Raw genomic sequence first — 57,671 nt, 5'->3', positions numbered from 1 at the left:
TTATTATTTCAATTTTATCGAGAACAGTGATGTCAAGGTTTTTTGAAATTACTTTGTAGTTACTATCTGCAAGGTCATCCCCTTCAATTAATATCTTTTGAATGGGTTTGCCTAAGGCTCGTATATTCCCATCATCGTCAACTTCAATTCCGGGAAGTTTTTTTAGCATATCTTCAACGGTACGTTCGCTAGCATCCTTAAAAGCTGAAATACGGTAACTAATGGTATCGCGGTTTATCTTTATTTTTTCATCTGCTTTTAAAACTACTGTGGTGAGTGTTTCAGTTTTTTCGTTTAGTTGGAAATCGCTAACATAATTTACCTGAGATTCAACAAAACGTATTCTTAAATTTTCTGAAACAAATCCTAAGCTCGAGGCTGTAAGTGTAATTTCTGCAAAATTATTTATCTTTAAATTATAATGCCCATTGACATCCGTATAGGTATAGCTAACCACCTTATCACCATTTTTAGCAATGACCAAAGCATCTTCTATGGGTTCTGATGAAGTTCCATTAATTATCGTGCCCGTAACCGTTTGAGCCCCAACCAGTGAAAAGCAAAAGCAGAATAAAAATAAGAGGTATGTTTTTAAAGTTTCATTATTTATTTTATTTATCCTCAACATCAAAAACTTCAATATAAGAATTTTTCATAGTATCGTTGGAATAGGTTTCTATATTCATCTTTTCAGCCACCATTTTTCCCGCTATTTGTGCATTTTTGAAGTTTTTGATTTGTATTTCCTTAAAAGTTTCTATACTTATCCAATCTTTCCCTTTTGGTGGAGTAACTGGCTTGAAAGATGGTAACATTGTAGTAACCGGATATTCAAACGATTTAAAATACCAAAATATCTCTTTGTTGGTATCATAGGCTTCTAATATTACTCCTGGTAAACCTTGTAGTTTCCATGGCCCATAGGGTAGTGGTATCTCTGGAGCGAACCAGGCTGTATAATCACGACCTCTAAAGGTGGCAGTAGCTTTTTGACAAGTAAGTTGTCCTATGGTTTTAGTTTCCTTTTCAATCTTCCAGCTAATTTTAGGTGTTTTTTCTTTTACATAGTTAAAACCAAGATCACGGGAATAGAAACTGTCTTTTTTAATTAAATTGTTATACTGAAATCCTTTTTCGTTGGTTACTGCTGTAAAAATACTACCTCCTTGTGCAGTAATAACCGATTTTTGACCATCAATTTTAGTCTTTTCCAAAGAATCTTTCCGTGTGATGTATAATGATGAATTATTATCAAACATTAATATTGCATTGTAATCTACACCTATGGGTGCACCCAAACTTAAACTTTGTATTTCGCCATAGCGAATCAAACCCCGTTCTGTTTGTGATATACAAATGGTAAAGTTTAAAATAGTTAAAAATAATAGTAAGGCTTTTAAAGGCATATTTATAATTTTGAAAAATTCTTTAAAAAAAACGAATTAATTAAACAGGAAGCAGGATGCTATAAATTGTTCAATACCTGCATCTGCATGTTCACAATCAACAATAGCCATATACTCATATACCCCATCTCCATCACAATCAACTCCAATAAGAGCTGTGCAAATAATCGTAGAAGCTAGTTCGGTAATAGCATTTTTTTCAGAGGCTTCTATCTATATTGATGAATAATTATTTTCGGCATAAACACCAAATGAAAATAATAGCCTAATTGCTAGTGTCATAAATTTTTTTCATAATATAAAATTAAAGGATAGAAAAGTATCAGGTTTTTCCAATCGTCAAAAAAGTAAGTTACTAAATAAATTTTAAAAGTTGATATTTCTATATTATAACCTTCTTGCAGTATAGTTAGGAATTTAGTCGTGTGTTGTATAAATAACAATAAGAAAGACAAGGGTATTCGTCAAGATGAAATGGCTTACCGCTGTAATTTTTGATAAGAGCAGTATTAGCAATATAGAGACGATGACAAGAAATATCACGATATTATCCTTATATAAAATTGTTTAAAGTGTTGACGAGTCTATTAGGGAGTTTTTTACTGATTTATGACAGTTGAATAACTTCACAATTAGGTAACTTTTAATGTGAGAGCTTCTTTTAATATTTAAAACTTCTTTTTCATTTTAAATAAGATTATGCTACTCTTTTTTCAAAAAAAAATTGATAATACTTTCCTTCTTCCTTATTGCACCATTTTCATAAAGTTTATATATTACCGAGATAATTATAAATAACTCAACCAATGAATGAATGGTTTGCAGCTTTTGAACCTTTTGAAAAGGTTTACTGGTCCATTGCACTAATTGCATCTGGTATTTTTATAGTCCTAATGATTCTAACCTTTGTTGGTGGTGAATTTGACGATACTAGCGATGTGGATGGAGATATAGATGGCGATACAGGTATTGAATTTCAGTTTCTTTCATTTAAAAATTTAGTTGGTTTCTTCACTATCTTTGGATGGTCAGGTATAGCTTGTCTTAATGAAGGCTTGTCTAAACCCATAACAATTGTAATTTCTATTATTTGTGGTTTGTTAATGATGACCATAATGGCTTCAATTTTTTATTACTTAGGGAAACTGAATAGTAGCGGCACATTAAAGCTTAAAAACGCACGCAACCAAATAGGGGAAGTTTACCTAACCATTGGTGCCAATCGTTCAAGAATTGGTAAAGTTCACATCAATATTCAAGGCGGCATGCGCGAACTAGAAGCACTTACCGACGACACAACAAACCTTCATCAAGGGGATATCATAACCGTAACCGAAATAACTGGCACGGGAATATTAATAGTAACCAAACACACCGCCTAATCATGACATTTTTTTCACTTCAAGTAGAGTCTTTTGCGCCATTATTGGCTATTGGATTCGCAATTTTATTTGTTTTTATAATACTCATTACCTTTATAAGAAGGTATAAACGCTGTCCATCAGACCGCATTTTAGTTGTTTATGGAAAAGTAGGTTCTGGAAATTCTGCTCGATGTGTTCACGGTGGTGCAGCTTTTATTTGGCCTGTAATTCAAGATTACGAATATTTGGATTTAACGCCAATGTCTATTGAAGTAAATCTGGTAAATGCATTAAGTAAACAGAATATCCGTGTAAACGTGCCTTCACGTTTTACTATTGGTATTTCTACAGAACCAGCTGTTATGCAAAATGCTGCTGAGCGTTTGTTAGGCTTAGGTTTGGAGCAAATTCAAGAACTTGCAAAAGAGATTATTTTCGGGCAATTGCGTTTGGTTGTGGCTTCGATGGATATTGAAGAAATAAACAACGACAGAGATAAGTTTTTAACCAATATTTCAAACAGTGTTGAATCTGAATTAAAGAAAGTAGGTTTAAAACTTATAAACGTAAACATAACCGATATTGTTGATGAGTCTGGTTATATTGAAGCTTTAGGAAAAGAGGCCGCTGCTCATGCAATAAATGCTGCACGTAAGTCTGTAGCCGAAAAAAATAGAGATGGTTCAATTGGTGAAGCAAACGCAGTACAAAACCAACGTACGCAGGTTGCAGCTGCAAATGCGCAAGCTGTAGAGGGAGAAAATATAGCAAAGATTAATGTAGCAAATTCAGATTCGTTACGTCGCCAGCGTGAAGCCGAAGCTGAGAGAGTTGCAATAGCTTCAGAAAAAGTACAATCTGCTAAAGCACTTGAAGAATCGTACATAGCAGAAAAAGAAGCCGAAATTACCCGTGCCGAAAGAGAACGAAGCACCCAACTTGCAGATATTATTGTACCTGCAGAAATAGATAAAAGAAAAGTAGAAATAGATGCCGAAGCCGAAGCCGAAAAAATAAGACGTCAGGCAAAAGGTGAAGCAGATGCAATATTATTTAAAGCACAAGCCGAAGCAAAAGGTATTTTTGAAATACTAACCAAACAAGCCGAAGGTTTTGACAGAATTGTAAAAGCAGCTGGCAACAACTCTAAGGATGCTGTGCTACTTTTAATAGCCGATAAGCTTCCAGAACTAGTTAAACTACAGTCTGAAGCCATTAAAAACATTAAGATAGACAAAGTTACCGTTTGGGAAAACGGATCGTCTAAAGATGGTAAAACGGCAACATCAAACTTTATTTCAGGAATGTATGGCTCCGTGCCGCCACTTCAGGAAATGTTTAATATGGCAGGTATGGAATTGCCAGAGTATTTAAAAGGGAAGAAGATTGAGGATAATGCGGAAGCTAATGAAGATGGGTTGAAGGAGTGATAGTAAGGCTCTAATTTATTAAATACAAAAGTTTGGGTGGCAATGTTTTATTATACTTATTTTTAGTAATAATTCTTTTTATCTTCGGATTATGCTTAGTCAAAATTTGTATTGAGAAGTATAAATTAAAGTCTTTTTATGACATAAAAGGATTGGGAGTTGGTATTCTTTCTATAATTGTTGGATTATATATTTTAATAAATTCATTAAAGGATTTATAGCACTATTGGCGCGAATTTACAACTCGTGCATACAAATAACTTTAAAGAAAAATTTGACATACGCCATAAAATGGAACAAATAAAAATACTTTTCTTCGTATTAGGTTCTTTCTTCGGGATTGAAGACGGACGAATTGCTGCCGAAAAAACCACGGTTACCGTTTATCCAGAAAGTCAGGAAATAGAAATTATACAAGAAAATTTATTTACAATTATTCAATCAGAAAAAGATTCAACCATTGTAGTAGAACAATGGAAAGCAATAATCAATTCAAAAGAGGAAAATAGCTCTTGGGCAAAAGATCTTGATAATTTTACGGTCAAAAAGCTTACTTTTTCAACTTCAAACAAAACTATTCACCCACATGTAATGCTTCACTATTCAACTGAAAAAGATTTGCGTGCAATAGGTATTTGGTATGATGCAGCAAAAAATCAGTTTTCTATCAACCATAATCCAAGAGATAATATTAAAACTAAAGGCGGGAAATTGGAAGGGAACTATTGGGTTTTTAATGGAGATACTTCTTTCGGCTTTACGATAGAACCATTTATAGAAATGCCTGAAAATTTTCAAAAAATTAAAAAACCGATTTCTGAAATTATAAGTGGAGAACAATAAGATTAGCTATTTATATATTATTTTAACTCCCTAATTTTTTCATAAACCAACTCACTTTCCCACCCGCGATAAAAAAGATAATCCGCCAACTTTTTTCGTTTTTTTTGAAGATTTTTTTCCGAACTTAATTGTTGCATGCGCTTTTCGGCTAAGGCTTCAAAAGTTTTATAATATTCAGAATCTGGAATTTCTTTTAGGGCTATTTTTATATTGAATTTTGAAATTTGCCGCATTTTCAATTCATTCACTATTCTATTTCGCCCCCATTTTTTCGTTCTAAATTTTCCACGGGCAAAGGCTTGAGCGAACCTTGTTTCATTTAAAAAATTGTGACGTAATAAGTGGTCTATAATTTGATCTATCGCTAAGGGTATCATACGCATCTCGTAAAGCTTTTGCTGCACTTCCTTATGGCAACGCTCTTGGTAGGCGCAATAGCGTTCTAATCGCCTTTTAGCTTCATCTACGGTGTATGTTTTATTTTCATTCATAACATGAAAGCTAGTGACTTTAAATCCTACTATGACTTAAGATCAGTTAGATTTCCTTAGCATCTTTACGATAGTTATTCTGCTAATATTGCATTGCAAAGTTCGCAAAGATATCTTACATAGGTCGATTATAACATTAGAAACTTAAAGACACAAAAAAACCCCTTTCGAAGAATTTCTTCAAAAAGGGTTTAAAATTATTTTATCAGTTTTCCATCTTTATCGTGGAAATGATATTCGAGATATGTATATGCATCTCGAGGTTGAATTTTCACCCATTTTTTATGTTCCAGAAACCATTTGGTTCGGACGCTTGGGAAACCTTTGGTTAAAAAGGCTGCTATAAAAGGATGTGTATTAAGTGTTATCTTTTTATAGTCTTTTTTGAAAAGGCGTTTTACCTCTTCGTTAATTCTGTTTATAACGATTATAGGTGCTTCAATCTCGCCATCGCCTCCATTGCTAGGATCTTCTTCGCGAGTTTTGATATTCATCTCTGGCCTAACTCGTTGACGGGTTATTTGAATTAACCCAAATTTACTCGGTGGGAGTATTTTGTGCTTTGCTCTATCGTCCTTCATTTCATCACGAAGGTGGTTGTAGAGCTGTTTGCGGTGTGCGGCACTTGCCAGATCGATAAAATCTACCACAATTATTCCTCCCATATCGCGTAGCCTAAGTTGTCTTGCCACCTCGGTAGCAGCAATTAAATTCACTTCTAGCGCTGTGTCTTCCTGTGTTTTTTGCTTGTTACTTCGGTTACCGCTATTCACGTCTATTACGTGCATAGCTTCTGTATGTTCTATTACCAAATAAGCTCCTTTACTACCTGTAACAGATTTTCCGAAAGAAGTTTTTATTTGTCGTTCTATTCCAAATTTTTCAAATATTGGAACATTAGAATCATAATGCTTTACGATATTGTCTTTGTTTGGTGCAATCTCTTGCACATAATCTTTTATTTGCAAGTATAGAGTTTCATCATCGATATGTATTGCTGAGAATGAATCGTTAAACATATCGCGGATTAGAGAAGCTCCTCTATTTAGCTCGCTTAGCACTTTTGAAGGGTGGTGCGCCCCTTGTAGCTTCTTACACATCGCTATCCAGCGTTCCATAAGATTCTGTAAATCTTTGTCCAGTTCTGCTACTTTTTTGCCCTCGGCTACGGTACGTATTATAACGCCAAATCCTTTTGGTTTAATGCTTTTAATCAAGCGTTTTAACCTGTCTTTTTCTTCGTTACTTTCTATTTTTTGAGAAACAGAAACACGATCAGAAAAAGGAACCAATACAATATATCTTCCGGCTATAGATAGCTCAGAGCTTATACGGGGTCCTTTGGTAGATATGGGTTCTTTTACTATTTGAACCAAAATAGATTGATTGTTTTTCAAGGCATTATTAATATTGCCATGCTTGTCAATCTCTTTTTCGAATGGGAAGTCTTTTAGAGTATAATCTTTTAGTTTTCCTGTACTTACACCTTTAACAAATTTTAAAAGTGAAGATACTTTAGGGCCGAGATCGTGATAGTGTAAAAAACCATCTTTTTCGTACCCCACATTTACAAAGGCGGCGTTTAAGCCTGGGACTGTTTTACGTATTTTGGCAAGAAAGATGTCGCCAACCGTAAAATTATTATCCTCGTCCTCTTTGTGAAGCTCTATAAGTTTTCCATCCTTTAATAGGGCAAAATCAACTTCTTGTGAACCGGACCTAATAAATAATTCGTAGTTCACGTTACATTAATTTTGTTGTCCCGATGTATAATCGGAACGTATTAAACAATATTTTTTTACAGGTTTTTAAATAAAACCCGGCGAAACCGCATCAAAACCAAAAGAAAGTTGTTGCAATCTCATTTTCAAAGAACGATATTTCGTTTGTTTTATTTGGCAACCACACCTAAATGCAGTTGCCAAATTACTTTTAAAACAGAAAAAGTAGTTTAGAACTACTTTTTCTTCTTATGACGGTTAGCGCGACGACGCTTTTTACGTTTGTGAGTCGCTACCTTATGTCTTTTTCTCTTTTTACCACTTGGCATACTAAAGTCTTTTTTATGTTCCATCCCTTCCTCGAAATTCATCGAGTCGGAACCAAACTGGTTATTACTATTTTATTTCCACATTCGTTTTTACACCTTCAACAAATACTTTTGCAGGTTTAAAAGCCGGGATATTGTGAGCAGGGATTTTTATTGTTGTGTTTTTTGAAATATTTCTTCCAGTTTTTTCGGCTCTAGTTTTAATAATAAAACTACCGAAACCTCTTAAATAAACGTTGTCACCACCTTCAAGAGAATTCTTCACTTCTTCCATAAAGGTCTCAACAGTAGCTTGAACTTCATTCTTTTCCATTCCTAATCTTTCTGAAATCTTAGCTACGATATCTGCTTTCGTCATTATATGTGTATTTTAATTAATTATTCTTTTACTAGAGTTTTTTTGGGTCTGCAAATATACATATTTTAAAATCAATAAATCAAAGCATAATCCTTTAAAATTTAATGGAATATAGATTATTTTTACCCAATGTCAATTTTAAACCCTCACTTTTCCAAAAGGTTAATTTCGTGGTATTTAGATAATAAGCGAGATCTCATATGGCGAAAAACAGTAAGTCCATATCATATTTGGCTGTCAGAAATTATGTTGCAACAAACGCGAGTTGCGCAAGGATTACCCTATTATTTAAAGTTTATAAACGCCTATCCTACGGTTCAAGATTTAGCAAATTCACCTGAGGATGAAGTTTTAAAACTATGGCAAGGATTAGGATATTATTCTCGAGCACGAAACCTCCATGCTACTGCGAAAAGGGTAACCGAAGAAATGAATGGAGTTTTTCCTGATAACTATAAGGACTTATTAAAATTAAAGGGAGTAGGGGAATACACCGCAAGTGCTATTGCAAGTATATGTTTTAATGAACCGCAAGCGGTAGTAGATGGCAATGTTTATAGAGTGCTGTCCCGTGTTTTTGGAGTATCTACACCTATTAATAAAGGAAATGGACCAAAGGAATTCAAAAATCTAGCCCAACAATTAATAGATAAGGAGCAACCTGGTACTTTTAATCAAGCTATTATGGAATTTGGAGCGAGACATTGTGTGCCTAAGAATCCAAATTGCAATAGTTGTATTTTTAATGATGTTTGTGTTGCATTCAAGAAGAATGAAGTAGAAGGATTACCTGTAAAAATTAAAGCTAAACCTGTAAAGAAAAGATATTTTAATTATCTAGTTGTTCTATCAGATAATGAAAACACTATCCTTAAACAACGAATAGGGAAGGGAATTTGGCATAAACTATATGAGTTTCCCTTGATTGAAACTTTAGAGGAAGTCGACATCGAGACCTTAAAAAATCTCCCACAGTTTCAAGATTTTTCAGAAAACTTAGATTTTAGAAGTATATCGCTTTTCAATGAAGAGGCAGTAGTTCATAAACTTTCGCACCAACATTTATACACCCGTTTTTGGATACTCGAAACAGCTAAGAATAACCAAGCCGAAATTCCTATTTCAGAAATAAATAAATATGCTGTTCCGGTTTTAATAGAAAATTTTGTTTCAGAATTTTTTGAAAACTACTAAATCTATTTTAGGTTTATAGTTTTCATTTAAATCATTCTATATTAAAACTTAAAAAAACCGTATATTTAAAACACAAGATTTACCTTTGTATAAATTATAAATTAAAGAAAATATGAGTGGAACATTGAACAAAGTTATGTTGATTGGACATACGGGTGATGATGTAAAGATGCATTACTTTGAGGGCGGAAATAGTATTGGTCGATTTCCTCTTGCTACAAATGAAACTTATGTAAACAAAACTACAAACGAACGTGTTACAAATACTGAGTGGCACAATATTATAGTTCGAAATAAAGCTGCTGAAATTTGTGAGAAGTATTTAAAAAAGGGCGACATGGTTTATATTGAAGGTCGTTTAAAAACTCGCAAATGGCAAGATGATAAAGGAATGGATAGATACAGCACAGAGGTGCATTGTACCGACTTTACGTTCTTGACACCTAAAGGAAGCGGAAATGAAACCCCGCAAAATAATCCAGGACAAAATGTTCAAAAACCACAGGCTACTCAATCATCTCAGGCTGCAAAGTCTATTACTGAAGAAGAAGACGATCTTCCTTTTTAATGTTTAACTAAATTCATCAAATTGGATACAGAACCCCCAGGTTTACTATTATTAATTAATACTTTGGACTTTACTCATATAACAAGTATTGTTTTGCTTGTTGTTTTATTAGGCTGCTCTGCGCTCATTTCGGGTGCCGAAGTGGCTTTTTTCTCTTTGTCGTCTTCAGATTTTGAGACGAATAATGAGAAGGCAATTGCTAAAAAACTTGCTATAGTAGAAAAATTACTGTCGAAACCGAAGAAGCTTTTGGCAACGATTCTTGTAGCTAATAACTTCATTAACATTGCTATAGTGCTGCTTTTCGATTCGATGAGCGATCTTTTATTCTCTAATATTCTAACGAATTACTACGGTGTAGATATTCGTTTTATTATAGAAGTTGGAGTGGTGACTTTTTTAATCTTGCTTTTTGGTGAGATTCTGCCTAAAATTTATGCAAATAGAAATGGGATCTCCTTTGCTGCTTTTATGGCACAACCTCTAAATGTTTTGGATAGTTTGCTGTCTCCAATTAGTTCACCTATGCGATCGGTAACATTGTTTTTGCATGATCGTTATGGTAAGCAAAAATCAAATATTAGTGTAGATCACCTTTCACAGGCGCTAGAACTTTCCAACCAAGATACCACTTTTGAAGAACAAAAAATTCTACAGGGAATTGTTACTTTCGGAAATACAGATACCAAGCAGGTGATGAAAAACCGAATGGATATTTTTGCAATTAGTGAAGATCAATCTTTTAAAGAGATTCTTCCTGATATTATTCAACACGGCTATTCGCGCATTCCAGTTTATAAGGATAGCATGGATAATATTACTGGTGTATTATATGTAAAAGATTTAATTCCATACACAGATAGAAAAATTCTGGATTGGAAGACTTTAAAACGCGAAGCGTATTTTGTACCTGAAAACAAAAAACTAGACGATTTGCTGAATGAGTTTAAGGAAATGAAAATGCACCTTGCAATTGTGGTGGATGAATATGGAGGAACTAGCGGACTAATTTCTTTAGAAGATATTATTGAAGAAATTGTAGGGGAAATTAGCGACGAGTTTGATGATGAAGATCTTATTTTCTCTAAGCTCGACGACAATACATTTATTTTTGAAGGGAAAACACCTCTAAAAGATTTTTACAAGGTTATAAAACTAGAAGACCCAGAAGAATTTGAAGATAATAAAGGAGAAGCAGAAACGTTAGCTGGTTTCCTACTTGAAGTGTCAAAGGGATTTCCTAAGAAAAACGAAAAAATATTATTTCACGGTTATGCGTTTGTAATTGAAGCTTTTGAAGGCAAACGTATAAAACAAATAAAAGTTACAATTGAAAATTTATAAGCGTATATTCTCCTCAATAATTCTACTTTTCATATGTGTTTCATGTGAAGATGAAGTTACAGTGAAACCCGCTGCCCAGCTGAGGTTAGATTACCCTATTCCTGAGTACAAAAAGGTAGATCCCAATTGTGCTTTTTCTTTTGAAATGAATGAGAATGCAGTTATAGAAAAGAAAGATAATTGTGCTCTAAACATTCAATACCCTAAAATGAAGGCCACAATCTATATGACCTACCAGCAGGTAAGAGTTAACAATCTAGATTCATTGCTACAGGATGCCCAACGTCTAGCTTACGATCATACCATTAAGGCAAATAGTATACCTGCGTACCCTTTTGTAAACCCCGATTCTAAAGTGTACGGAATGTTTTATATGATAAATGGAAATGCGGCAACCCAAGCAGAATTTTATGTAACCGATAGTATTCGTCACTTTGTAAATGGTGCTGTGTACTTTAAAGCAAAACCAAATTACGACTCTGTTTATCCTGCAGCAGAATATCTACGTGAAGATATTAGAAGGATTATGGAAACGATTGTTTGGGAATAAATAGTAAATCTATTCAATTAAAAAACCGCATTAGAATTAAATCTAATGCGGTTTTTTAATAAAACTGAATTTCGTTTAATTATTCGAAATCCGAATCAACTACACCTTCGTTAATTGAAACTTTACTTACTTTAAAAGTCAGCTCTTGAGGTCCTGCAGACTGCTTGATTGTGAAAGGAAATTTAATTCCATTTACTTCAGTGTAATCGTCGTACACAATTGTAGTTGAAATTTTTTGTCCATTCATTTCTTGAGTTGATACCTCTTTAACTTTCAATCCACTTTCTTTATCGTAAAAAGCTTCTTGACCTTCTTCTAAAACAATAACGTAAGCACCTTCTTCAACGCGGTCTAATTTTGCATCTTTAGCAGAAAGTTCAGCAAAAGGAACAGCTTGTTTTTTAGCAGCTTGGTTTTGCTTGTCTGTATAATCCATTTTTTGTCCTTGTCCAGACATATAGCCTTTTTCTCCATCGAAAATAACTTTTTGGAGTGGAGCACCACCCATAGAAACTATCAATGAAGATTGATTTTTAGTGGTATTCTTGATTTCAAGACCTAACTGCATACCTTGCATTTCTGCTCCAGCTTCCATTTTCACCGTCTTAACATCTTCTAAAGCTTTGCGCCCTCCAATTGCATCGATGTATTTGTTTATTACCGATTCAGCAGTTACACCAGATTCCACAGGCATATTGTAGTTTGGCTCTGTAGTCGGGTTTCCTTCTTTATCAAAATAGTACACAGGAATTTGTCTTCCTTCGTGGTTTTTTAGATTTTTAAGTCCTTCTAATACTTCCGAACCTTTACCTACTACTACAATACGAAGATTACCTGGCTTGTAATATTTTTTTGCTACACGCTGAACATCTTCTGCTGTAACAGCATTTATCTTTTTAAGATATCCAGAGTAAAAGTCTTTTGGAAGGTTTTGAGTGTAAACTTCTAGCGCAAGGTTTGCGATAGTGGACGGGCGTTCAAGTGCCAAAACAAAATCACCTACATACTTGGCTTTAGCGTTGGCTAATTGTTGAGCTGTTACTTTATTGTCGCGAATAAAACGAATTTCCTTTAAAGTTTCTACAACTGCACTATCAGTAACCTCGTTACGTACACTGGTAGTAGCTACAAAACGAGTAATATTTTTATCTGCTCCTGTACTTGAACGCGCTCCATAAGTCCATCCATTGGCTTCACGAAGATTCATGTTTAATAAACTGTTGAAACCGCCTCCTAATATTCTATTTGCAATAAGAACTGCTGGGTAGTCGGGGTCGTTCATCTTAAGAGTAACTAAATTTTGTACAGCAATTTCACTCTGCACAGCATTTGGCATATCGATAAAGTTAACTTGTGTAAACTGAACATCTTTAGGTGTGCTATATACTACAGAAGGCACTGGGTTTTGTTTCCAATCGCTAAGGTGCTCACGAACTAAAGCTTCTACTTGGTTTTGCTTAACGTCTCCTACAACTGCTAAATAAGCATTTTTAGGATTAAAGTAGTTTTCATAAAACTCTTTTACGTCGTTTAAGGTTAATTTTTCAACTTTTTCAATGGTTGTAAATTCTCCTTTTGGGTGATCTTTCCCATAAATTAATGCTGAACGTAAGTTAGATGCAACTGCTGAAACACTTTTTTCTTGGCTTTTTAAACCGTCGATCATTTTGTTCTTTTCCTTTTGGAATTCCTCTTCAGTGAATAATGGGTTTTTGATACCATCCGACATAAGCTCCATAATTCTTGGGAAATATTCAGAAAGTGAACTCGCGTAAGCGCTCTCAGATCCAAATGAAATATTAGCGCCTAAATAATCTACTTCTTCGTTGAAATCGTCTTTAGAAATGTTTGTTGTACCATTACCCAACATTGCAGAAACTAGGGCTTCAACTCCCGCTTTCTTTCCAGATGCATGTAATGGGTTGTCAATTACTAGTTGTACACGTACTGCAGGAAGCGTGTGGTCTTCCACTACAAGTACTTTTAAACCATTATTTAGATTAAAGGTGCCAGGTTGCGTTACGTTTATTGTAGGAGCAGGGCCTGGTTTTGGTTGTTTGCTGCGGTCTATCTGCGCAACTGCTAGCGTAGATATTAAAATACTTGCTATTAATAGGTATATATGTTTTTTCATCTTAAAATAATTCTAAGTTTTTTATTGTTCTGATTTTGGCAAATACTCTAAATATAAGCTCTGGTTTTTGTTTAGGTATTTTCTAGCTGCTTCGCGAATATCCTCACGAGTAATGTTTTTGTAGATGTCCAATTCTTTATTAATAAGATTGGTCTCTCCATAAAAAGTGTAATAATTTGCAAGTGAGTTTGCAATACCAGCAACAGTAGCATTAGCCGTTACAAATCTGTTTTTGTAAATGTTCTGAAGTTTTTCAAACTCGCGTTCAGAAATAAGTTCATTCTGTAATCTAACAATCTCTTCTGTTATTTCAGCGTCTAAAGTTTCTAGAGGTGTGTTGTTAAGTGGAATTGCTAAGGTAATATACGTACCGTAATCCTCTTGACTAAAATTAATAGCTGCAACTTCAAGAGCCAATTTCTTTTCGTCAACTAGTTTTTTGTAAAGACGAGAACTTTTCCCATCGCTTAAAATAGTTGAAACCATATCCAAGATATACGCATCACGTTCTTTCATAGAAGGAGTTCTGTATGCTTGAATAATCATTGGAAGCTGAATATTAGGATCGTAAAATTTAGCTTTAATTTGTTCGGTAATTGGATCTTCCTTGATATTTGGTTGAACTACTTCCGCACCTCTTGGGATAGGACCGAAGTAATCTTTAATCATTTTCTTAATTTTAGGCTTGTCAATATCACCAGCAACAACTAGAACAGCGTTATTAGGAACGTAGAATTTCTTGTTAAAAGCTTGAAACTCCTCAAGGGTTGCAGCATCCAAATCTTCCATCTCACCAATTGTAGTCCAACGATAAGGGTGTTTTTTAAACATGTTTTCCTTAACGGCTTTAAGGATGTTACCGTAAGGTTGATTATCTACTCTTAGACGCTTTTCTTCTTTTACAACTTCGTTTTGTGTATCTACACCAATTTGGTTGATAATTGGGTGAAGCATACGCTCACTTTCCATCCAAAGTCCAGTCTCAACACTATTTGAAGGAAAAATTTCATAGTAATATGTTCGATCGTCTGTAGTGTTTGCATTGTTGCTTCCACCATTAGATGTTACAATTTCGAACCACTTTCCACGACCAATATTTTCGGTCCCTTCAAATAATAAGTGTTCAAAAAAGTGAGCGAACCCTGAACGTCCAGGAGTTTCGTTTTTTGCACCCACGTGGTACATCACAGAAGTTACTGCAACGGGAGCAGTATTGTCTTCGTATAAAATAACATGAAGACCGTTATCCAATTTGTATTCTTCAAATTCAACTTGTTGGGCCTTAGCGCCAACTAGAAACATTAAGGCGAACAAGACGGTTAGAAATGTTTTTTTCATCGTTTTAAATTAAAGTTTAAATATTCGAAAGTTTGACTTACAAAGTTAATTAATTTTAAGAGCTTTTGGGTTTAATTTTATTTTAAGCTCAGTCGCTAATTTGACGTAATTTTAAGCAGAATGTTACTGTACTATAGATTAAAAATTAAAATTTCAACTAATCTTAGGTAGTTTAATTTATGAATATTGAATTTAAGTATTTAATTTTTAAAAAGTTATGTTGATGATTTGAATTTTGTAAAACAAAATTTCGTAACTTTTAGGTTTAAATCCAATCACTATGTTTAAAGTATATTCACGTTACGGTCTTGGAATTGCAGCAGTACTAATTGCATACTTTTTAATTTTAAAACTTATTGGGTTACACCAATACCCTGTATTGAGCTCAGTAAATGGGTTAATTTTCGGTTTTGGAATTTACATGGCATTAAAAAATTACTCTTCCTCGGAAACAAGTTTCAAATATGAAAAAGGATTTGAAGTGGGTTTGTTTTCGGGAGGTATTGCATCGGTGTTATTTTCAATTTTTATGGCCATATATATGTATCAAATTGATACGGAGTTCTCAAAAGCAATTATGAATAAATGGGATCTTGAATACGATTTAGGAACCCTTATGCTTGTTTTGTCTATTTTAATTATGGGATTTGCAACAACTATAGTTTTAACCCTTTCCTTTATGCAGCTTCTTAAAACATCATGGAATACTCAAGACGGTAATAGAAACGTTATGAAATAAACAGTTGATTATTAGTGTTTTAATTGGGTTTTTAAATAAAGTTTTTAGTGTTGTGATGATTGCAAACCTGTAAATTCACTTCTTCTCATTGAATTCAATTGTCAATCAGTGTATTAAGCTTGAAAGATTAAATATAAAACGCTTTGTCAATTCCTTTTTTAAAATTATATTTGCAGCCCCCTACGCAGAATTTTGTTTTGCTTCGGTGGCTAAAGCTTCCGCAAACGATAGGGAAAACTAAGTTTAACTAATTTATAAACGATTCGCTATGTACGCAATTGTAGAGATAGCAGGGCAGCAAGTAAAAGTTGCGAAAGACCAAAAGGTTTTTGTTAATCGTTTACCAGTAGAAGAAGGGAAATCAGTGTCTTTTGACAATGTACTTCTTATTGGTGACGGCGACAATATTACCATAGGCGCCCCGGCTATAAACGGCGCTCAAATAGGAGCAAAAGTCGTAAAGCACCTTAAAGGTGACAAAGTTATAGTTTTCAAAAAGAAACGCCGTAAAGGTTACCGTGTTAAAAACGGACACCGTCAGGCACTTTCTGAAATTGTAATTGAAAGCATTGTAGCTTCAGGAGCTACACCTGCTAAAAAGGAAGAAGCTAAGAAAGCTGCTCCTAAATCAGAAACTAAAGCACCTGCTAAAAAAGCTGCTCCTAAAAAAGCCGCTAAAGCAGACGATCTTAAAAAGATTGAGGGTGTTGGACCAAAAGCTGCAGAGGCTATGGTTGCTGCTGGATTGGATACTTTTGCTAAAGTTGCAAAAGTAAAACCAGAGGCTATCGCAACTATTCTTTCTGAAGCAAGTTCAAATTTAGCACATTTAGTTACAGACACTTGGCCAAAACAAGCTAAATTAGCTGCTGATGGTAAGTGGGATGAGCTAAAAGAATTGCAAGACAGATTAGATGGTGGGGTTGAAAAATAACCTTACTGATGTATAATATTTAAAACCGAAACAAAATGGCTCACAAAAAAGGAGTTGGTAGTTCTAAAAACGGTAGAGAATCAGAATCGAAACGTTTAGGCGTTAAGATTTTTGGAGGACAGGCTGCTGTTGCTGGAAATATCATTGTAAGACAAAGAGGTAATACGCATCACCCAGGTGAAAACGTATACGGTGGTAAAGACCATACGCTTCACGCAAAAGTGGATGGTATTGTTAAATTTACCAAGAAGAAAGATAACAAGAGCTACGTTTCAATCGTTCCAAGCGCTGAGGCATAGTTATAAATCTTGTTTAAGATTAAAAAACCTTCACTGAATAGTGAAGGTTTTTTTATTAATGAGAATTTTTATTTTTAAATTCTGAAAAGGATATTGGTTCATTTAATAATGTAAACTTAGGATCTTCAGGATAATGAGAGTATATAAAATCTTCAGGTCTGGTTAAGTACCAAAAGTTATCTGGAAACCCGTCATTACCATGACTTACCGCCCACGTTAAATCAATTAAATGCCATTTACCATTTAATTTTACTACATTCCAAGTGTGATGAGGAGTTTTGGTTTGTTTAAAGCGGCCAGTGTAATCCTTGGTGAATCCATGAACTTCCTTAGCCTCTATGCCAAGGTCTAAGCACAAAAATTTGAATAGCAGTGCAAACCCACCGCACAATGCCATTTTACGCTCTAAAACATTTTTAACAACGTTTTCTTCTGAAGTATATATTCTGTTCTGAAGACTCTTACTTCGCATTAATTCATTGTCATACGAAATGTTTTTTGTAATCCAATTATAAATTTCTAATACCTTTTCGGAATCTGATGTGGTAATATTTGTAATAGAATATGCTAAATGCTTTGTTGAAAATTTAGATTTTTTTTTATTTGAAGTAGTTTTTACTTCTTTTTTCCAAACACGAGGCCCAATTTGGCTAAAAGTAGTTTGGCTGCAAATAATAAAGAAAATTAGTAAATAATATATTTTAATCATAAAGAGTGTCGTTCTTATGCTTTAAAAACGAATATAAGTGTAAATTATTTAAAATGAATATGTTAAATAATTTTAGCTTATTCCTGTAGATTTTAGGCACAAAAAAACCTCTGCATTTATTGCAGAGGTTTTACTTATATAAGGCGTAATTAATTTTATCCTTTTAAGCTTGCGCTTAGATATTCGCGGTTCATTCTTGCAATATTTTCTAATGAAATACCTTTTGGACATTCAATTTCACAAGCACCTGTATTTGTACAATTACCAAACCCTTCTTTATCCATTTGAGCAACCATGTTTAGTACACGCTCAGTTGCTTCAACTTTTCCTTGAGGGAGCAATGCAAACTGGCTTACTTTAGCTGAAGTGAATAACATTGCACTAGCGTTTTTACATGCTGCAACACATGCACCACAACCAATACAAGTTGCCGCATTGAAAGAGTCGTCTGCATCCTGCTTATTTACAGGAATAGCGTTAGCATCGATAGTATTACCTGAAGTGTTTACAGAAACGTAACCACCTGCTTGCTGAATTCTTTCAAAAGAAGTTCTATCTACAACCAAATCCTTAATTACAGGAAATGCCTTAGCGCGGAATGGTTCGATAACAATAGTATCACCATCATTAAACATACGCATGTGCAACTGGCAAGTTGTAACCAATCTATCTGGTCCGTGAGGTTCTCCGTTAATTTGTAACGAACAAGCACCGCAAATTCCTTCACGACAGTCGTGATCGAAAACTACAGGCTCTTCACCTTTATTAATTAACTCTTCATTTAGAACGTCGAGCATCTCTAAGAAAGACATGTCACCTTCTATTCCGTCAATAGGATATGTTTTTAATTCTCCTTTTGCTTTGCTATTTTTCTGTCTCCAGATTTTTAAAGTAAGTTTCATAGTCTATTTGTATGATCTCGATTTAACTTCAATATTTTCGTACTTCAATTCTTCTTTGTGAAGTACTTCTGTTGCTGGATCTCCAGTGTATTCCCAAGCGGCAACGTACATAAAGTTTTCGTCGTCACGTAGTGCCTCTCCTTCCTCAGTTTGATATTCTTCACGGAAGTGTCCTCCACAAGATTCATTTCTGTGTAAAGCGTCTTTCGCAAACAACTCTCCTAATTCAAGGAAATCTGCAACACGCATCGCTTTTTCAAGCTCTGCATTCATTTCATTCAATTCTCCAGGAACTTTCACTTCTTTCCAGAATTCTTCACGTAAAGCTCTAATTTCAGTCATTGCAGACGCTAAATCTTTAGCATTACGGGCCATTCCACATTTGTTCCACATAATGTGTCCAAGTTTCTTGTGGTAATAATCTACAGAGTGAGATCCTTTATTGTTTATCAGCTTTTCTAATTGCTCGCGAACCTTGTTTTCAGCTTCTTCGAATTCTTTAGAATCTGTTGGAATTGCTCCAGTTTTAATATCTTTAGATAGATAATCCCCAATTGTATAAGGCAGTACGAAATATCCGTCTGCTAATCCTTGCATTAATGCCGATGCACCTAAGCGGTTTGCACCGTGATCACTAAAATTAGCTTCTCCAGTTACGTAGCAACCAGGAATTGTAGACTGTAGGTTGTAATCTACCCAAATTCCACCCATTGTATAGTGTACTGCTGGGTAAATCATCATTGGGCTGTCGTATGGGTTTTCATCAACGATTTTCTCATACATTTGGAAAAGGTTTCCGTATTTGTTCTCGATAACCTCTTTCCCAAGTTTTGTAATTTCTTCTTTAGATGGATTGTGGTTTCCGTGCATTGCTGCTTGCTCTTTTCCGTAACGTTCAATAGCACTAGCAAAGTCTAGGAACACAGCTTGACCTGTTTTATTTACCCCAAATCCAGCGTCGCATCGTTCTTTAGCTGCTCTAGAAGCTACGTCACGAGGTACTAAGTTACCAAAAGAAGGGTATCTTCTCTCTAAATAGTAATCACGTTCGTCTTCCGAAAGATCTTTAGCTTTTTTCTTTCCTTCACGGATAGCGATAGCGTCTTCTTTTTTCTTAGGAACCCAAATTCTACCATCGTTTCTTAATGATTCAGACATCAAAGTAAGTTTACTTTGGTGATCTCCAGAAACAGGAATACATGTAGGGTGAATTTGAGTATAGCAAGGGTTTGCAAAGTAAGCACCTCTTTTATGAATTTTCCAAGCTGCTGTGGCGTTACTTCCCATTGCGTTTGTCGATAAGAAGAATGCGTTTCCGTATCCACCTGATGCGATTACTACTGCGTGAGCTGAATGTCTTTCAATTTCTCCAGTAATTAAATCGCGAGCGATGATACCTCTTGCTTTTCCGTCTACGATAACTAAATCTAGCATTTCGTGACGGTTGTAAGGAGTAATTTTTCCTCTATTTATTTGGCGATTCATTGCTGAATATGCACCGAGTAATAATTGTTGCCCTGTTTGACCCTTAGCGTAAAAGGTACGTGAAACTAAAACCCCTCCGAAAGAACGGTTGTCTAACATTCCTCCGTATTCACGAGCAAAAGGCACACCTTGTGCTACACATTGGTCGATGATGTTTGCTGATACTTCAGCAAGGCGATAAACGTTTGCTTCACGAGAGCGGTAATCGCCACCTTTTACAGTATCGTAAAATAAACGGTAGTTAGAGTCACCATCACCTTGATAGTTTTTTGCTGCGTTAATACCTCCTTGTGCTGCAATAGAGTGTGCACGTCTAGGAGAGTCTTGGTAGCAAAATGTTTTTACGTTATAGCCTAATTCGGCAAGAGTTGCTGCGGCACTACCACCAGCAAGACCTGTACCAACTACAATTACATCTATATTACGTTTGTTGGCAGGGTTAACGAGATTTACGTCGTTTTTATGTTTTGTCCACTTATCTGCTAAGGGTCCTTTTGGGATTTTTGAATCTAATATTGACATAGCGTTTAATTTCGTGGTGATTATTGGTTAAGGTGTAAATAAATCGCAATGAAAATAAATCCTAAAGGGATAAATATTGCGTAAAACTGCGTGAAACCTCGTAAGGCTTTAGAGTACTTGTTATTCCAACCCATACTTTGGAAAGACGAAGAAAATCCATGCCAAAGGTGAAGTGCTAACAATACAAATGAAAGACAGTATAATCCTGTGCGAACAGGGCTTTCAAATTTTTGCAGCAGCTCGGTATAATAACGAGTTTCATCTACTGGGTGGCTTTCAACATACTTGTGTACTATTTCTGGAAACCAGAAATCGTAGAAGTGAAGACCTAAAAACGCTAAGATTACCGCACCGCTAATAATCATATTTCGTGAAGCCCAAGAAGAGTTTCTGTTTCCTTTATAAGATTTGTAGCTTATTTGTCTTGCACTGCGGTTTCTAATTTCAAGGATAATACCCATTACAAAATGGAAAATAACTCCAATAATTAAAATAGGTTGTGCGATAAACTGAACTACAAAATTATGCCCCATAAAATGAGACAAGCTGTTAAAGGTTTCAGGGTCTAAGACCGATGTAAAATTAATAATAAAGTGTTGCGCCAAAAAAATGACGAGGAATAAGCCCGAAAGAGCCATCGCTACTTTTCGTGCAATTGAAGAGGTTAGTATTGCCATTATTGTTTAATTTCTAGAATAGTGCCACAAAAATACACTTCAAACTGCATGTTGCCAAACATTCTTCGTTGTTTGAAACCTATTTAGAATTGGTTTAAATATCTATTTGTTATTTAATGCCGAAAGTTTGATTATTTAATTCAAAGGAAAACATCTAATAATGCTATTGTTATATTATTTTTTGTAGAATTAAGCAACAGTTTTGTCTTTCGTGATTTTATCTACTACTAGCGAAATAGCACCATCACCAGTAACATTGCAAGCAGTTCCAAAACTATCCATTGCGATATATAAAGCTATCATTAAACCAAGCATTTCTTCATTAAACCCTAGCATAGATTGTAAAATACCTACTGCTGCCATAATTGCACCACCTGGAACACCAGGTGCTGCAATCATTGCGATTCCTAATACAAATATAAATCCAGCAAAAAGCGTAAGGCTAAAAGGTATTCCTTGTAAAATCATTAATGCCATAGCACAAGCAGTAATTTTCATAATGCTACCAGATAAATGTATGGTAGCACATAGCGGTATTACAAAGCCTGCAATTTTTTCAGATACTCCATTTTTTTGTGTTTGTTTTAATGTTACAGGAATAGTTGCTGCAGAAGATTGTGTGCCTAATGCTGTGAAATATGCCGGCATCATAGTAGCTAATAATTTAATTGGATTCTTTTTAATAAGTACCCCAGCGATAGTGTATTGAAGCAATAATAATAGAATGTGTAAGGCGAAAATCACTCCTATTATGCTTATGAAAACCGAAAGAATTGAAAACACTTTTCCATTAAAAGACATGCTAACAAATATTCCTAAGATAAATAGCGGAAGTAACGGCACAATTACATTTGCAATCAATTGCATTATAATTTTCTGAAAATCTTTAACCACAAACTTTAAACTAGATTTCTCTTGAAACGATAATCCCAAACCAACGACAAAGGCCAAAACTAAAGCCGACATTACATCTAATATAGGAGGAATGGTAATGCTAAAGTACGGGGTTAGTTCTTTGCCAGAATCTACAATTTGACCTGCATCATTAACGTGTGATTCTAACAAAAAAGGAAAAATACTAGAGGCAGAAAAATACGTCATAAACCCAGAAAACAAGGTGGAACCGTAGGCAATTAAAGCAGTAATTAACAATAACTTTCCTGCGCCTCTTCCTAAGTCGGAAATGGCTGGCATTATTAGTCCCATAATAATGAGCGGAATAGAAAAACTTAAAAACTGTCCGAAAAAGGCATTGAAAGTGGTGAAAATTCGGTTTACAGATTCAGGTAGGATTTGTCCGAATACTATACCTAATACTATGGCTATAAAAACTTTAAATAGTAAGTTTGTGTAGATGTGCTTCATTAGTAAATGCTGTTTAATTGCTTTTCTGATTCTATACAGATAAAAAGAAAGGTGTAAATATACAGCCATTGCAAGGATTGCTTATGCTATTACATATATTATGTATTTTATTAGTTGCATGAATTTTTAAAGAATTAAATAAATAATTATGAGTAGAGGTTTTGTAAAAGAAGATGATCAAGAAGAGATCCCTATTGTGCCACCTAGAGCAGATTTACCTGAGGGCGTAACAAATTATGTTACTCAAATTGGCATGGATGAACTTTTAAAAGAAAAGCAATCGTTAATTGATGAAAAGGAAAATCTTAAAGTTACAACCGAAAGTGACAGGCGAATTGCTGTGAATCATATAAATGCCAAACTTCAACTTCTACAAAATAGAATAAATACTGCAAAAATTATAGATATCGATCAGCAACCGAAGGATGAAGTGAGATTTGGTGCACGGTTAACCTTAAAAATTGGCAATAACCCAAAGCTGCAGCATTACCAAATAGTTGGAGTGGATGAAGCGAATATTGCCAAAGGTAAAATTTCATTTATTTCCCCGCTTGCAAAAGTGCTTATAAGTAAGAAAGTCGGCGAAAAAGCAGCTTTAAAAATAGGGAAAGAAGAGCGTGTTTTTGAGATTGTAGATATTGCCTAAATGGGCTAAGATTAGTATAGTTTTAACCTAACTTCTTAAGTAATTAAGCTTATAATATTTAATTTTGGCATTCAACACAAATTACTTTTTGCTTTGCAATTACACTTATATTACACCGGCTTATTTAACTAAGGTTAAAGCTTTTTAAATTGGTGTTATAAAATTCTAAGCGATTATCATAAAATATAAACTCAATGAAATACGATCAAATTCCAAGTGAACTCTTTGTAAAAAACCGTAAAAATTTTATGGCTCAAATGAAGCCGAATAGCATAGCGGTTTTTAACAGTAACGATACATATCCTATTAGTGCAGATAGTACAATGCCATTTCAACAGGCGCGTGATTTATTTTATCTATCCGGTGCAGATCAAGAAGAGACAATATTAGTACTTTTTCCAGATGCTCCCTATGTGGAACATCGAGAAATGCTTTTTGTTCGTGAAACAAATGAACATATAGCTGTTTGGGAAGGTGAAAAGTTAACCAAAGAAAAAGCATACGAAGTTTCAGGAATTAAATCGGTTCACTGGTTAAAAGACTTCGATAAAATCTTTTTTGAAGTGATGACTCAAGCAGAGCGAATTTATTTCAACACCAATGAACACTACAGACAAAGTGTTGAAACTGAAACTCGTGAAGATAGATTTATAAAAGCTACAAAAGCTAAATTTCCTGCACATAGTTGGGAACGTAGCAACCCTATTTTACAGAGCCTGCGTTCAGTTAAAGATCAAATAGAATTAGATATACTACAGAAGGCTTGTGATATCACAGAAAAAGGATTTAGAAGAGTTCTTAATTTTGTAAAACCAGGTGTTTGGGAATATGAAATTGAAGCAGAATATATGCATGAATTCTTAAGAAATCGTTCTCGTGGTTTCGCTTACACGCCTATTATTGCAAGTGGAAACAATGCAAATGTTCTTCACTATATCGAAAATAATCAGCAATGTAAAGCTGGAGATTTGATACTGATGGACGTTGGTGCCGAATACGCTAATTATTCTAGCGATATGAGTCGTACTATTCCTGTAAGCGGAAGGTTTACAAATCGACAACGTGAAGTGTACGATGCAGTAAATCGAGTTAAGGATAATGCAACAAAAATGTTGGTGCCTGGAAATTATTGGAAGGAGTATCACAAAGAAGTAGGGGAGTTAATGACTAAAGAACTTCTTGACTTAAAACTTCTAGATAAGGCTGATGTTAAAAACCAAGATCCAAATTGGCCTGCGTATAAAAAATACTTTATGCACGGTACAAGTCACCACATTGGTTTAGACACACACGATTACGGTGTGCTTTGGGAAAAAATGACAGAAAACATGGTGTTTACTGTAGAACCAGGAATTTATATTCCAGAAGAAGGCTTCGGAATCAGACTGGAAGACGATGTGGTTATTCAAAAATCAGGAGAACCTTTTAACTTAATGCGTAATATCCCAATTGAAGCGGAAGAGATTGAGGATATAATGAATACGTAGAACAAAGAATTAGGATTTTTAGACCTCAAGACCTGACAGGTTTGAGAAACCTGTCAGGTTTTTTTGCATATGGTGTCTTGTGTTTTTTTTAATTTTTTATCTTTGGGTGTATGGATTTACCATTGATAATTATTGGTGTATTTCTTGTTATACTCGGGATAGTGATAAAACATTTCAAGCTTTACTTTCTTATCGCTGGATATAATACTATGACCAAGGCAGAAAAGGAAGAAGTTAATATCGAAAAAGTAGCTTCATTGTTAAGATTTGCCTTCGGAGTTATAGGCTTGGCCTTTATTACCTTAGGGATGGTGGTTTCTAAATTAGAAAATCCAGAATTAGCAAACTATGTCTTTTTTACTGTGATAATTGGAACCGTTGTCTTCTTCATAGTTAAATCTAATTCTTCGGCATATAAAAAATAAAAATTATTATAGGACCTTTAAAGTATTCCTCTTTTTTAGCGGGCTCTTTGTAGGTCTGTTTTCACTATATGATTTTAAAATATAACAACACAGAAATACATTACAACACCTTCGGAAGTGGTCCTGCAATTGTTCTATTGCACGGGTTTCTGGAGAGTTCAACAATGTGGAAAGATCTTGTTCCACAATTGTCTAAACAATTCACTATAATAACACTAGATTTTCCTGGTCACGGGAAAAGTGAAGTTGTTTCAGACATCCATTCTATGGAGTTAATGGCTGAAGTAGTAGATGAAATTCTCAAAACTTTAAAAATAACTTCAGCGACATTCATCGGTCATTCTATGGGAGGATATGTCGCATTAGCCTATGTGGAAAAATTTCATTCAAAAGTTGAAAAATTAGTACTTTTAAATTCATCGCCTGCTCCAGATTCCGAAGAAAGAAAAATTAACCGAAATCGTGCTTTAAAAGTAATTGAGAAAAATGCTTATGCCTTTATAAGTATGGCAATAAGCAATTTATTTTCGGAAACTACACGCGATAAAATTGCTTCAGATATAGCAGAATTGAAAATGGAAGCACAATCATTTCCGCTTGCCGGAATAAAAGCTGCAATAAAAGGTATGCGCGACCGTAACGACCGAAGCGATGTGTTGAAAAATTTCAGCAAAGAAAAGTTTATGATTCTTTCAAAAGAAGATTCGTTGCTACCTGTCGATGAAAATGTAGCTTTAGCCAAAAGTTGTGATACTCTATCCATCATAATTGAAGGCGGCCATATGAGTACTGTTGAAAACTTAGATGAGGTTTTAGATGCTTTAAAAAATATATTGAATGTTTGATTCCATTATTCCGAATCCTTTATTGGGTTCCAACCACGTGCAATTAGCGGTATTTTAGTTCCAGCTCGGCTTATAAGATGAGTGCCTTCATTTTCATGAGTCATATGTCCTATTACCGTAAGGTGAGGATTAGCTTTAATTTTAGGGTAATCCTCGGTGCTAATTGTAAAAAGCAATTCGTAATCTTCGCCACCACTTAAAGCTATGGTAGTGCTATCTAGGTTGAATTCTTCACAAGTTGTAATTACTTGAGGGTCTAATGGGATTTTATCTTCAAATAAATTACACCCTACTTTTGAATGTTTACAAATGTGGATTATTTCTGATGATAAACCATCGCTAATGTCAATCATAGCAGTTGGTTTCACACCTAATTCATTTAATAGATTAGGAATATCTTTTCTAGCTTCAGGCTTTAATTGGCGTTCCACCAAATATGTATAAGGTTCTAGGTCTGGTTGACTATTTGGGTTTACTTTGAAAACTTCTTTCTCGCGTTCCAAAACTTGTAATCCTAGATAAGCAGCACCTAAATCACCCGTAACAACAAGTAGATCGTTTTCTTTGGCTCCACTTCTATAAACAGTTTCTCCCTTTTTTACAGTACCTAAGGCTGTAACGCTAATTAATAAACCTGTTGTTGAAGAAGTAGTGTCGCCACCCACAACGTCTACATTGTATATTTTAGCAGCAGCAGTAATCCCTGCATAAAGTTCTTCTAGTGCTTCAACAGGAAATCGATTTGAAACTGCAATGCTAACTGTAATTTGGGTAGGCTCTGCATTCATTGCGTACACGTCGGATAGGTTAACAATTACCGACTTATATCCTAAATGTTTTAAGGGAACATAACTTAAATCGAAATGAACACCTTCTAAAAGTAAATCTGTAGTAATAACTATTTCGTTTTTAGAATTACAAGCAATCACAGCGGCATCATCGCCAATTCCTTTTACAGTCGATTTTTGTTTTATTTTGAAGTTTTTTGTTAGATGATCTATAAGACCAAATTCGCCTAAACTGGCAATACTTGTGGTGGAATTATCTTTATTCTCAAACATTCTTCTAAGTTTATTACAGATTTTGGCAAAAGTACGCTTTTCCTATACATTATCGAAAAATGCAAGTAATAATCACGCTTATTACACTATAGGCTGAGGCTATAATGTAATAGTTTTAAATTCCCACTTCGCTATGGTTAAAAGTTCTAATTGATGTATATTTGCGTCTAATTTAGAATTATTCTATATATGATTAAGGTAAGTGAAAATGCAAAAAACAAAATTGCACAGTTAATGGCCGAGGACGGCTTTGATATTGCGAAAGATTTTGTGCGCGTTGGAGTAAAAAGTGGCGGATGCTCCGGACTTAGCTATGAGTTGAAATTTGATCATAATCTAGGTGAAAACGATAAACTTTTTGAAGAAGCTGATGTTAAAATTGCAGTGGATAAAAAAAGTTTTTTATACCTAGTAGGAACCACGCTCGAATATAGTGGTGGGCTTAATGGAAAAGGTTTTGTTTTCCAAAATCCAAATGCGAATCGCACTTGTGGATGTGGAGAATCTTTTTCGTTATAAATAAGTTGTAGTTTACTTATGAAAAAGTAAATTAAATACATATGAATTTAAGTAAGTTCTTTTTTCTGTATAGAAATTAGAACTACAAATTTTGAATTAATAAAAATGAAATACACCGAAGACGATTTAAAGAAAGAATTAGAAACCAAGGAATATGAATATGGATTCTATACGGATATAGAATCTGACACATTTCCTGTTGGATTAAATGAAGATGTAGTACGCGCAATTTCTAAAAAGAAAGAGGAGCCAGAATGGATGACAGAATGGCGTTTAGAATCATTTCGTTATTGGTTGAAGATGGTAGAGCCAGAATGGGCAAATGTACACTATGAAAAACCTGACTTTCAGGCAATTTCTTATTACTCTGCACCAAACAGCAAACCCAAATATAATAGTCTTGATGAGGTAGATCCGGAATTGTTAGACACTTTTAAACGATTGGGTATTTCATTAGACGAGCAAAAGAAACTTGCCGGAGTTGCAGTAGATATTGTAATGGATTCTGTTTCTGTGGCAACCACTTTTAAAAAGACATTAGCCGAAAAAGGAATTATTTTCTGTTCTATTTCTGAGGCGATTAAAAATCACCCTGAATTAGTAAAGAAATACATAGGTACCGTAGTGCCACAGAGAGACAACTTTTACGCGGCTTTAAACAGTGCAGTATTTAGTGATGGTTCTTTCTGTTATATTCCAAAAGGAGTACGTTGCCCAATGGAACTTTCTACTTACTTTAGAATTAATCAAGCAGGTACAGGGCAGTTTGAAAGAACCCTTGTAATTGCAGATGAAGACAGTTATGTAAGTTACCTTGAAGGCTGTACAGCACCAAGTCGTGATGAAAATCAATTACACGCTGCAGTAGTAGAGTTAATTGCATTAGATGGAGCTGAAATAAAGTATTCTACAGTACAAAACTGGTACCCAGGAGATAAAGATGGAAAAGGAGGAGTTTATAACTTTGTAACTAAAAGAGGTATTTGTGAAAAGAATGCGAAAATTTCTTGGACACAAGTTGAAACTGGTAGTGCTGTTACTTGGAAGTATCCAAGCTGTATTCTAAAAGGAGATAATTCAATTGGAGAATTCTATTCTATTGCTGTTACAAATGATTATCAGCAAGCAGATACAGGAACCAAAATGATTCATATTGGTAAAAACACTAAAAGTACGATTATCTCTAAGGGTATTTCGGCTGGTCGATCTCAAAACAGTTATCGAGGATTGGTGAAAATTCAACCAAATGCAGATAATGCGCGTAACTTCTCTCAGTGTGACTCATTATTAATGGGGAATAGCTGTGGGGCTCATACCTTCCCGTATATTGAATCTAAAAACAAATCGGCTCAAATAGAGCACGAGGCCACGACAAGTAAAATTGGTGAAGACCAAATTTTCTATTGTAATCAACGTGGAATTGACACTGAAAAAGCAATTGCTTTAATCGTAAATGGTTTTGGAAAAGAGGTTCTAAACAAGTTGCCTATGGAGTTTGCAGTTGAAGCGCAAAAACTCTTAGAGATTAGTTTAGAAGGATCTGTAGGATAAACATTAGAAGTTTAAAATATGAAAAAATACTTATTGATATTAACGCTTTCGTTAGTGTTTTATTCTTGTAAAAATTCTGAAGGAGACAAAACTTCTGACGAGCTAACAACTCAAAACGAAGAGACCCTTCCAACGTTTCAAGGGGATTTTATTAACACCGATGGAGCCTTAGTTTTAATGGGATCGAATTTTATTTATGGTGTTAAGCGCAATGAAGTTTCAGATGAATTATCAAAAAGAGTTTCGGCAGTTAAAACAAACGATTTTGATATGGTAGGGGTTATTGTTAAAGGAGTAGTTTCCGAAAATACCGATACCGATACCAATTGGGAAGAAATAATAACAATAAAAGAAATTGTGAAGGTGAATGATTCCCCTTCAGCAGTAGATATTAAATTACAAGAATCAGCAAAGACAAATTGATATGCTAAAAATTAAAGATTTATACGCCGGATTAGAAGGTAAAGATATACTTAAGGGTATTAACTTAGAGGTAAAGGCAGGCGAAGTTCACGCGATTATGGGGCCAAATGGTTCAGGTAAAAGTACTTTGGCGTCTGTAGTTGCAGGAAAAGAAGAGTTTGAAGTAACTAAAGGAGAGATTGTTTATGAAAATGAAGATATTTCCGAGTTAGATCCAGAGGAAAGAGCGCATAAAGGTATCTTTCTTTCTTTTCAATATCCAATAGAAATTCCAGGAGTTTCAGTAACGAACTTTATTAAAACGGCTATCAACGAAACGCGTAAAGCAAAGAAGATGGATGATATGCCTGCTTCTGAAATGCTTAAAATGATTAAAGAAAAAGCCGCCATGCTAGAGATTGATAGAAAATTCCTATCTAGATCTTTAAATGAAGGTTTTTCTGGAGGTGAGAAAAAGCGTAACGAAATTTTTCAAATGGCAATGCTTGAGCCAAAACTTGCAATCTTAGATGAAACAGATTCAGGATTGGATATTGACGCTCTTAAAGTAGTAGCTAATGGGGTTAACAAGCTTAGGAGTGAAGATAATGCAATAGTTGTTATTACTCACTATCAGCGTTTATTAGACCATATAGTGCCAGATTATGTGCACGTGTTAATGAATGGAAGAATTGTAAAATCTGGAACTAAAGAGCTAGCTTATGAGCTTGAAGAAAGAGGATACGATTGGATTAAGGAAGAATTAGTTTAACAATTCAAGAATCAAAATTCAAGGTTCAAGATTAACTTGAATGCTGAATACCGGATTCTGAATTCTGAATTGAAAGAAATGAGTTTTAAAGACAAATTATTATCATCATATATTGCTCTCGAAGATCACTTGGAGTTTGATTCGCCATTACACGATGTGCGAAACAATGCCATAAAAATTTTTGAAGAGAAAGGGTTTCCAACAAAAAAGGATGAGGAGTGGAAGTATACTTCGCTAAATTCTTTATTGAAAACGGACTATAGTGTCTATTCAAACAAAGAACGCAATGTTGAACTTCAAGATGTGCGCAAGTATTTCCTTAATGAAATAGATACCTATAAACTTGTTTTCATAGATGGGGTATATAGTTCATTCCTTTCGGAAACTACACACGACACCTTAGACGTATGTTTAATGTCCGCTGCTCTCAACAAGAAAAAATACAAACCTGTTATTGAAGCTTACTTCAATAAAGCTGCGAAAAGTGATAGTTTAACTGCACTTAATACAGCGTTTACTAAAGAAGGCGCATATATTCATATTCCTGCGCATAAAGAAGTAGAAAAGCCAATTGAGATTCTTAATTTCTCAACGGGTAACGAAGCGGCAATGTTTCTTCAACCAAGAAATTTAATTGTTGTAGGTGAAAATGCTCACGTACAGATTATAGAGCGTCATCAAAGTCTTTCTACTAATAAAGTTCTTACAAATTCAGTAACTGAAATTTTTGCTGAAAAACGAGCTTACGTAGATTATTATAAAATTCAAAATGATGTTGAATCAGCATCGCTAATTGACAATACATATATTTCACAACAACGTGATACGGTTTGTCGTGTTCATACTTTTTCATTTGGTGGGAAATTAGTTCGCAATAATTTAAACTACTTCCAAAATGGAGAGAATTGTGATTCTACATTAAAAGGAATAACCATCCTTAAAGAAAAACAACACGTAGATCACAATACATTAGTTCATCATATTTCGCCTAATTGTGAAAGTCACCAAGATTACAAAGGACTATTTGCTGATTCATCTGTAGGTGTATTTAATGGGAAGATTATCGTTGAAAAAGATGCTCAAAAGATTGATGCATACCAGCAAAATGACAATATTTTAATTGATGATAATGCTACGATTAACGCTAAGCCTCAATTAGAGATTTTCGCAGATGATGTAAAGTGTTCTCACGGATGTACTATTGGTCAGTTTGATGAAGAGGCCTTATTTTACTTGCGCAGCCGCGGAATTGGACAGAAAGAAGCACGTGGATTAATGATGTATGCTTTCGCAAACACTGTTTTGGAAAGTGTAAAAATTCCAGAATTGAAAGTGCGAATCAACAAGCTTATTGCCAATAAGATTGGCGTAAATTTAGGCTTTGAACTTTAAGAAGTAGGGTTCGTAAACTAACAAAGATTCAAGAATAAATTAAAAGAATATAAATGTCCTTCGATATCCATAATATACGTAAAGATTTCCCCATTCTTTCTCGAAAAGTTAATGGGTATCCATTAGTGTATTTGGACAATGCCGCTACGTCGCAAAAACCACAACAGGTGATTGATGCTATTGTAGATTATTACAGTAACTATAATGCAAATATTCATCGAGGTGTGCACTCGCTTTCACAAGAAGCAACTGATGCCTATGAGGCAGCTCGACATAAAATTCAGAATCACTTTAATGCTAAAACAGCTTGTGAAATCATTTTTACTGCAGGAACAACTCAAGGAATTAACTTAGTTGCAAATGGCTTTGCATCGTTGTTGAATAAGGGCGACGAAATAATTGTTTCGGCTTTAGAACATCACAGTAATATTGTTCCTTGGCAAATGCTATGTGAAAAAACAGGCGCTGTTCTGCGAGTAATTCCAATGAATGAAGAAGGAACATTGCTTATGGATGAATACTATAATTTGCTTTCAGATAAAACAAAACTTGTTTTTGTAAATCATATTTCAAACGCATTGGGAACAATTAACCCAATAGAAGAGATTATTGAGAAAGCACATAGTGTAGGAGCTGCTGTTTTGATTGACGGTGCTCAGTCTTGCTCGCATATAAAGCCAAATCTTCAAGAATTAAATGTAGATTTCTATGTTACCTCTGCTCACAAAATGTGCGGCCCAACAGGGGTAGGAATCTTGTATATGAAAGAAGAGTGGGGAAACAAGCTTCCTCCATATCAAGGTGGTGGTGAAATGATAGCTGAAGTATCATTCGAAAAAACCACCTATGCCGGACTTCCGCATAAATTTGAAGCTGGTACCCCGAATATTTGTGGAGGTATAGCATTTGGTGTAGCAATAGATTACCTTAATGCAATTGGTTTTGATGCAATAGAAGCTCATGAAAATGAACTTTTAACATATGCGACCAATAAACTCCTAGAAATCGAGGGCTTAAGAATTTATGGTACAGGACAAAAAACCTCTGTAATTTCTTTTAATATTGAAGATTTGCATCCGTATGATATAGGTACTATTGTGGACAAACTAGGTATAGCAGTAAGAACAGGGCATCACTGTGCTCAACCCATTATGGAGTTTTATAAAATCCCTGGAACTGTTCGAGCTTCCTTTGCGTTTTATAACACTCTAGAAGAAGTTGATGCATTAGTGGAAGCTGTTAAGAAAGCAAAAATGATGCTTTCATAAATGCCTTATAAAAAGTTAATGTACAATTCTAGTAAATTTTGAGTTTGTAACTTTATGAAAGTTTAAACCAATTAAAACAACTATACTATGAAATCACTTGCTACATTATCAATATTGATTTTCGCACTAATTTTTACAAGTTGCGACGAGACTAAAAAAGTTATAGATGTTGCTGGAAACGTTCAGTTAACAGGAAACTATACTGTTTCAGCTATTAACGGAGAAAAACCTACTGTTAAAGAAGTTCCTTCATTTTCTATGTCAGCACTAGATAATACTTTTAGAGGTGCTACTGGCTGTAACTCGGTGTTTGGGTCCTACAATCTAGACTTATATGCAATTAGTTTTAAAGACCTAGCAGTAAGTGAAAGAGAATGTGCTGGCAAAGATATCATGAAGGTTGAACGTGACTTTTTAGACGCATTAAATAAAACGGGATCCTATTCCTTACAAGACGGGGTGCTAACCTTTTATTCAAAAACTGATAGAAGTGTAGTACTTTCAGCAAAAAAAGAAATAAGAAATCAAGAATAAATATGACAATTGAAGCAATACAAGAAGAGTTGATAGATGAGTTCTCAATGTTTGACGACTGGATGCAGCGCTATGAGTATATGATAGATTTAGGGAAATCTCTTCCACTTATTGATGAAAAATTAAAAACAGACGACAAGCTCATTAAGGGTTGCCAAAGTAAAGTGTGGTTAAACTCTGAAATGAAAAACGACAAAATAATTTTCACTGCCGATAGTGACGCTATTATTACAAAAGGGATAATTGCAGTATTAGTTCGCGTGTTTTCAAACCAAGAGCCCCAAGCAATTCTTGATGCAGATACTGATTTTATAGACGAAATTGGATTGAAAGAACACCTTTCTCCAACTCGTGCTAATGGATTAGTATCAATGATTAAACAAATGAAAATGTATGCATTAGCATACCAAACACAAGCAAATAGTTAAACAAATGGAAGAAAAAATTGATATGGCTGAACTCGGCGAAAAAGTAATCGCTGTTATTAAAACCATTTATGACCCAGAGATTCCGGTTGATATATATGAATTAGGACTTATTTACGACGTTTTTATCAATGAAGATTACGAAGTAAAAATATTGATGACCCTAACAACTCCTAATTGTCCGGTAGCAGAAAGCCTACCAATGGAAGTAGAAGATAAAGTTAAGTCGTTAAAATACGTTAAAGATGCTGAGGTTGAGATGACTTTCGACCCACCTTGGAGTCAAGAGCTTATGAGTGAAGAGGCTAAGTTAGAACTCGGAATGCTTTAATAGAAAAGTTTTATAATTCATTTTAATTACTTTCTCTGTGGAAGAAATTGTAAATCGCGTAGCGAATAGTAAGCTTATGGTCTTTGATCTTGAGGAATTTTATCCACAAGGTGAAAGACTTGTTTTTGATATTTCCATTTGGCTTACAGAAGGCATTGTACTTCGTGAAAAAGAATTTAGAAAGAAGGCCAACGAGCACGATTGGAGTCAGTATCAAAATAAATATGTAGCCCTTTATTGTAGTACAGATGCTATTATTCCAGGATGGGCGTACTTATTAATTTCTCTTCATTTAGCGCCTTTTGCAAAAAATGTTTCCGTAGGAAGTTTAGAGGAGTTAGAAAGTGTTCTATTCACCGAAATTCTTAAGGATTTAGACGTTTCTGAATATAAAGACAAACCTGTAATTATAAAAGGATGTGTAAGTAAACCAATACCTCCAAATGCCTATGTGCAAGTAGCTCAAAAGCTTCAGCCTGTAGCTAAGAGTATTATGTATGGCGAAGCCTGTTCTTCGGTCCCGCTATTTAAGAAAAAATAATTCTGTTAACAAATAATTAGCAGATTCTTAATTTAATCGCTCTTTTTTGTTAATTTGTTACACAATATGTAATTGACTAATTATTTTTGTCTTAAATAAAAAATTTAAGATTCATGAAAAAAATTTTACTACTTGCAGCAGTTTTATGTGCGCCCCTTGCACTAGTTGCTCAAAATGTAACCAAAGAGGATACTATCCCAAATGGCTGGTCAAGATCAGGAAACATTTCTTTATTGTTTAACCAAGCTGCCTTCAACCACGAGTGGACTGGTGGGGGAACTTCAAATATTGCAGGAAATCTTGGGTTAAATTACGATTTCAACTATAAGCACGATAAGCTTAGCTGGAACAACCGTATTATTGCAGAATACGGTATGACTAAAAACAAGGACGACAAGTATGCGCGTAAAACTAATGATCGTCTTGAGTTAAACTCAATCTTAGGTAGACAAGTAAAAGAAAGTAACTGGTATTATTCATTCTTCTTAAACTTTAAAACTCAATTTGGTTCTGGTTATGAGTATAATACCGACCTAAACCCGGGTGATGAAGGATACCGTACTGAAGTTTCTAAATTTATGTCTCCAGGTTACTTACAATTTGGTCCTGGTATTATGTGGAAAAAGAACAATAATCTGTATGTAAATATAGCGCCTGCAACTGCACGGTTAATTTTTGTAAATAAAGATTTTACAAATGTTGGGAACAACCCAATAGCTATCGCAGCATTTAATGAAAACCCATATTTTGGGGTTGAAGCTAACGAAACAACCCGTTTTGAATTTGGCGCTTCAGTTTCTGCTTATGCAAAACTTGATTTGATGGAAAACGTGTCTATGGAAAACTTATTGGCTCTTTACTCAAACTACTTAGAAGATCCACAAAATGTTGACGTTGATTATACTATGAATTTATTGTTTAAAGTAAATGAATATATATCAGCTAACGCTACTTTCCAGGCTATTTATGATGATAACGCCGCTCAAGGATTCCAAATTCGTGAAGCAATTGGAGTAGGAGTTACTTACGGATTCTAAATAAAAATTTATCTATAAGTCCTTTGCAAGAAAGGCCTTAAATTAAAAAGACCTGTCAGAAAAATTTAATTTCTGACAGGTCTTTTTTTATTCCTACTCCTCTGTATATTCGTCGTATAGGAAAGTGTTGTAAGGAAAACGAGTGGTGTGAATTTCTCTTACCTTGTCGTATACCAACTTTCGGAATTCATCAAAGTTTTCTTTGTTTAATGCTGAAATAAAAATGGCATCTCCATTGAGTTTTGCCATCCAAGTATGTCTCCATTCTTCCAAAGTATAATGTGCTTTGGTTTTTTCGGTAATTAAATCGTCTTCTTCAATTTCTTCTGGCTCGTATGCATCGATTTTATTAAAAACCATAATAGTGGGCTTATCGGCGCTGCCAATTTCCTCTAGAATTTTTTCAACAGAATCAATATGGTGCTCAAAAGATGGGTGACTAATATCTACAACATGCAGCAATAAATCAGCCTCCCGCACTTCGTCCAAGGTGCTTTTAAAAGACTCTACTAGTTGTGTAGGTAACTTTCTAATAAAACCAACAGTATCGGTTAAAAGAAATGGCAGGTTGCCTATTACAACCTTTCTTACTGTTGTATCCAGGGTTGCAAAGAGTTTGTTTTCTGCAAAAACATCACTTTTACTAATTACGTTCATCAAGGTGGATTTCCCTACGTTCGTATACCCAACCAAAGCTACACGCACTAGTGAACCTCGATTTCCGCGTTGCACTTCCATCTGGCGATCTATTTTTTTTAATTTGTCTTTAAGTAAAGATATTCGATCTCGAACTATACGTCTATCCGTTTCTATTTCTGTTTCTCCAGGACCACGCATTCCAATTCCCCCACGTTGACGTTCCAAGTGAGTCCACATCCCTGCTAATCGAGGTAAAAGATATTCGTATTGTGCAAGTTCTACTTGTGTGCGTGCATAGCTAGTTTGCGCTCTTTGCGCGAAAATATCAAGAATAAGGTTGGTTCTGTCTATAATTTTACACTGAAGTATTTTTTCAATGTTTTTTTGCTGGGCTGGGGTGAGTTCGTCATCAAAAATAGCTACGCCAACTTCATTTTCAATTACGAAGTTCTTAACTTCATCTAGCTTTCCGGTACCTATAAATGTTTTTGGGTTAGGAACGTCCATTTTTTGAGTAAAGCGCTTTAAAACTTCACCACCTGCCGTATAAGCCAAAAATTGTAACTCGTCTAAATATTCTTCAGACTTTACTTCGTCTTGAAATTTAGTTATTAATCCTATTAATATTGTTTTCTCGTATGAGATATCAGTTTGTTCAATCATATTATTCTAATAGATGCTGTAATTTGTTGCTGTATATTATAACAAATGTACAAAACACTTGGCAAGAGATTTTTATACTTTAGATGCAATTAACACAAACCATTCATATTTTCAGTAATATTTTACAAAATAGACAATTAATTATTGATTATTAGATATGTAACGATAAAACAGTAATTGGCATAATTATTAATTAATTTATATTGAATGAGTGAAAGATTATAAATAAACTAACATATCTCTTTAATAATCAATGAATTTTGTTAATTGGATTTAAGAATATAACTCTTTTTTAACAAGAACATAAACTCTTAATTTTGTATATTTCCCAACTGAAAAATTAAGTAAAATCAAATTATTAATTAATCATCACCAACACTAAATTTTATGGAGATAAAATTACCTAACAGTTTTTGGGATTGTCAACACTATTTTAAAGTCAATCTTAAAACTATCGTACCTATAGTATCTTTCTTTTTATTGATGCTATCATCTACATCAGTTTTTGCCCAAGGGGGAGGAACTTGTGCCGATATTCAGCCTTTTTGTGCAGGAAATGACGCACTTATCTTTGCAAATTGTAATGACCAAGATCCTAACTGTAATGCTACGGCAGAAGCAGGGCCAGATTACGGATGTTTGTTTTCACAACCTTACCCAGCGTGGTTTTATTTACAAATTGACCAGCCTGGAAACTTAGATTTTGAAATTGTTCAAAATACTGCATTTAATTCAAATGGAGATCCTATTGGACAGGGATTAGATGTGGATTTTATTGCTTGGGGACCTTTCCAGCCAGGAGATGATCTTTGTGATTATACTCAGCTACAATCTTTCAATGAAGTTGCTTGTAGTTATTCGGCCCAGCCAATTGAAAACTTTACCATTCCAAATGCACAAACTGGAGAAATTTACGTATTAGTAATTACTAATTTCAATCGTAGTCCAGGTTACATTAAATTAGGCCAAATAGGAGGAGACGGAAGTACAAATTGCGATATCGTTTTTGATTGTTCAGTTACAATTAATGAAGGAGATCAAAATTTATGCGGTGAAGACGAAGTTCTTTTAACCACTACAATTTCTGGTCCAGTAGAAACTTATGAGTGGTATTTAAATGATGTTTTAATCGTAGGTGAAACTTCAAGTGAATACCTTGCAACTGAATCAGGTGAATACAAGGTAATTGCAAATGGAACTGAATGTAACTCTCCTGTTGAAGATATCGTAAATGTATCCTTCGGTCCTATAGTTACAGCTGAAACAATTGATATAATTGCATGTGACGATTCATCCAATGATGGTTTTGAAGCCTTTGATCTTGATGGAAATTCTTCAAGAGTTCTAGGGAACCAGGACCCTGATGAGTTTACGGTAACGTATTACCTTACTCAAGCTAATGCTGACGCCGGAGAAGCACCTTTAACATCGCCTTATACGAACGTCACTAACCCTCAAACTATATATGCTAGAGTTGAGAGTAATGTTTCAACGGTATGTTATGCAACTTCTGAAGTGGAACTTAAGGTTGAAGAAACTGTTGAAATAACTACAGATTTACCATCTTCAGTAGACATATGTGATGTTGAAGAGTTTCCAGTATTTGACGCCACTCCTACTAATACAGACATCGATCTTTCGTTAGTTACTTATGAATGGGTTGATCAAGACAATAATGTTCTTTCTACAGAGGCTATTTTTTCACCTTCAGCAGCTGGGACTTATACGGTAAATATTGGTTACCCTTGTGGCGATACATCTTTTACAATTGAAATGATGGTACTTGCGTCTCCAACTGTAGATTTAGGTGCAGATTTCCAAATTTGTGCGAACCAAACAACAATTCTTACAGCAAACACTGATGTGGAAGGTGTAACTTACCAGTGGTATTTAAACTCAACGCTTCTTGAAGGAGAAACTAATAATACTCTTGAAGTTGTAATTGAACAAGGAACAATGGGTACTCAAACATATACTGTATTAGTTTCTAACGACCAGTGTACTGCAGAAGACTCTGTTGATTTAACCTTATATCCAATTACAAATTGTATTATTTCCGAAGGAATTTCGCCAAATGGAGATGGATATAACGACATCCTTGATTTGAATTTCTTAAATGATAGAACTGGAATTAGAAAGATTCAAATTTTTAACAGATTTGGTACTTTAGTTTATGAGCAAGATAATTATACAAATCAATGGGAAGGTCAGACTACCGATGGAGATGAACTTCCAACTGGAACATACTTCTATGTAATTGACCTTGCTGGAAATGACGCTGTTTATGGAGAACAAGCTACAGGCTGGATTTATCTAAACAAAAAAGCGAACTAAAATTCTACTAAATACTTTTTAACTACCAAATAGATAAAAATGAAAAAACATATATATATCTTAACAGTACTTATGACGGTATTGCTGTTGCAAGAATCACAAGCACAGCAAGATCCTCAATATACGCAGTACATGTACAATATGAACGTGGTTAACCCCGCATATGCAGGTTCTAAAGAAAGCTTATCGCTTACGGCCTTGTATAGAAATCAATGGCATGGATTAGAAGGGAACCCAGTTTCTTTTACATTTTCTGGACATAGTCCAATTGCAAGAAATATTGGATTAGGGCTTTCCGCAATTAGAGATGAAATTGGACCCGTAAAAGAAACCAATGTTTACGCAGACATTTCTTATACGCTACATTTAGGAAATACATTAAATTTAGCACTTGGTCTTAAGGCTGGTGGAACTTTTCACGATGTAGGTCTTTCAAGTTTAGAACTACAGCACCCAGACGATCCAATGTTTTCGGAAAATATAAATAATACTTATCCTAATTTTGGTGCAGGAGCATTCTTATATGGAGAAAATTTTTATGTTGGTCTTTCAGTACCTAACTTAATGAAATCTGTTCATTTAGATGAAAATGGAATCAAATACGGATCTGAAACAAATCACTTTTTTGCAACAGCAGGTTATGTATTCCAAGTTTCAGAAGCTTTCAAACTTAAGCCTTCTGTAATGGTGAAGTCTGCATTTGATGCTCCTATTTCATGGGATGCCAACCTGAACTTTTTGTTCTTCGACATGATTGAAATTGGTGGGTCTTACAGAGTAGATGATTCTTTTAGTGCATTATTTGGAGTAAATATCACGCCTGATCTTCGCTTTGGATATGCATACGATCACGTAACTTCTGATCTAAAAATTGTAGGACCAGCTTCTCACGAGCTTATACTATCATTCGATCTTAATTTAAAACCGAAAGTTTTACGTTCACCTAGATTCTTCTAATAACTAACTAATTTCATTTAATATGAAAAATATATATATAATATTTTTATTAATGGCTGTAAGTACCTCGACGCTTACTGCCCAGAATTTTAAAACCAAGACAGCCGACGATTTTTACGAAAGGCTACAGTATAACGACGCCATAGATGAGTATAACCGACTTGTAAAAAGAGGTGATGAAAGCACTTACGTATTAGAGCGTTTAGCAAATAGTTATTACAATATTAATGACACTAAGAATGCTGAATTGTTCTACAAAAGAGTTGTCAAAAGACTTGATGCAGATCCAGAGTCTGTATATAATTATGCTCAAGTTCTTAAGGCCAATGGAAAGTTTTCAGAATACAATAAATATATGAAGGAATATGCAAAGCTGAGACCTCAAGATTCTCGTGCAATTGCCTTTATGCAAAACCCAAATTACCTTCCTCGTATTGCAGATGAAAAAAACCAAAAGTTTGAAGCTATAAATTTGGAAGAGATAAATACAAGATATTCAGAATTTGGTGGGACCGTTGTGGATAATGAACTTTATTTTTCATCGAGTAGAAATATACTTCGCAAGAATTATGATTTAAATGATGAACCATTCTTAGATTTATATAAAGCAACTATTGATAATGATGTTGTAAAAAATGCGAAACTTTTAAACGATGAAATAAATACTAGATTTCACGAAAGTTCTGTAGCCATTACTCCTGATGGTACACGTATGTATTTTGATAGAAATGATTATTTCAATGGGAAATACAAAAAAAGTGAACAAGGGATTAATGAATTAAACATCTTTTACGCTGAAAAAGTAAATGGCGAATGGGGGAATATTCAGTCTGCGCCATTTAATAGTAAAGAATTTTCTTCTAGTCATCCAGCAATTAGTCCTGATGGTAAAACGCTATATTTCTCAAGCGACCGACCAGGTGGAATGGGGAATGCTGATTTGTATAAAGTAGCTATCAATGAAGATGGAACTTTTGGTGAACCTGAAAACTTAGGTGAAGGTATTAATACTGAAGGTAGAGAGGTTTTCCCTTTCGTGGATGCGAATGGTACTCTATATTTTTCAAGTGATGCTCATTTAGGTATTGGAGGATTAGATGTGTTTTCTGCTCCAGCTAAAGGAAATGGTTTTGGAGAAGTTAAAAATTTAGGCTTAGGTATTAACAGTAGTAGCGATGATTTTGCTTTTTCTTTTAACCCTGAAACTGAAGAAGGATTTGTGTCTTCCAACCGTGCAGGAGGAAAAGGAAGCGACGATATCTATAAAATTAAGAAAATTGAATCTTGCGATTTACCTATAAACGTTTTAGTGGTAGATGCTTCTACAAATGAACCTATCTCTGATGCTAGAATTGATCTTTACGATAACCGTGAAAATAAATTGAAGAGTCAAAACACAGATGCTGATGGTAACAGTGAAGTATTAGTTGTTTGTGATCAAGATCACGTTGTTCAAGTATTTAAAGAAGGATATGAAAGCAATGCTGAAACCGTAGCTAGATTTAATGAAGGTGAAGAGAACATTACAATTGCACTTCGCCCTATCGATGAAATAGTTGAAGGAAACATTGTGAAACTTAATACTATTTATTTCGATTTCGATAGACACAATATAAAACCACAAGCTGCTTTCGAACTTGATAAGCTCGTTGAGTTGATGAAGAAAAACGAAAACATGGTTATTAAGGTTGAAGGACATACTGATAACCGTGGAAGCGCTGCATACAACTTAAAGCTTTCTGATAGAAGAGCTAAGAGTACTGTACAATATGTAATTTCGAAAGGAATTTCTAAAGACAGAATTAGTGGAGAAGGCTTCGGTGAAAGTAGACCAGCTGTAGATTGTGGTGGTAATTGTACAAATGATGAGCATCAACAAAATAGACGTTCTGAATTCATTATCCAAAAAAGATAACTTTTAGTTAGCTTACATCAATAACCAACCAATTTAAAAGCCCTTACAGTATTTAATTGTAAGGGCTTTTTTATATTTTCAATTTAAAGTATGCAGCAAGCAAACCATGAAAATTGCTAACGTAATCCCATGCGAATTCTTGATATATCAAGAGTTTATGCGATGCTACATTTTCAGGATTTATAATTGCGATTAATGTGTGAATAACCATAATGTGCTTGCTCAGGCTTACCATGCAGTGAGCAATTTCAGAACCATAACCTTTGCCCCAAAATTCAGGCATTAGCAATTATCCTATTTCTGCTTCATTTTTCTCTGTCATCTCGGGTTCTACATGCCCTACAAAACTTCTATCACCTTATAGAGTTACTTTAAACTTCTCGAAAATTAAATTTTCTACATTATCATTTAACATATTCTCAAACCTTTCTCGAGCTTCACATTCTTCATTTATACGACCAGCAACCATTTTCATTACATCGATATCACTCCCCAATTGAAAGTAATCTTTAAAATCACTGAAGGAGTAATGGTTAAGGATCAATCTTTCGGAAATCATAGAAAGATGCGGTTAAATGGATAGTATAAACTTATAGTTATAAAATTTAGCCTTTCTTTATTCGATTTCTTCTTTTAGATTTATTCAATTACAGAAATATTATCTATTTGATAGGTGGTTGTTATACCATTTGACGCCCCTAAATATTGAAATCCAATATATACTATTTCTCCTGCATATGTCGAAAGATCAATATTTCCAGAAGGCGTAAATTCCGAGCCGTAGCCATTGGAATTTCCAGTAGATATATCTGCATCCAAGCTCGTCCATTCTGCGGTTAAAACATCCCCATGGAAGTCTGTGGCTATTTTTATAGTCAATGCTTCTCCATTATAAAAGCCGTCATTGGTGTCGACAGTTAGAATAGGAGACGAATCGCTTGGTAATCGTATACCAGGTGTTACCAGCCAAACTTCGTATGGGCTTTCACCAGAATTATATGCAGAAGTTTGCACATAATTATTGGAATTAAACTCCATTACTTCAAATACTCTCGTTCCGTCATTTACATTTACATTTGTCCAACCCTCAATGTCTAAAGGAATTCCCTCACCCGAGTTGTGACTTTCAAAGTCTTGAAAAAAAGGTAATTCAAGTACTTCTCCATTTCCGCTTAAATTACACCTTTCATCATTCATATTCACATCATCAATATCGCGGATAAATAGTTGTACATCACTATTAAACCGACTTAATACAGCAGTTATTTCTCCGTTTCCTTCGGGGAGCAATAATCCTTTAAAATCGGAATATCCGCTAGTTCTTAGCACTATAGTTTTTTCATCACAATTTTCTAACTGTCTGTTTACACTATAGGTATTTCCTGGATTTCCGTAATGCGCAATTCCGGCAAGGCCTTCCGGAAATTGAACATTTTCAAATTTTACTAAGGTGTTGAGAAATATTTCGTTTGTATCATTGTCATTTGCCTGTGAAATGGTAATTGTCTGCGGTTGAATTTCAACTTTCTCAGTAGAACGCAAAATTCTTTCTTCAAAGTCTTCAACATTTATTCGTCCTACTTCATCTCCATCAAGAATCCCAATCGTGGGTAGTCCCGCATATTCACCGATATACAAGCCATCAACACGAAAATATATCTTTCGTCCAGGTTCATATTTTGTATATAAATTTGTTGTTTCAGTAGAAATTGCCACTCCTGCACTTGGATTTTCAGGTGAATCTTGAATAACTAATGACTTATAGAAGTTACCGGTTTCATCACTTGAGATAACATATGCCGCTAAGTATAATTCTCGTGTAGAACCTTCACCAGCTTCAATAACTTTTGGTTCGTATCCTCGATAAATTCGTTTGATAGTTTCAATAGTGGTATTTACATCTACATTCGGCTCTTCAACATTTATTTCAGGCACATTATACTCATCGTCTTGTACACAGGAGGTGCCTATTATGCCTAAAAGGAATAAAAGGCCTATTAGTTTTATGTCTTTTAAATTTTTCATAATTAAAAAAATTACGGTTCTTAATCAAAATCGGATGTAAGCATTTAAATAATAAGTAGTTCCGTATCCATACCAATATTTTGATCCAAATACGGGTGTGTCATTGGCGTTGTCTGCAGATAGTGTTCTAAAATTAGAATTTCTACCTTGCTCAAAGCCTCCCGTTTTATACTGCTTATTTAGAACATTAGAAACAACAGCAAAAAATCCGATGTATTTCCCTTTAACTCTCCAGGATTTACCGCCTATAATATTCACCAACATATATGGGTCAAACTTTTCCTGTTTTAGTAATTGCCGTGCTTTTTCTGGATCATAATCGTTAAAGGGCATTCCGTCATTATCTAAATAGAAATTTTCGGTGCGAGTAAGAGGAGATATATTGATATATGCCTGATTGAAATAATTAGCAGTTGCTCCAAACCACCAAAATCTTGGATCGCGATATTCAAAACCTAATTGATAAGCTTGTTGAGGTCCTCCGGCAATTTTATAATTTTTAAGAAAAGATTTGCCAAAAAAACGGGGTTCATCTAAGTCATCAGAAGTTATGTAAAGATGCGGATTACTATTATAGATATTTTCTCCATATGCGGCGGCGGCTTTTAATTTAATAGTAGGTGTAACTTGAGCTTCAATACCTAATTCAGCTCCTATATTTTTCTTTTCTACGCCAGTAAGCACTTCTTGCACAAAAGCTGTAGTAGATGATCTCCCAGGGACTGAAATCCCGTCGGCATAATAAAAAGAAATCTCTGAGCCATCTTGCATTAAAGTGTAGTATCCCGATAAACGTGCTTTTATAAATGGAAATCGCAATATATAATTGCCATCGACATTTATGTTTTTCTCTTCTGTTAACCCAATTACAGTACTGTTGTTTTGGCGTGAGTTTGAAAATGAATTACGTATTGAAGGAGCACTTGTGAAATAAGCCGTGTTTAGTTCGAGAGCGTGCCTTGCAGTTAGTTTATAGGTAAGTCCAGCCTTAGCCCCATAAGTTGTAAAATTTAACTTTTTGCTTTTTCCAAGAGATTCATTTGTATCAGGATAGGAACCGTTTCGATATAGACCGTTTCGTTGATAATTGGTTTTCCCTGCTTTAGCTGCGACATAAAAGTCTACTGATGAATAGGAAAATTGTGCTTGAACGAAGCCATTGTATTTTGTAGCATCAATTTCATAGTTGTATTTAAATTTATCACCTACACCAATTAGTCGATTTGGATTATTTAAATCGTTTTGCGCAGCATCGCCTGAATTAAATGTATCCACATCTAAATATTCAATACCGCCTAAAAGATCCTTCATACTGGCGAAGTTGCTAGATTTTAAATTTCTATAATTAAACGAAGCATTTATTTCAATGTAATCGGATAGGCGAGAGTTTAGTATCGTATTTGCTGAGAGCTGTGTATCATCATTTCTGTCTTCATATAAATAATATCTGGATGTTCCTCCGTAAAGAATATTGGTTTCATACATATTAAACCAGTTAACTTGTCCATTGTTTACAAAGCTTGAATAGGCTCTATAAGCTCCTTCATAATCAGGATTGTTAGGGTCTGATAAAAAGTAGCTTGGAAGATTTTTATAGTAACTTGGGTCTGGGTTAGGAACATTGTCATACCCTAAGCGGCTATTTCCTGTTTTTCCAAATTGATAACCAATATTAGTGTTCAGTTCTGTTTTTGGAGAAATATTCCAGAAATGATTCAACATTATAATAGGTTCTTCGATTTCTCTGATTCTAGAATTGCGGATTTCACCATTTTGTTTTCCCCAATATGCATTATACTTAGTTCCTTTTAAATCATATACCTCTTGGGTGTTCGGAGAAGATTTTCCGCGTCTATTGGGTGTGTAAAAAGCAGTTAAATTCAAGCTGTGATGTTTACTCAACTGTCTTTCTACAGAGGCAAAAAATGAATTTGCATCGTACAAAGTTCCATTTATATAACCTTCGTCGCCAAAGCGTCTTGCTATTAGCACAGAATATGCCCAGCCCTTTTTGGATAAACCACTGTTATATGAACCAATAATACGCCCGCGGTAACTACGGTTACTAGATGCGTAGGAAATACGTCCTCCCTTCCTGTATTGAGACGCTCGCATTATAATGTTTGTTGTCCCAGCAAGGTGTCCAAAGTTATATTCGTTTGCAGACATTCCCATTGAAAACATCTGATTGCGTTGTACGTCATTTAATCCGCCCCAATTGCTCCATTGTGGTCTTCCATTGTAGATTTTATTCATTTCTAAACCATTAATCAATAGCTTTCCGTGTTCTGAACTATAGCCTCTTGGACGGAAAAATGTAGTACTAAAATCATAAGATGCCGCATTTAGAAAAACATCTTTTGATGCTTGAAGTAATCCTGAAATATTATCTGATGTACCTTCGTCTTCGTCTAATTGGTCGTCAGACAAGCTTATTATTCCAATTTCAGATTCAAGTGCATCTAGATCTACTTCTAAAAGAATAGCTTTTAGATATATAGGTCTATCAATTTGAATTATTATTGGAATGTATATACTTTTATAGCCAGGTTTGGAAATTTTTATAATTTGTTCTCCCTTTGGGAGATTTTTTTGTAGAAAATTGAATTCTCCAGCTGAATTAGTTAGTGTGCTAAAGTCACTGTTCTGAATGTTAACTATAGCCTCAGATATCGGTTCGCTAGAATAAGTATCAACAACTTTTCCAGATATGGAATTGTCTTGCGAATAGGCTAAAATCCCTGCAAATAAAGTTACACAAAATGTTAAAAAAACATATTTCATCCTGCTTAAATTTATTTGTCATGGTTATTTCTCTTAGTTTGAATAATCAAATATAAATTAATTTTATAACTATCACAAATTCAGTAACTTAGATGAATAATATTGTGTATTAAAAGTTTATTATGAAGTCTCTAATTTATACGTTGATATTTTTAATTTCTTTTCATTCTTCGTCGGTTGCTCAGGATAATAAAGAGTTTAAAATTTTAACTATAGCATTTTACAATGTCGAAAACCTTTTCGATTATGAAAATGATCCCTTAACCTTCGATGATGATTTTACTCCTGATGGGAAGAATAATTGGACCAAAGAAATATACGAAGCTAAAATTGCCAATATTGCTAAAGTTATTTCTGAAATAGGCGCAGATCAATCGGGAACATCGCCAGCGTTAATAGGTTTATGTGAAATAGAGAATAGACGAGTTTTAGAAGATCTTGTAAACCATAAGCACTTGTTGAAAGACGATTATGGAATTGTTCATTTTGATAGTCCAGATCGTCGAGGGATTGATGTCGCTCTTCTTTACAAGAAAAAATTGTTTACCCCAATTAACTATGTAGCTAAGGAATTATTAATTTATGACGATGTGGATACTAGTAAACGTGTATATACTCGTGATCAATTATTGGTAAGTGGAATGTTGGATGGTGAAAAAATTAGTTTTATTGTTAACCATTGGCCTTCTCGGAGAGGGGGTGAAGAGAGAAGCCGTCCAAAAAGAATTCGCGCGGCCCAACTTAATAAGAGAATTATAGACTCATTATTTAGTGAAGACCCTTATTCAAAAATCATAAATATGGGTGATTTTAATGATGATCCTATAAACTCAAGTATTAAGAAAATCCTCAAAGCGAAGGGTAGAATTAAAGCTTTAAAACTGAAAGAATTTTATAACCCAATGGAAGGGTTATACAAAAAAGGTCAGGGAACACTTGCTTACCGCGATAATTGGAATTTGTTTGATCAGATAATTATATCTACCGAATTAACTATAAGAGACTATTCATCGTATAGGTTTTATAAGGCCGGAATTTTCAATAAAAATTATTTAATTAATCAACGGGGCCGTTACAAAGGGTATCCTTTTCGAAGTTTTTCTGGTGGATTTACAGGAGGATATAGCGACCATTTTCCGGTATATATTTATTTGATTAAAGAAAAGAGTTAATTCCATTAGTGCTATTGGTAAAATAAAAAAGGCACTCTTAATTAAGAGTGCCTTTTTTATTTTAGAAACCTATTTGTTAAAACCATTGTGACCAAGGGATTCTACTTAGCATAAGTACCAATCCAATTGTGTAAAATATAGCAAGTGTTTTAAATTTTTTGTTTGAAAGTAAATTCTTTTTGTGTTTTGAATAACCAATTGTAATAAAAACAACAGTTAAAATCATCATCATCGGATGCTCAACTGCGTATAGTCTAAAAGTAGAATCTTTCATAACAACACCCATCCCATTGTTTGTGATATTTTGTAAACCTAATGGAGAAGTAACATAAAGAATTATACCAATAAGTAATTGGATGTGGGTAACTATTAATGCAAAAAGAGAAATTCTAAAATCTTTTGCACCGTATTCTCTTTTTGAAAAGAATCCAGCCAATGCGTTGATAGTTGCTAGTACTACAATTAGTAGCACTAAGTAAGCCCAATAAGAATGAATAAAATGTAGAGTATTAGCCATAGTGATTTTTATTTTTTTCAAATATAAGATATATACCCTTTTAAACCTTCTTTTGAGTTCTCAATTATTTGCAGATGAAATATTAGGAAATAAAAAATGCCCCGAATTCCGGGGCATTTTCATTATGTATAATACTGAGTATTAGAAGTCGTAACGTAGACTTGCGTTCCAAGTTCTTCCGTTACCGTAGTAAAATCCGTAAGTATCTTTTTGACTCAAGTACATTTCGTTAGTAACGTTGTAAACGTTTGCACGGAAGGTTAAATCATTTCCTCCAAAGTCAAACTTGTAAGAAAGACCGGCATCTAACACACTATATGGGTTAAGGCGTTCAGCTTGGTAAACTTCGTTGTTTTGTGATGCTTCAACAACATCTTTAGCGTTTACAAAGCCATAAAGGTCTGTGTAGATATTGTAATCTGCATCTACACTAAGTCCATCAACAATAGTGTATTTAAAACCAAAACCAAATGATGTTTGTGGTGCATTACCAATTTTTGTACCTGTAAGGTTTACAGTACCTTCTTCTAGTAGATTGTTATTTTCATCTTGTCTAGTTTCAAAAGGGGTTTCACCATCGTATTTCCAATTTCCAATACTACCAAACGCTCTAATCATGAAGTCGCTAGAGTAACGGTATTTACCTTCAAATTCAAATCCTTTATGAACTTGTGTGATGTCAGTAAATCTTTGGTAGCGATCAACTTGTTCTATTGGGTTGGTTGAATCAGGGTCACCTTCGATAAAACTTCCGCCTAAGAATCTGTTACCCCAACTCGTATAATAAGCATTTAGATCTAAACTAAATCTGCCAGCACGAACTCTGTAACCTGCCTCTACACCAAGAATCTCTTCATTTTCAATTTCATTCTCACCTTCTAAAATATAATTCGAATTTCTAACATCTTCGAATATATTATCTAGGAACGGTTGTCTTGAGTAGTATCCAGCATTTACAAAAAGCGTGTTGTTTTCGATAAAAGTATATCCCATACCCCCTTTAAGGTTGTATCCAACTTTGTTAACTTTTTCAGATTTACCTAAACCATTAACTCCATTTACTTCTTTACCAGGAGCACGGCCTTCTCTTTGGTAACTTTGAGTTGATACTGCTCCTTGAACGAAGGCAGAGAAATTATCGGTTTTGTATTCAGCTTGTCCAAATCCACCAATGTAATTGATGTGTTCTGAATAATCATAAGAATAACGTTGATCTTCGTCAGCACTGTTAAATAATGCAGACCATGGATTGGCTTCAAAAGTTTCATTTAATACATAACCATCACCGCGAATTCCATCATATCCAAAATTGTCATTAAAGCCTTGAAGCCCCATAAGATCGTTTAACTGGCGATAGTGATGTCCAGTATAAAAACGAGTGTCTAATCCTACATTAAACGTAAAGTTATCACTCACTAGACTTTCTAGGTTCGTTAAAAATCCATACCAGTTGTGATTATTTACAGACATTCTACGAACTACAGAACCCATTCCGTAACTTCCGATACCATTATCAGCACCAGTGATATTGTTTTCTTCAATTGCATCAAAATCAATTTCACCGTTTTCATTACGTACAATATTTCTAGAACTACCTAGTGGTCCTGTTCCACCACCACGTCCAAATGATGCATATAATACAGACGATAGATTTGTTTTCTCACTGATATTCCAATCCCAGTTTAGGTTCATGATTGGTTTGTGGTAGTAATTTCTTCTGAAAGTATATCGCTCTCCGTTATAAAAACCTGAGTTACTGTTGTAGCGCTTTCCATATAGGTCGTAATTTTCTAAGTCGTCAGAAAAGTTTTGATCGTGCCATTGTGGAGCACCTGTCAATAAGAAATTAAATGAATGAGTATCATTAGGCACAAATCCAACTCCTATAAAATAATTTTGTCCCTGACCTGCAGTTCCATCAGAATATTTTCTATGTGCTTGCCAGTGATCTAGCATAATACTATACGCCCACTTTCCTTTTAAGCCAGAGTCGTAACTTAATGTCCCTTTAAAGTAACTGTCATTACCTGTCATAAAACGTGCAAAACCGCCTTCTTTTCTACCAGCAGCACGAGAAATAATGTTAACTGTTCCTCCAACCGAAGAAATAGCTAGTTTAGAAGAACCTAAACCTCTTTGAACTTGAATGGCATTAGCAACATCGCTTATACCCGACCAGTTAGACCAATACATTCTACCGTCTTCCATACCATTAATTGGTTGTCCGTTTAAGAGGAAGGCAGTATTCGTTTGGTCAAACCCTCGTAAAAACATTTGCGAATCTCCAAATCCTCCAGCTTGGTTTGATACATAAACACTAGGCGTGCTTTTGATTGCCTCAGGAAATTCAACGTTACCAACAGCTTTAGCCTGAATTTCTGCTGATGTAATAGTAGAAACAGCTATTGGAGTTTGGCGATCTTTTGCTAGATCGATAATTCCTCTTCCTACAATAACCACTTCTTCTAAGGCGTCAGAATCTACAGTAATTTTAACTGTTCCTAGATTTGCTGCATTGCCTACTGCATTATATTGTACTTTTTGAGCATTGTAACCAATATATGAAATAGTAAGTGTACCCGTTTTTGATGATGTCTGCAAAGTGAAGTTTCCGTCAAAATCGGTAATGGCACCATTTGTTGTGCCGGTCTCAATCACGTTAGCGCCAGCTAACGGACTGTTCGTTTCAGAATCGACTACCGTACCGGTAACCGTTGTTTGTGAAAAAGCAGCAATGCTGCCAAGGAAAAAAACAATAAGTAATAGTTTTTTCATGAATTTAAATTTTAGGTTTAAAAATTTCGGCAAAAATACAATCTTAAAGAGGTTACTACCAACTATTTTCTTTAAGAAATAGTTAAGAGAATATTTCTACTGAATAAAGATAAAATTTAAACTATAATACCTTGAGGATTTGCATGTTAGTTAATAACAAGGTTATTAACATTTTTAAAGTTTAGAAAACGATGCAGTCTAATTGGTCTTTAACCGGCATGAGATTGGCAAAATATTCTTCGTGAAAAGCTTTAGGGAGTGGTTCAGAAAATGGAGTGTCGTCTTTAAATGGATCAACTTGTTTTCCGTTTTTCCAAAATCTATAGCACACATGTGGACCGCTAGTATTTCCCGTCATTCCAATCCAACCAATAACATCTCCTTGGCTTACGTTCTGACCTACTTTCACTTTTCGGGCTTTCATGTGTAAGTATTGTGTTTCGTAAGTGCCGTTATGTCTTATTTTCACATAGTTTCCATTACCTCCTCTATATTCCGATTTAGTAACTACACCATCTGCCGTTGCCAGTATAGGTGTACCTACGGGTGCGGCAAAATCGGTTCCCCTATGTGGTCTAAGTTTAAAGCCGTAGTATTTAATGCGTCTTTTTAAATTATAACGAGAGGATATTCTACTAAATTTCACCGGTGATTTTAAAAAGGCTCTTTTTAAGTTGTTAGCATTTTCGTCATAGTAACCTGAAATTTTCCCTAAGGAATCCGATTTATAATTAAAGGCATACAGTGGTTTACCATTATGTTCGAAGTAGGCCGCTTTAATTTCTTGTAACCCTGCCGGAATGGTATCGTCTATATAGCGTTCGGTATATACAACCTTAAAACGATCTCCTGCCTGTAATTTAAAAAAGTTAATAGTCCAAGCGTAAATATTTGCAAGTTGATCGGTCATATATGGACTTAGATTCTGTTCTTCCATGGTGGCTGAAAGTGAACTTGTAATAACACCAGAAGCTTCTTTTTCTTTATATCGAACAGGTTTCTGACTATTGTAAATAGTTAATGTATCTCTAAAATCGACAACAGCAAAGTTTATTTTATTGCTTTCGTAAATAAAAACCTGTGTTTTACTAAGTGAATCTTTAGAATTTAATAATACGTATGGTTTGCCTACCCTTAATTTACGCACGTCAAAACTATCTCGAAATTTAGTGGCAACCTGCATAATTTTATCTTGGGGAATACCATTCGTGCTTAATATGTCCCCGAAAGTATCACCTTTTCGAATAGTGTCTCGAACCACATTAAAGTCGTTTAGAATATAACCATATTGTTCAACAATTGGCTCCACGGGTTTTTCAATTATTTCATTAAAATCGTCTTTCGTACTTTCACAAGCGGTAGTAAATAAGACAAGGGATAATAGTGCTACAGTTAGATGTTTCAATTCTGGGGAATTTTTTTTGTATTATTCTTTAATTAGGCTAACTCAATTTGCAAGAAAATATTGAGTGGAAAATTATAAAATTTATATTGATCCACGTTTTCTTAATTACGCAAACAAATTATTATTTCGCTAATATTTTAAAAGAATGCTGCAATCCTTTAAATTCGGTTAAAGTTGCCTTTAAAGAACCTACTGCTAAATCGGCTTTAATTAACAGTGGGATTTTGTTGTTATCGTCACTAATCCAAACAGTTAAGCTTTCTTTTTCTTTAAATACTCGACCAGATTGTACATAAGGTCTAAAGATTAAAGTGCGAACGGCCCCAAAATTAGTATCTAAAACTTCTTTACCAAGAAATTTCAGCCTGAATTTAAAATTTTCTTTGTCAAAAAACATATTCATTTCAACAATATCACCTTCTTTGATATTTTCAGTGTCTAATTTGTTTCTGAGATAATAGAATGCTGAAATCATATCTTGTGTTTCTTTGGGGAAAGAAAATACAGAAGTCTCGTTGTGCTTTTTGTCGTTTACAATGGCTTTCTTTGTGCTGTGGTTAAAGTCTATTTGAATATCTTTTGTATAGCCACCTTCATCAATTTTTCTGATAAAACGATATGGAATATCCTTTTTCTTATCTATATACGATTGGTAATCGTCTTCAACTTTAAAAAACCATTTTGAAAGTCCTACAGTTTTTCCAAAACCGCGAACATGATAAACTTCCTTACCGTTTAAAGTTGTATTTTTAACATTTAGAGTTGCATAGCCTGCTGTTACGAATCCGTAATGAACTCGGAATTTAAAATATTCGCCATCGCCATAAGCTTTCTTTTGTGCAGAAAGTAAAAATGTGTTTCCAAAAATTAGTAATAGGACGATTAGCTTCTTCATAAAATGTTACTTTAGATGTTTTTATTATATGAATTACAACATCTGTTCCAAAAAATAAACCCCACCATATAAGGACGATGGGGTTTAGATAAAGTTACATTTTTATAATGTTCCTCTTTGAGCTTGCTCGCGTTCGATAGATTCAAAAAGAGCTTTGAAGTTTCCAGCGCCAAAACCTTTTGCTCCCATTCTTTGAATAATTTCAAAGAATAAAGTAGGACGGTCTTCTAATGGCTTGGTAAATATTTGAAGCAAATATCCATCCTCGTCTGCATCTATCATAATCGACAACTTTCTCAGCTCATCGATGTCTTCTTTCATCATTTTCATATGATCACCTAAACGCTCTGGAATGGCATCGTAATATGCTTTTGGTGGTGGAGGTAAGAATTCTACACCTCTTTCTTTTAGTTGACTAACAGTTTTAATAATATCGTCTGTTGTTAATGCTAAGTGTTGAACTCCGGCATCCTCATAAAAGTCTAAATATTCTTCTATTTGTGATCTTTTGGCTCCTTCTGCTGGTTCGTTGATAGGGAACTTAATTCGTCCGTTTCCATTACTCATTACCTTACTCATTAAGGCAGAATATTCTGTATGAATTTGTTTGTCATCGAATGATAGGAAGTTAACAAAGCCCATTACATCCTCGTACCATTTTACCCAAACGTTCATTTGATTCCAACCTACGTTTCCTACCATATGGTCGATGTATTTTAAACCAGTTGGTGTTGGATTGTAGTCGCTTTTCCACTCACGGAAACCAGGTAAAAATGTGCCATTGTAATTTTTACGCTCAACAAACATATGTACTGTTTCGCCATAAGTGTAAATTCCACTGCGTACTACTTCTCCGTTCTCGTCTTTTTCAACAGTTGGTTCCATATAGGGTTTTGCACCGCGTTTTGTAGTTTCTTCGAATGCGCTTCTAGCATCTTCTACCCAAAGTGCAATCACCTTTACACCATCACCGTGTTTCACAATATGGTCGTTGATAGGGGACTTGCTGTTTAGAGGTGTAGTTAAAACAAGTGTGATTTTATCTTGCTTGAGTACATAGCTCACCGAATCACGAGATCCTGTTTCAAGACCTTTATAAGCATATGATTGAAATCCAAATGCTGTTTTATAAAAATGGGCACTCTGCTTTGCATTACCCACATAGAACTCTACGTAGTCTGTACCTAATAATGGCAGAAAGTCTTCTGCGCCATCAAAAATCTTTTCCAGTCCATACTCGACCGACTTTACTTCTTTACTCATAATTTAATTTTCTAAAAATTCTATTATTTATTAATCGAGAAGATTCTCTATGAGAGTTTCTTCTTGTAAATCTCTATAACTGTCTTCAAATGTACTATATAATAAAGTATAATTACAATTGAAAGATTACTCTAGCCAACTTTTGTAGTAAGTGCCATCAGATAATTTTAAACCATCTTCAGTAACCTTTAGAGGTTTAAAGGTATCTACCATAACGGCAAGTTCTTCCGTTTTAGTTTTTCCAATACTTCTTTCGGCTGCACCTGGGTGTGGACCGTGAGGAATACCCGCAGGATGTAATGTAATTTGACCTGCTTCAATATCGTTTCGGCTCATAAAATCTCCGTCTACATAGTATAACACTTCATCGCTATCAATATTGCTGTGATTATAAGGAGCGGGAACACTTAATGGGTGATAATCATAAAGCCTTGGAACAAAGCTGCACACCACAAATGCACTTGTTTCAAATGTTTGATGTACTGGTGGCGGTTGGTGTATACGTCCTGTTATTGGCTCAAAGTCGTGTATTGAGAAAGCATAAGGGAAATTATATCCATCATAACCAACAACATCAAATGGGTGAGTGGCATAAACCATTTCAAAAATTTCGTCTTGTTTCTTCACTTTAACTAAAAACTCACCTTTTTTATCGTAAGTTTCAAGTTCTTCGGGCTTTCTAATGTCACGTTCACAATATGGTGAATGCTCCAATAATTGACCGAACCAGTTTCTATATCGTTTTGGAGTGTAAATAGGGTGTTTAGACTCTACAATAAACAAACGATTATCTTCAGTATCAAATTCAATTTGATAAATAATTCCACGTGGTACTAATAGATAATCTCCATACTTAAAATCGAGATTTCCTAAAAAAGTACGCAATTTACCTGAGCCTCTATGAATGAAAATTAATTCATCAGAATCTGTATTTTTATAAAAATAATCTTTCAGAGATTTTTTAGTTGCGGCAAGAACAATACTGCAGTCGCTATTGGTAAGTACAGTTTTTCTACTTTCTAAATAATCATTTTCTGGTTCAATATTAAACCCTTTTAATCGAAGTGATTCTATATTATTAGCTCTTGCAATTTTTGGGGAAACACGGTATTGTTTTTTTATTTCCTTTACTTGCGTCGGTCTGTGTTCGTGGTAGATATTACTATACATTCCATCGAAACCAATTGTGCCAAAAAGCTCTTCGTAATAAAGACCTCCGTCTGGCTTTCTAAATTGAGTGTGTCGTTTAGGCGGGATTTTGCCAAGTTTATGGTAGAAAGGCATAAATGATGTTAAATATTAAATCAATAAATTTTGAGGCTAAAAATTTCAACGTCAACATTTTAGTGTTTCTAATTGAAAAGCTTAACCTCACAAATATCGGAAAAATATACTAGTTTCTGAACTATGAAAACATTAAAACCTGTAGCCTAATGCCACATACCAAATCCCGTCATCGTGTTCCGGTGAAAAAGAATATTTTATTTCCATAGGTCCTAAAACTGTTTCTAAGCCGTAACCTAGAGAAAACCCGGAGTAGTCGATGCCATCAGCCCATTCTCCATTTTCTAAAAGATCATTACCTACATTAGCAATGTTTGCTGAAACATTTATGTGGTTTTTTTTAAAAATTTCATAGTCAATAGTAAGGACGCTTTTAAGATATGTGTTACCTCGAAGTGAAATGGCACTATAGCCTAAAAACGGAATAATGTTGTTCATCTCTTTAAATCCGTATCCACCAAGGGCGAAATCTAATGTTGTGGTTTCAGGGCCTCCAAGTTTAAAACCTCCTTCAGCGGTTAGGTGAGCCGAAAATTTATCAGAAATTTTATGGGCGTAACCCATTTTTGCTTTTGCAAGTGAGAAAGGTTTAAAGTTTTTGTTTCGACCGTGAGCAAATAAATACCAGTGAAAATCTCCAGAAAAATAGGCTCCACTTTTCGGAAAGAAGCTGTTGTCGTAGGTATCGTACTTTAAAAGCCCAAAAGCACTATAGTAATTAGTACTTTCAAAAACTGTACGAGGAATATTGTTATTGTCTGTACCAATGGTCTCCGATAAGTATCTAAGGTATTTATGCTCTGCGCCTATACTAAATACAAACGATCTTTTAAAAAGTGTTTCGAAGTAAACTTGATTTGTAAAATCACTATAGTTAATAGAAAGCTTATTAATTGGAAGAGAGAGTTCATTATGTATATCTGGATCTATAAATGAAATGGGTACTTCTGTGTCAAAAAAGTGATATTTTGAATTTATACCTACACTCCAATAAAACCCTTTGTCGATATAATATTGAAAATTATACCGAAGATTATCTCCTGCAATTAAATCTAATGAGGCGATATCATTATTGGTTAAAAGCCTCTTTTTAGTGATGTTTACT

General features: G+C 34.6%; 55 protein-coding genes (2 of these 55 running past the window's edge). 29 read left to right on the top strand and 26 right to left on the bottom strand.

Annotated elements, in window-relative coordinates:
* Both K8344_RS02105 and K8344_RS02100 read right to left on the bottom strand, forming a co-directional pair.
* Positions 1-640, bottom strand: the 5' portion of a protein-coding gene (locus tag K8344_RS02105) for a carboxypeptidase regulatory-like domain-containing protein (RefSeq protein ID WP_237606641.1). It extends 2,021 nt beyond the left edge of the window; the window shows 640 of its 2,661 coding nt (coding positions 1-640); its start codon is at positions 638-640; its stop codon lies beyond the left edge, outside the window.
* Positions 612-1,406, bottom strand: a complete 795-nt coding sequence (locus tag K8344_RS02100) for a GLPGLI family protein (protein ID WP_237606640.1) — start codon at positions 1,404-1,406, stop codon at positions 612-614. The genes K8344_RS02105 and K8344_RS02100 overlap by 29 nt, the downstream gene beginning before the upstream one ends.
* An 806-nt stretch (positions 1,407-2,212) precedes the next feature.
* Between K8344_RS02100 and K8344_RS02095 the strand changes: the two genes are divergently transcribed.
* From K8344_RS02095 to K8344_RS02085, 3 genes are all read left to right on the top strand, one after another.
* Positions 2,213-2,788, top strand: a complete 576-nt coding sequence (locus K8344_RS02095) for a hypothetical protein (RefSeq protein WP_237606639.1) — start codon at positions 2,213-2,215, stop codon at positions 2,786-2,788.
* 2 nt (positions 2,789-2,790) lie between these two features.
* Positions 2,791-4,200, top strand: a complete 1,410-nt coding sequence (locus tag K8344_RS02090) for a flotillin family protein (RefSeq protein ID WP_237606638.1) — start codon at positions 2,791-2,793, stop codon at positions 4,198-4,200.
* A gap of 291 nt (positions 4,201-4,491) precedes the next feature.
* On the top strand, positions 4,492-5,043 hold the full coding sequence (locus tag K8344_RS02085) for a hypothetical protein (RefSeq protein WP_237606637.1): 552 nt from the start codon (positions 4,492-4,494) through the stop codon (positions 5,041-5,043).
* A 17-nt stretch (positions 5,044-5,060) separates the two neighbouring features.
* Here K8344_RS02085 and K8344_RS02080 read toward each other — a convergent pair whose 3' ends face one another.
* The 4 genes from K8344_RS02080 to K8344_RS02070 all read right to left on the bottom strand — a co-directional run bounded on the left by K8344_RS02080 (position 5,061) and on the right by K8344_RS02070 (position 7,942).
* Positions 5,061-5,534, bottom strand: a complete 474-nt coding sequence (locus K8344_RS02080; protein WP_237606636.1) for a regulatory protein RecX — start codon at positions 5,532-5,534, stop codon at positions 5,061-5,063.
* Between the two features lie 197 nt (positions 5,535-5,731).
* Positions 5,732-7,276: an Rne/Rng family ribonuclease gene (locus K8344_RS02075; RefSeq protein ID WP_237606635.1), complete on the bottom strand. Its 1,545-nt coding sequence runs from the start codon at positions 7,274-7,276 to the stop codon at positions 5,732-5,734.
* 215 nt (positions 7,277-7,491) lie between these two features.
* Entirely contained in the window at positions 7,492-7,626 is a 135-nt protein-coding gene (locus K8344_RS14090; RefSeq protein ID WP_260402674.1) for a hypothetical protein, read from the bottom strand.
* A gap of 25 nt (positions 7,627-7,651) precedes the next feature.
* Complete coding sequence (locus tag K8344_RS02070) at positions 7,652-7,942, bottom strand: HU family DNA-binding protein (protein ID WP_139854125.1); 291 nt, start codon at positions 7,940-7,942, stop codon at positions 7,652-7,654.
* 129 nt (positions 7,943-8,071) lie between these two features.
* Between K8344_RS02070 and mutY the strand changes: the two genes are divergently transcribed.
* The 4 genes from mutY to gldD all read left to right on the top strand — a co-directional run bounded on the left by mutY (position 8,072) and on the right by gldD (position 11,598).
* Positions 8,072-9,136: an A/G-specific adenine glycosylase gene (gene mutY, locus K8344_RS02065; protein WP_237606634.1), complete on the top strand. Its 1,065-nt coding sequence runs from the start codon at positions 8,072-8,074 to the stop codon at positions 9,134-9,136.
* 112 nt (positions 9,137-9,248) lie between these two features.
* Positions 9,249-9,704, top strand: a complete 456-nt coding sequence (locus tag K8344_RS02060) for a single-stranded DNA-binding protein (protein WP_237606633.1) — start codon at positions 9,249-9,251, stop codon at positions 9,702-9,704.
* Positions 9,705-9,725: 21 nt separating this feature from the next.
* The gene (locus tag K8344_RS02055) at positions 9,726-11,048 is read left to right on the top strand and encodes a gliding motility-associated protein GldE (RefSeq protein ID WP_237606632.1); all 1,323 of its coding nucleotides are present in this window, start codon (positions 9,726-9,728) and stop codon (positions 11,046-11,048) included.
* Positions 11,041-11,598, top strand: a complete 558-nt coding sequence (gene gldD / locus K8344_RS02050; RefSeq protein ID WP_237606856.1) for a gliding motility lipoprotein GldD — start codon at positions 11,041-11,043, stop codon at positions 11,596-11,598. Before K8344_RS02055 ends, gldD begins: the two co-directional genes overlap by 8 nt.
* Before the next feature lie 79 nt (positions 11,599-11,677).
* Here gldD and K8344_RS02045 read toward each other — a convergent pair whose 3' ends face one another.
* Both K8344_RS02045 and K8344_RS02040 read right to left on the bottom strand, forming a co-directional pair.
* Positions 11,678-13,732 carry a M16 family metallopeptidase gene (locus K8344_RS02045; RefSeq protein WP_237606631.1) on the bottom strand — a complete coding sequence of 685 codons (2,055 nt, stop codon included), beginning with the start codon at positions 13,730-13,732 and terminating at the stop codon, positions 11,678-11,680.
* 21 nt (positions 13,733-13,753) lie between these two features.
* Positions 13,754-15,070, bottom strand: a complete 1,317-nt coding sequence (locus tag K8344_RS02040) for a M16 family metallopeptidase (RefSeq protein ID WP_237606630.1) — start codon at positions 15,068-15,070, stop codon at positions 13,754-13,756.
* Between the two features lie 280 nt (positions 15,071-15,350).
* Between K8344_RS02040 and K8344_RS02035 the strand changes: the two genes are divergently transcribed.
* The 3 genes from K8344_RS02035 (at position 15,351) to rpmA (ending at position 17,042) form a co-directional block, all read left to right on the top strand.
* On the top strand, positions 15,351-15,809 hold the full coding sequence (locus K8344_RS02035) for a DUF4199 family protein (protein ID WP_237606629.1): 459 nt from the start codon (positions 15,351-15,353) through the stop codon (positions 15,807-15,809).
* Positions 15,810-16,077: 268 nt separating this feature from the next.
* Positions 16,078-16,743, top strand: a complete 666-nt coding sequence (rplU, locus tag K8344_RS02030) for a 50S ribosomal protein L21 (protein ID WP_237606628.1) — start codon at positions 16,078-16,080, stop codon at positions 16,741-16,743.
* A 35-nt stretch (positions 16,744-16,778) separates the two neighbouring features.
* Entirely contained in the window at positions 16,779-17,042 is a 264-nt protein-coding gene (rpmA, locus tag K8344_RS02025) for a 50S ribosomal protein L27 (RefSeq protein ID WP_165145304.1), read from the top strand.
* Positions 17,043-17,097: 55 nt separating this feature from the next.
* Here the strand turns inward: rpmA and K8344_RS02020 are convergent, their stop codons facing one another.
* The 5 genes from K8344_RS02020 to K8344_RS02000 all read right to left on the bottom strand — a co-directional run bounded on the left by K8344_RS02020 (position 17,098) and on the right by K8344_RS02000 (position 22,702).
* The gene (locus K8344_RS02020) at positions 17,098-17,751 is read right to left on the bottom strand and encodes a transglutaminase domain-containing protein (RefSeq protein ID WP_237606627.1); all 654 of its coding nucleotides are present in this window, start codon (positions 17,749-17,751) and stop codon (positions 17,098-17,100) included.
* A gap of 155 nt (positions 17,752-17,906) precedes the next feature.
* The gene (locus K8344_RS02015) at positions 17,907-18,653 is read right to left on the bottom strand and encodes a succinate dehydrogenase/fumarate reductase iron-sulfur subunit (protein WP_237606626.1); all 747 of its coding nucleotides are present in this window, start codon (positions 18,651-18,653) and stop codon (positions 17,907-17,909) included.
* A gap of 3 nt (positions 18,654-18,656) precedes the next feature.
* Positions 18,657-20,660, bottom strand: coding sequence for a fumarate reductase/succinate dehydrogenase flavoprotein subunit (locus K8344_RS02010; RefSeq protein WP_237606625.1), 2,004 nt, complete (start codon positions 20,658-20,660; stop codon positions 18,657-18,659).
* A 20-nt stretch (positions 20,661-20,680) separates the two neighbouring features.
* Positions 20,681-21,337: a succinate dehydrogenase cytochrome b subunit gene (locus K8344_RS02005; protein WP_237606624.1), complete on the bottom strand. Its 657-nt coding sequence runs from the start codon at positions 21,335-21,337 to the stop codon at positions 20,681-20,683.
* A 189-nt stretch (positions 21,338-21,526) separates the two neighbouring features.
* Complete coding sequence (locus K8344_RS02000) at positions 21,527-22,702, bottom strand: dicarboxylate/amino acid:cation symporter (RefSeq protein WP_237606623.1); 1,176 nt, start codon at positions 22,700-22,702, stop codon at positions 21,527-21,529.
* Between the two features lie 148 nt (positions 22,703-22,850).
* On the opposite strand from K8344_RS02000, the gene K8344_RS01995 reads away from it, so the two are divergent.
* The 4 genes from K8344_RS01995 (at position 22,851) to K8344_RS01980 (ending at position 26,105) form a co-directional block, all read left to right on the top strand.
* On the top strand, positions 22,851-23,348 hold the full coding sequence (locus K8344_RS01995) for a GreA/GreB family elongation factor (protein WP_237606622.1): 498 nt from the start codon (positions 22,851-22,853) through the stop codon (positions 23,346-23,348).
* A 194-nt stretch (positions 23,349-23,542) separates the two neighbouring features.
* Complete coding sequence (locus K8344_RS01990; RefSeq protein WP_237606621.1) at positions 23,543-24,835, top strand: aminopeptidase P family protein; 1,293 nt, start codon at positions 23,543-23,545, stop codon at positions 24,833-24,835.
* A gap of 110 nt (positions 24,836-24,945) precedes the next feature.
* Positions 24,946-25,260 carry a DUF3784 domain-containing protein gene (locus tag K8344_RS01985; protein WP_237606620.1) on the top strand — a complete coding sequence of 105 codons (315 nt, stop codon included), beginning with the start codon at positions 24,946-24,948 and terminating at the stop codon, positions 25,258-25,260.
* A 68-nt stretch (positions 25,261-25,328) separates the two neighbouring features.
* Positions 25,329-26,105: an alpha/beta fold hydrolase gene (locus K8344_RS01980; protein WP_237606619.1), complete on the top strand. Its 777-nt coding sequence runs from the start codon at positions 25,329-25,331 to the stop codon at positions 26,103-26,105.
* 5 nt (positions 26,106-26,110) lie between these two features.
* Here the strand turns inward: K8344_RS01980 and thiL are convergent, their stop codons facing one another.
* Entirely contained in the window at positions 26,111-27,166 is a 1,056-nt protein-coding gene (thiL, locus tag K8344_RS01975; RefSeq protein ID WP_237606618.1) for a thiamine-phosphate kinase, read from the bottom strand.
* A gap of 189 nt (positions 27,167-27,355) precedes the next feature.
* Here thiL and K8344_RS01970 point away from each other — a divergent pair, with 189 nt between their 5' ends.
* From K8344_RS01970 to K8344_RS01920, 11 genes are all read left to right on the top strand, one after another.
* Positions 27,356-27,685 (top strand): HesB/IscA family protein, encoded by a 330-nt coding sequence (locus K8344_RS01970; RefSeq protein WP_237606617.1) that lies wholly within the window; start codon positions 27,356-27,358, stop codon positions 27,683-27,685.
* 105 nt (positions 27,686-27,790) lie between these two features.
* The gene (gene sufB / locus K8344_RS01965; RefSeq protein ID WP_237606616.1) at positions 27,791-29,236 is read left to right on the top strand and encodes a Fe-S cluster assembly protein SufB; all 1,446 of its coding nucleotides are present in this window, start codon (positions 27,791-27,793) and stop codon (positions 29,234-29,236) included.
* Between the two features lie 18 nt (positions 29,237-29,254).
* Positions 29,255-29,659: a hypothetical protein gene (locus K8344_RS01960; protein ID WP_237606615.1), complete on the top strand. Its 405-nt coding sequence runs from the start codon at positions 29,255-29,257 to the stop codon at positions 29,657-29,659.
* 1 nt (position 29,660) lies between these two features.
* Positions 29,661-30,410, top strand: a complete 750-nt coding sequence (gene sufC / locus K8344_RS01955) for a Fe-S cluster assembly ATPase SufC (RefSeq protein WP_237606614.1) — start codon at positions 29,661-29,663, stop codon at positions 30,408-30,410.
* A gap of 78 nt (positions 30,411-30,488) precedes the next feature.
* A complete protein-coding gene (sufD, locus tag K8344_RS01950; RefSeq protein WP_237606613.1) occupies positions 30,489-31,802 on the top strand; it encodes a Fe-S cluster assembly protein SufD in 1,314 nt (437 codons plus the stop codon).
* A gap of 53 nt (positions 31,803-31,855) precedes the next feature.
* Entirely contained in the window at positions 31,856-33,070 is a 1,215-nt protein-coding gene (locus K8344_RS01945) for an aminotransferase class V-fold PLP-dependent enzyme (RefSeq protein ID WP_237606612.1), read from the top strand.
* Between the two features lie 87 nt (positions 33,071-33,157).
* Positions 33,158-33,604, top strand: a complete 447-nt coding sequence (locus K8344_RS01940; RefSeq protein ID WP_237606611.1) for an META domain-containing protein — start codon at positions 33,158-33,160, stop codon at positions 33,602-33,604.
* A 2-nt stretch (positions 33,605-33,606) separates the two neighbouring features.
* On the top strand, positions 33,607-34,032 hold the full coding sequence (locus tag K8344_RS01935; protein WP_237606610.1) for a SufE family protein: 426 nt from the start codon (positions 33,607-33,609) through the stop codon (positions 34,030-34,032).
* A 4-nt stretch (positions 34,033-34,036) separates the two neighbouring features.
* Positions 34,037-34,360 (top strand): SUF system Fe-S cluster assembly protein, encoded by a 324-nt coding sequence (locus K8344_RS01930; RefSeq protein ID WP_139854098.1) that lies wholly within the window; start codon positions 34,037-34,039, stop codon positions 34,358-34,360.
* 37 nt (positions 34,361-34,397) lie between these two features.
* Entirely contained in the window at positions 34,398-34,901 is a 504-nt protein-coding gene (locus K8344_RS01925) for a DUF2480 family protein (RefSeq protein WP_237606609.1), read from the top strand.
* A 113-nt stretch (positions 34,902-35,014) separates the two neighbouring features.
* Complete coding sequence (locus K8344_RS01920) at positions 35,015-35,938, top strand: DUF3078 domain-containing protein (RefSeq protein WP_237606608.1); 924 nt, start codon at positions 35,015-35,017, stop codon at positions 35,936-35,938.
* 93 nt (positions 35,939-36,031) lie between these two features.
* Here K8344_RS01920 and hflX read toward each other — a convergent pair whose 3' ends face one another.
* Positions 36,032-37,240, bottom strand: a complete 1,209-nt coding sequence (gene hflX, locus K8344_RS01915) for a GTPase HflX (RefSeq protein ID WP_237606607.1) — start codon at positions 37,238-37,240, stop codon at positions 36,032-36,034.
* A 387-nt stretch (positions 37,241-37,627) separates the two neighbouring features.
* Here hflX and K8344_RS01910 point away from each other — a divergent pair, with 387 nt between their 5' ends.
* The 3 genes from K8344_RS01910 to K8344_RS01900 are packed head-to-tail and all read left to right on the top strand — an operon-like array spanning position 37,628 to position 42,446.
* Positions 37,628-39,574 (top strand): gliding motility-associated C-terminal domain-containing protein, encoded by a 1,947-nt coding sequence (locus K8344_RS01910; protein WP_237606606.1) that lies wholly within the window; start codon positions 37,628-37,630, stop codon positions 39,572-39,574.
* 39 nt (positions 39,575-39,613) lie between these two features.
* Positions 39,614-40,531 carry a PorP/SprF family type IX secretion system membrane protein gene (locus tag K8344_RS01905; RefSeq protein WP_237606604.1) on the top strand — a complete coding sequence of 306 codons (918 nt, stop codon included), beginning with the start codon at positions 39,614-39,616 and terminating at the stop codon, positions 40,529-40,531.
* A 22-nt stretch (positions 40,532-40,553) separates the two neighbouring features.
* Positions 40,554-42,446, top strand: coding sequence for an OmpA family protein (locus K8344_RS01900; RefSeq protein ID WP_237606603.1), 1,893 nt, complete (start codon positions 40,554-40,556; stop codon positions 42,444-42,446).
* 70 nt (positions 42,447-42,516) lie between these two features.
* Here the strand turns inward: K8344_RS01900 and K8344_RS01895 are convergent, their stop codons facing one another.
* The 4 genes from K8344_RS01895 to K8344_RS01880 form a co-directional block, all read right to left on the bottom strand.
* Positions 42,517-42,729, bottom strand: coding sequence for a GNAT family N-acetyltransferase (locus K8344_RS01895; RefSeq protein WP_237606602.1), 213 nt, complete (start codon positions 42,727-42,729; stop codon positions 42,517-42,519).
* Between the two features lie 75 nt (positions 42,730-42,804).
* The gene (locus K8344_RS01890; RefSeq protein ID WP_237606601.1) at positions 42,805-43,005 is read right to left on the bottom strand and encodes a GNAT family N-acetyltransferase; all 201 of its coding nucleotides are present in this window, start codon (positions 43,003-43,005) and stop codon (positions 42,805-42,807) included.
* Positions 43,006-43,085: 80 nt separating this feature from the next.
* Positions 43,086-44,471, bottom strand: a complete 1,386-nt coding sequence (locus K8344_RS01885; RefSeq protein ID WP_237606600.1) for a DUF5689 domain-containing protein — start codon at positions 44,469-44,471, stop codon at positions 43,086-43,088.
* 24 nt (positions 44,472-44,495) lie between these two features.
* Complete coding sequence (locus K8344_RS01880; RefSeq protein ID WP_237606599.1) at positions 44,496-47,255, bottom strand: TonB-dependent receptor; 2,760 nt, start codon at positions 47,253-47,255, stop codon at positions 44,496-44,498.
* 122 nt (positions 47,256-47,377) lie between these two features.
* On the opposite strand from K8344_RS01880, the gene K8344_RS01875 reads away from it, so the two are divergent.
* Positions 47,378-48,427, top strand: a complete 1,050-nt coding sequence (locus tag K8344_RS01875) for an endonuclease/exonuclease/phosphatase family protein (protein ID WP_237606598.1) — start codon at positions 47,378-47,380, stop codon at positions 48,425-48,427.
* Between the two features lie 76 nt (positions 48,428-48,503).
* Here the strand turns inward: K8344_RS01875 and K8344_RS01870 are convergent, their stop codons facing one another.
* The 7 genes from K8344_RS01870 to K8344_RS01840 all read right to left on the bottom strand — a co-directional run.
* A complete protein-coding gene (locus K8344_RS01870; RefSeq protein WP_237606597.1) occupies positions 48,504-48,944 on the bottom strand; it encodes a hypothetical protein in 441 nt (146 codons plus the stop codon).
* Positions 48,945-49,085: 141 nt separating this feature from the next.
* A complete protein-coding gene (locus K8344_RS01865) occupies positions 49,086-51,719 on the bottom strand; it encodes a TonB-dependent receptor (protein ID WP_237606596.1) in 2,634 nt (877 codons plus the stop codon).
* A 181-nt stretch (positions 51,720-51,900) separates the two neighbouring features.
* Complete coding sequence (locus tag K8344_RS01860; protein ID WP_237606595.1) at positions 51,901-53,124, bottom strand: peptidoglycan DD-metalloendopeptidase family protein; 1,224 nt, start codon at positions 53,122-53,124, stop codon at positions 51,901-51,903.
* Between the two features lie 121 nt (positions 53,125-53,245).
* Positions 53,246-54,019, bottom strand: coding sequence for a DUF3108 domain-containing protein (locus K8344_RS01855; protein WP_237606594.1), 774 nt, complete (start codon positions 54,017-54,019; stop codon positions 53,246-53,248).
* A 102-nt stretch (positions 54,020-54,121) separates the two neighbouring features.
* Positions 54,122-55,282 (bottom strand): 4-hydroxyphenylpyruvate dioxygenase, encoded by a 1,161-nt coding sequence (gene hppD, locus K8344_RS01850; RefSeq protein WP_237606593.1) that lies wholly within the window; start codon positions 55,280-55,282, stop codon positions 54,122-54,124.
* A 126-nt stretch (positions 55,283-55,408) separates the two neighbouring features.
* A complete protein-coding gene (locus K8344_RS01845) occupies positions 55,409-56,566 on the bottom strand; it encodes a homogentisate 1,2-dioxygenase (RefSeq protein ID WP_237606592.1) in 1,158 nt (385 codons plus the stop codon).
* 132 nt (positions 56,567-56,698) lie between these two features.
* Positions 56,699-57,671 carry the end of a patatin-like phospholipase family protein gene (locus tag K8344_RS01840; RefSeq protein ID WP_237606591.1) on the bottom strand. It continues 1,262 nt past the right edge of the window, so 973 of the gene's 2,235 nt are visible here — the last part of the coding sequence; its start codon lies beyond the right edge, outside the window; it ends in the stop codon at positions 56,699-56,701.

It is taken from the genome of Aequorivita xiaoshiensis, assembly GCF_022008395.1.
In the GTDB taxonomy this organism is placed as follows: domain Bacteria; phylum Bacteroidota; class Bacteroidia; order Flavobacteriales; family Flavobacteriaceae; genus Aequorivita; species Aequorivita xiaoshiensis.
Note: the sequence above shows the minus strand (reverse complement) of the source record. Positions and strands in the feature narration are given on the sequence as shown.

Excerpts from the sequence above, each read along its gene's own strand:
- K8344_RS02085 (WP_237606637.1), top strand. The coding sequence starts at position 4,492 with ATGGAACAAATAAAAATACTTTTCTTCGTATTAGGTTCTTTCTTCGGG.
- K8344_RS01990 (WP_237606621.1), top strand. The coding sequence starts at position 23,543 with ATGAAATACGATCAAATTCCAAGTGAACTCTTTGTAAAAAACCGTAAA.
- K8344_RS01875 (WP_237606598.1), top strand. The coding sequence starts at position 47,378 with ATGAAGTCTCTAATTTATACGTTGATATTTTTAATTTCTTTTCATTCT.
- K8344_RS02095 (WP_237606639.1), top strand. The coding sequence starts at position 2,213 with ATGAATGAATGGTTTGCAGCTTTTGAACCTTTTGAAAAGGTTTACTGG.
- K8344_RS02070 (WP_139854125.1), bottom strand. The coding sequence starts at position 7,942 with ATGACGAAAGCAGATATCGTAGCTAAGATTTCAGAAAGATTAGGAATG.
- K8344_RS01895 (WP_237606602.1), bottom strand. The coding sequence starts at position 42,729 with ATGCCTGAATTTTGGGGCAAAGGTTATGGTTCTGAAATTGCTCACTGC.
- K8344_RS02035 (WP_237606629.1), top strand. The coding sequence starts at position 15,351 with ATGTTTAAAGTATATTCACGTTACGGTCTTGGAATTGCAGCAGTACTA.
- K8344_RS01980 (WP_237606619.1), top strand. The coding sequence starts at position 25,329 with ATGATTTTAAAATATAACAACACAGAAATACATTACAACACCTTCGGA.
- thiL (WP_237606618.1), bottom strand. The coding sequence starts at position 27,166 with ATGTTTGAGAATAAAGATAATTCCACCACAAGTATTGCCAGTTTAGGC.
- K8344_RS01865 (WP_237606596.1), bottom strand. The coding sequence starts at position 51,719 with ATGAAAAAACTATTACTTATTGTTTTTTTCCTTGGCAGCATTGCTGCT.
- K8344_RS14090 (WP_260402674.1), bottom strand. The coding sequence starts at position 7,626 with ATGAATTTCGAGGAAGGGATGGAACATAAAAAAGACTTTAGTATGCCA.
- K8344_RS02090 (WP_237606638.1), top strand. The coding sequence starts at position 2,791 with ATGACATTTTTTTCACTTCAAGTAGAGTCTTTTGCGCCATTATTGGCT.
- K8344_RS02010 (WP_237606625.1), bottom strand. The coding sequence starts at position 20,660 with ATGTCAATATTAGATTCAAAAATCCCAAAAGGACCCTTAGCAGATAAG.
- K8344_RS01940 (WP_237606611.1), top strand. The coding sequence starts at position 33,158 with ATGAAATCACTTGCTACATTATCAATATTGATTTTCGCACTAATTTTT.
- K8344_RS02045 (WP_237606631.1), bottom strand. The coding sequence starts at position 13,732 with ATGAAAAAACATATATACCTATTAATAGCAAGTATTTTAATATCTACG.
- K8344_RS01880 (WP_237606599.1), bottom strand. The coding sequence starts at position 47,255 with ATGAAATATGTTTTTTTAACATTTTGTGTAACTTTATTTGCAGGGATT.
- K8344_RS01960 (WP_237606615.1), top strand. The coding sequence starts at position 29,255 with ATGAAAAAATACTTATTGATATTAACGCTTTCGTTAGTGTTTTATTCT.
- sufC (WP_237606614.1), top strand. The coding sequence starts at position 29,661 with ATGCTAAAAATTAAAGATTTATACGCCGGATTAGAAGGTAAAGATATA.
- hflX (WP_237606607.1), bottom strand. The coding sequence starts at position 37,240 with ATGATTGAACAAACTGATATCTCATACGAGAAAACAATATTAATAGGA.
- K8344_RS01910 (WP_237606606.1), top strand. The coding sequence starts at position 37,628 with ATGGAGATAAAATTACCTAACAGTTTTTGGGATTGTCAACACTATTTT.
- K8344_RS01920 (WP_237606608.1), top strand. The coding sequence starts at position 35,015 with ATGAAAAAAATTTTACTACTTGCAGCAGTTTTATGTGCGCCCCTTGCA.
- mutY (WP_237606634.1), top strand. The coding sequence starts at position 8,072 with ATGTCAATTTTAAACCCTCACTTTTCCAAAAGGTTAATTTCGTGGTAT.
- K8344_RS01945 (WP_237606612.1), top strand. The coding sequence starts at position 31,856 with ATGTCCTTCGATATCCATAATATACGTAAAGATTTCCCCATTCTTTCT.
- K8344_RS01970 (WP_237606617.1), top strand. The coding sequence starts at position 27,356 with ATGATTAAGGTAAGTGAAAATGCAAAAAACAAAATTGCACAGTTAATG.
- rpmA (WP_165145304.1), top strand. The coding sequence starts at position 16,779 with ATGGCTCACAAAAAAGGAGTTGGTAGTTCTAAAAACGGTAGAGAATCA.
- K8344_RS01885 (WP_237606600.1), bottom strand. The coding sequence starts at position 44,471 with ATGAAAAATTTAAAAGACATAAAACTAATAGGCCTTTTATTCCTTTTA.
- K8344_RS02060 (WP_237606633.1), top strand. The coding sequence starts at position 9,249 with ATGAGTGGAACATTGAACAAAGTTATGTTGATTGGACATACGGGTGAT.
- sufB (WP_237606616.1), top strand. The coding sequence starts at position 27,791 with ATGAAATACACCGAAGACGATTTAAAGAAAGAATTAGAAACCAAGGAA.
- K8344_RS01935 (WP_237606610.1), top strand. The coding sequence starts at position 33,607 with ATGACAATTGAAGCAATACAAGAAGAGTTGATAGATGAGTTCTCAATG.
- sufD (WP_237606613.1), top strand. The coding sequence starts at position 30,489 with ATGAGTTTTAAAGACAAATTATTATCATCATATATTGCTCTCGAAGAT.
- K8344_RS01900 (WP_237606603.1), top strand. The coding sequence starts at position 40,554 with ATGAAAAATATATATATAATATTTTTATTAATGGCTGTAAGTACCTCG.
- K8344_RS01995 (WP_237606622.1), top strand. The coding sequence starts at position 22,851 with ATGAGTAGAGGTTTTGTAAAAGAAGATGATCAAGAAGAGATCCCTATT.
- K8344_RS01905 (WP_237606604.1), top strand. The coding sequence starts at position 39,614 with ATGAAAAAACATATATATATCTTAACAGTACTTATGACGGTATTGCTG.
- K8344_RS02100 (WP_237606640.1), bottom strand. The coding sequence starts at position 1,406 with ATGCCTTTAAAAGCCTTACTATTATTTTTAACTATTTTAAACTTTACC.
- K8344_RS01890 (WP_237606601.1), bottom strand. The coding sequence starts at position 43,005 with ATGATTTCCGAAAGATTGATCCTTAACCATTACTCCTTCAGTGATTTT.
- K8344_RS02005 (WP_237606624.1), bottom strand. The coding sequence starts at position 21,337 with ATGGCAATACTAACCTCTTCAATTGCACGAAAAGTAGCGATGGCTCTT.
- K8344_RS02020 (WP_237606627.1), bottom strand. The coding sequence starts at position 17,751 with ATGATTAAAATATATTATTTACTAATTTTCTTTATTATTTGCAGCCAA.
- K8344_RS02000 (WP_237606623.1), bottom strand. The coding sequence starts at position 22,702 with ATGAAGCACATCTACACAAACTTACTATTTAAAGTTTTTATAGCCATA.
- hppD (WP_237606593.1), bottom strand. The coding sequence starts at position 55,282 with ATGAGTAAAGAAGTAAAGTCGGTCGAGTATGGACTGGAAAAGATTTTT.
- K8344_RS02080 (WP_237606636.1), bottom strand. The coding sequence starts at position 5,534 with ATGAATGAAAATAAAACATACACCGTAGATGAAGCTAAAAGGCGATTA.
- K8344_RS01855 (WP_237606594.1), bottom strand. The coding sequence starts at position 54,019 with ATGAAGAAGCTAATCGTCCTATTACTAATTTTTGGAAACACATTTTTA.
- K8344_RS01870 (WP_237606597.1), bottom strand. The coding sequence starts at position 48,944 with ATGGCTAATACTCTACATTTTATTCATTCTTATTGGGCTTACTTAGTG.
- K8344_RS02015 (WP_237606626.1), bottom strand. The coding sequence starts at position 18,653 with ATGAAACTTACTTTAAAAATCTGGAGACAGAAAAATAGCAAAGCAAAA.
- K8344_RS01930 (WP_139854098.1), top strand. The coding sequence starts at position 34,037 with ATGGAAGAAAAAATTGATATGGCTGAACTCGGCGAAAAAGTAATCGCT.
- K8344_RS01845 (WP_237606592.1), bottom strand. The coding sequence starts at position 56,566 with ATGCCTTTCTACCATAAACTTGGCAAAATCCCGCCTAAACGACACACT.
- K8344_RS01985 (WP_237606620.1), top strand. The coding sequence starts at position 24,946 with ATGGATTTACCATTGATAATTATTGGTGTATTTCTTGTTATACTCGGG.
- rplU (WP_237606628.1), top strand. The coding sequence starts at position 16,078 with ATGTACGCAATTGTAGAGATAGCAGGGCAGCAAGTAAAAGTTGCGAAA.
- K8344_RS02040 (WP_237606630.1), bottom strand. The coding sequence starts at position 15,070 with ATGAAAAAAACATTTCTAACCGTCTTGTTCGCCTTAATGTTTCTAGTT.